Source organism: Pseudochrobactrum sp. sp1633, assembly GCF_030376605.1.
In the GTDB taxonomy this organism is placed as follows: Bacteria; Pseudomonadota; Alphaproteobacteria; order Rhizobiales; family Rhizobiaceae; genus Pseudochrobactrum.
Window position 1 is genome coordinate 1 of record NZ_JARRAE010000011.1, and the last position, 57,671, is coordinate 57,671.

50 protein-coding genes (1 of these 50 running past the window's edge) are annotated in these 57,671 nt (G+C 50.8%); 16 read left to right on the forward strand and 34 right to left on the reverse strand.

The genetic code is table 11. The annotated features are described in order from the left end of the window. Nucleotides 1-70 precede the first annotated feature (70 nt). The 14 genes from pyk to ahpC all read right to left on the reverse strand — a co-directional run bounded on the left by pyk (nt 71) and on the right by ahpC (nt 18,095). The gene (pyk, locus tag P8H26_RS12850) at nt 71-1,492 is read right to left on the reverse strand and encodes a pyruvate kinase (protein WP_289633449.1); all 1,422 of its coding nucleotides are present in this window, start codon (nt 1,490-1,492) and stop codon (nt 71-73) included. 51 nt (nt 1,493-1,543) lie between these two features. Then, nucleotides 1,544-2,200, reverse strand: coding sequence for a histidine phosphatase family protein (locus P8H26_RS12855; RefSeq protein WP_289633451.1), 657 nt, complete (start codon nt 2,198-2,200; stop codon nt 1,544-1,546). Between the two features lie 88 nt (nt 2,201-2,288). Continuing rightward, nucleotides 2,289-3,389 carry an ABC transporter ATP-binding protein gene (locus P8H26_RS12860; RefSeq protein ID WP_289633452.1) on the reverse strand — a complete coding sequence of 367 codons (1,101 nt, stop codon included), beginning with the start codon at nt 3,387-3,389 and terminating at the stop codon, nt 2,289-2,291. A gap of 17 nt (nt 3,390-3,406) precedes the next feature. Beyond that, complete coding sequence (locus tag P8H26_RS12865) at nt 3,407-5,116, reverse strand: iron ABC transporter permease (RefSeq protein ID WP_289633453.1); 1,710 nt, start codon at nt 5,114-5,116, stop codon at nt 3,407-3,409. A 165-nt stretch (nt 5,117-5,281) separates the two neighbouring features. Next, nucleotides 5,282-6,601 (reverse strand): ABC transporter substrate-binding protein, encoded by a 1,320-nt coding sequence (locus P8H26_RS12870; RefSeq protein ID WP_289633454.1) that lies wholly within the window; start codon nt 6,599-6,601, stop codon nt 5,282-5,284. A 156-nt stretch (nt 6,602-6,757) separates the two neighbouring features. Continuing rightward, on the reverse strand, nt 6,758-8,095 hold the full coding sequence (locus tag P8H26_RS12875; RefSeq protein ID WP_289633455.1) for a sigma-54 dependent transcriptional regulator: 1,338 nt from the start codon (nt 8,093-8,095) through the stop codon (nt 6,758-6,760). After that, the gene (locus P8H26_RS12880) at nt 8,092-9,987 is read right to left on the reverse strand and encodes an ATP-binding protein (RefSeq protein ID WP_289633456.1); all 1,896 of its coding nucleotides are present in this window, start codon (nt 9,985-9,987) and stop codon (nt 8,092-8,094) included. Before P8H26_RS12880 ends, P8H26_RS12875 begins: the two co-directional genes overlap by 4 nt. 16 nt (nt 9,988-10,003) lie before the next feature. After that, nucleotides 10,004-11,350, reverse strand: coding sequence for an ABC transporter substrate-binding protein (locus tag P8H26_RS12885; RefSeq protein ID WP_289633457.1), 1,347 nt, complete (start codon nt 11,348-11,350; stop codon nt 10,004-10,006). A 152-nt stretch (nt 11,351-11,502) separates the two neighbouring features. Continuing rightward, a complete protein-coding gene (locus tag P8H26_RS12890; protein WP_289633458.1) occupies nt 11,503-12,492 on the reverse strand; it encodes an ArsA family ATPase in 990 nt (329 codons plus the stop codon). Further along, a complete protein-coding gene (locus P8H26_RS12895) occupies nt 12,483-12,767 on the reverse strand; it encodes a cory-CC-star protein (protein WP_289633459.1) in 285 nt (94 codons plus the stop codon). The genes P8H26_RS12890 and P8H26_RS12895 overlap by 10 nt, the downstream gene beginning before the upstream one ends. Nucleotides 12,768-12,780: 13 nt before the next feature. Further along, complete coding sequence (locus tag P8H26_RS12900) at nt 12,781-14,442, reverse strand: carbon starvation protein A (RefSeq protein WP_289633568.1); 1,662 nt, start codon at nt 14,440-14,442, stop codon at nt 12,781-12,783. Between the two features lie 530 nt (nt 14,443-14,972). Then, on the reverse strand, nt 14,973-15,869 hold the full coding sequence (locus P8H26_RS12905) for a LysR substrate-binding domain-containing protein (RefSeq protein ID WP_289633461.1): 897 nt from the start codon (nt 15,867-15,869) through the stop codon (nt 14,973-14,975). A gap of 13 nt (nt 15,870-15,882) precedes the next feature. Continuing rightward, entirely contained in the window at nt 15,883-17,451 is a 1,569-nt protein-coding gene (gene ahpF / locus P8H26_RS12910; RefSeq protein WP_289633462.1) for an alkyl hydroperoxide reductase subunit F, read from the reverse strand. Nucleotides 17,452-17,531: 80 nt separating this feature from the next. Further along, nucleotides 17,532-18,095: an alkyl hydroperoxide reductase subunit C gene (gene ahpC, locus P8H26_RS12915; RefSeq protein WP_289633463.1), complete on the reverse strand. Its 564-nt coding sequence runs from the start codon at nt 18,093-18,095 to the stop codon at nt 17,532-17,534. 378 nt (nt 18,096-18,473) lie between these two features. On the opposite strand from ahpC, the gene P8H26_RS12920 reads away from it, so the two are divergent. The 12 genes from P8H26_RS12920 (at nt 18,474) to P8H26_RS12975 (ending at nt 31,714) form a co-directional block, all read left to right on the forward strand. Beyond that, nucleotides 18,474-19,451, forward strand: a complete 978-nt coding sequence (locus tag P8H26_RS12920; RefSeq protein WP_289633464.1) for a 3'-5' exonuclease — start codon at nt 18,474-18,476, stop codon at nt 19,449-19,451. A 209-nt stretch (nt 19,452-19,660) separates the two neighbouring features. After that, on the forward strand, nt 19,661-21,331 hold the full coding sequence (locus P8H26_RS12925) for a formate--tetrahydrofolate ligase (protein WP_289633466.1): 1,671 nt from the start codon (nt 19,661-19,663) through the stop codon (nt 21,329-21,331). A 457-nt stretch (nt 21,332-21,788) separates the two neighbouring features. Further along, on the forward strand, nt 21,789-23,336 hold the full coding sequence (locus tag P8H26_RS12930) for an AMP-binding protein (RefSeq protein WP_289633467.1): 1,548 nt from the start codon (nt 21,789-21,791) through the stop codon (nt 23,334-23,336). 29 nt (nt 23,337-23,365) lie between these two features. After that, a complete protein-coding gene (locus P8H26_RS12935) occupies nt 23,366-23,629 on the forward strand; it encodes an acyl carrier protein (protein ID WP_289633468.1) in 264 nt (87 codons plus the stop codon). A 43-nt stretch (nt 23,630-23,672) separates the two neighbouring features. Continuing rightward, entirely contained in the window at nt 23,673-24,521 is an 849-nt protein-coding gene (locus P8H26_RS12940; protein ID WP_289633469.1) for a hypothetical protein, read from the forward strand. 151 nt (nt 24,522-24,672) lie between these two features. Further along, nucleotides 24,673-25,131: a MarR family winged helix-turn-helix transcriptional regulator gene (locus P8H26_RS12945; protein WP_289633470.1), complete on the forward strand. Its 459-nt coding sequence runs from the start codon at nt 24,673-24,675 to the stop codon at nt 25,129-25,131. Between the two features lie 66 nt (nt 25,132-25,197). Further along, nucleotides 25,198-26,406, forward strand: a complete 1,209-nt coding sequence (locus tag P8H26_RS12950; RefSeq protein WP_289633471.1) for an amidohydrolase — start codon at nt 25,198-25,200, stop codon at nt 26,404-26,406. Nucleotides 26,407-26,460: 54 nt separating this feature from the next. Continuing rightward, nucleotides 26,461-27,753, forward strand: coding sequence for an MFS transporter (locus P8H26_RS12955; protein ID WP_289633472.1), 1,293 nt, complete (start codon nt 26,461-26,463; stop codon nt 27,751-27,753). A gap of 18 nt (nt 27,754-27,771) precedes the next feature. Beyond that, nucleotides 27,772-29,019: a kynureninase gene (gene kynU, locus P8H26_RS12960; RefSeq protein WP_289633473.1), complete on the forward strand. Its 1,248-nt coding sequence runs from the start codon at nt 27,772-27,774 to the stop codon at nt 29,017-29,019. 93 nt (nt 29,020-29,112) lie between these two features. Beyond that, nucleotides 29,113-29,943 carry a tryptophan 2,3-dioxygenase gene (kynA, locus tag P8H26_RS12965; RefSeq protein ID WP_289633474.1) on the forward strand — a complete coding sequence of 277 codons (831 nt, stop codon included), beginning with the start codon at nt 29,113-29,115 and terminating at the stop codon, nt 29,941-29,943. 42 nt (nt 29,944-29,985) lie between these two features. After that, a complete protein-coding gene (locus tag P8H26_RS12970; protein WP_289633476.1) occupies nt 29,986-30,813 on the forward strand; it encodes an alpha/beta hydrolase in 828 nt (275 codons plus the stop codon). Between the two features lie 211 nt (nt 30,814-31,024). Beyond that, nucleotides 31,025-31,714, forward strand: a complete 690-nt coding sequence (locus P8H26_RS12975; RefSeq protein ID WP_289633477.1) for a DUF899 domain-containing protein — start codon at nt 31,025-31,027, stop codon at nt 31,712-31,714. A 144-nt stretch (nt 31,715-31,858) separates the two neighbouring features. Here the strand turns inward: P8H26_RS12975 and P8H26_RS12980 are convergent, their stop codons facing one another. From P8H26_RS12980 to P8H26_RS13075, 20 genes are all read right to left on the reverse strand, one after another. Then, on the reverse strand, nt 31,859-32,257 hold the full coding sequence (locus P8H26_RS12980; protein WP_289633478.1) for a hypothetical protein: 399 nt from the start codon (nt 32,255-32,257) through the stop codon (nt 31,859-31,861). A 283-nt stretch (nt 32,258-32,540) separates the two neighbouring features. After that, complete coding sequence (locus P8H26_RS12985; RefSeq protein ID WP_289633479.1) at nt 32,541-32,741, reverse strand: hypothetical protein; 201 nt, start codon at nt 32,739-32,741, stop codon at nt 32,541-32,543. An 800-nt stretch (nt 32,742-33,541) separates the two neighbouring features. Further along, complete coding sequence (locus P8H26_RS12990) at nt 33,542-34,018, reverse strand: hypothetical protein (RefSeq protein WP_289633480.1); 477 nt, start codon at nt 34,016-34,018, stop codon at nt 33,542-33,544. Between the two features lie 48 nt (nt 34,019-34,066). Then, nucleotides 34,067-34,306: a hypothetical protein gene (locus tag P8H26_RS12995; protein ID WP_289633481.1), complete on the reverse strand. Its 240-nt coding sequence runs from the start codon at nt 34,304-34,306 to the stop codon at nt 34,067-34,069. Between the two features lie 581 nt (nt 34,307-34,887). After that, complete coding sequence (locus tag P8H26_RS13000) at nt 34,888-35,292, reverse strand: hypothetical protein (RefSeq protein WP_289633483.1); 405 nt, start codon at nt 35,290-35,292, stop codon at nt 34,888-34,890. A gap of 183 nt (nt 35,293-35,475) precedes the next feature. Next, nucleotides 35,476-37,569, reverse strand: coding sequence for a peptidase domain-containing ABC transporter (locus P8H26_RS13005; protein ID WP_289633485.1), 2,094 nt, complete (start codon nt 37,567-37,569; stop codon nt 35,476-35,478). Then, complete coding sequence (locus P8H26_RS13010) at nt 37,566-38,879, reverse strand: HlyD family secretion protein (protein WP_289633486.1); 1,314 nt, start codon at nt 38,877-38,879, stop codon at nt 37,566-37,568. The genes P8H26_RS13005 and P8H26_RS13010 overlap by 4 nt, the downstream gene beginning before the upstream one ends. Nucleotides 38,880-39,095: 216 nt before the next feature. Continuing rightward, nucleotides 39,096-40,130, reverse strand: a complete 1,035-nt coding sequence (gene tdh / locus P8H26_RS13015) for an L-threonine 3-dehydrogenase (RefSeq protein ID WP_289633487.1) — start codon at nt 40,128-40,130, stop codon at nt 39,096-39,098. 10 nt (nt 40,131-40,140) lie between these two features. Continuing rightward, nucleotides 40,141-41,328 carry a glycine C-acetyltransferase gene (locus tag P8H26_RS13020; RefSeq protein WP_289633488.1) on the reverse strand — a complete coding sequence of 396 codons (1,188 nt, stop codon included), beginning with the start codon at nt 41,326-41,328 and terminating at the stop codon, nt 40,141-40,143. Nucleotides 41,329-41,414: 86 nt separating this feature from the next. Next, nucleotides 41,415-42,497, reverse strand: coding sequence for an NAD/NADP octopine/nopaline dehydrogenase family protein (locus P8H26_RS13025; protein ID WP_289633570.1), 1,083 nt, complete (start codon nt 42,495-42,497; stop codon nt 41,415-41,417). Nucleotides 42,498-42,555: 58 nt separating this feature from the next. Continuing rightward, nucleotides 42,556-43,164, reverse strand: a complete 609-nt coding sequence (locus tag P8H26_RS13030) for a helix-turn-helix domain-containing protein (RefSeq protein WP_289633489.1) — start codon at nt 43,162-43,164, stop codon at nt 42,556-42,558. A 29-nt stretch (nt 43,165-43,193) separates the two neighbouring features. Continuing rightward, a complete protein-coding gene (locus tag P8H26_RS13035; protein WP_289633490.1) occupies nt 43,194-43,769 on the reverse strand; it encodes a peroxidase-related enzyme in 576 nt (191 codons plus the stop codon). Next, nucleotides 43,762-44,265, reverse strand: coding sequence for a CMD domain-containing protein (locus P8H26_RS13040; RefSeq protein WP_289633491.1), 504 nt, complete (start codon nt 44,263-44,265; stop codon nt 43,762-43,764). Before P8H26_RS13040 ends, P8H26_RS13035 begins: the two co-directional genes overlap by 8 nt. After that, nucleotides 44,265-45,764 carry an NAD(P)-binding domain-containing protein gene (locus tag P8H26_RS13045; RefSeq protein WP_289633493.1) on the reverse strand — a complete coding sequence of 500 codons (1,500 nt, stop codon included), beginning with the start codon at nt 45,762-45,764 and terminating at the stop codon, nt 44,265-44,267. Before P8H26_RS13045 ends, P8H26_RS13040 begins: the two co-directional genes overlap by 1 nt. Nucleotides 45,765-45,808: 44 nt before the next feature. Then, nucleotides 45,809-46,885: an ABC transporter ATP-binding protein gene (locus P8H26_RS13050; RefSeq protein WP_289633494.1), complete on the reverse strand. Its 1,077-nt coding sequence runs from the start codon at nt 46,883-46,885 to the stop codon at nt 45,809-45,811. After that, nucleotides 46,885-47,679 carry an ABC transporter permease gene (locus P8H26_RS13055; RefSeq protein WP_289633495.1) on the reverse strand — a complete coding sequence of 265 codons (795 nt, stop codon included), beginning with the start codon at nt 47,677-47,679 and terminating at the stop codon, nt 46,885-46,887. Before P8H26_RS13055 ends, P8H26_RS13050 begins: the two co-directional genes overlap by 1 nt. Then, nucleotides 47,679-48,665: an ABC transporter permease gene (locus tag P8H26_RS13060; RefSeq protein ID WP_289633497.1), complete on the reverse strand. Its 987-nt coding sequence runs from the start codon at nt 48,663-48,665 to the stop codon at nt 47,679-47,681. The genes P8H26_RS13055 and P8H26_RS13060 overlap by 1 nt, the downstream gene beginning before the upstream one ends. A gap of 116 nt (nt 48,666-48,781) precedes the next feature. Further along, entirely contained in the window at nt 48,782-49,891 is a 1,110-nt protein-coding gene (locus P8H26_RS13065) for an extracellular solute-binding protein (protein WP_289633498.1), read from the reverse strand. A 258-nt stretch (nt 49,892-50,149) separates the two neighbouring features. Then, nucleotides 50,150-50,890, reverse strand: coding sequence for a histidine utilization repressor (gene hutC / locus P8H26_RS13070; protein WP_289633499.1), 741 nt, complete (start codon nt 50,888-50,890; stop codon nt 50,150-50,152). A gap of 37 nt (nt 50,891-50,927) precedes the next feature. Further along, on the reverse strand, nt 50,928-52,289 hold the full coding sequence (locus P8H26_RS13075) for a formimidoylglutamate deiminase (protein ID WP_289633501.1): 1,362 nt from the start codon (nt 52,287-52,289) through the stop codon (nt 50,928-50,930). A 97-nt stretch (nt 52,290-52,386) separates the two neighbouring features. On the opposite strand from P8H26_RS13075, the gene hutI reads away from it, so the two are divergent. The 4 genes in view from hutI to hutU are tightly spaced (at most 53 nt apart) and all read left to right on the forward strand, a layout consistent with a single transcriptional unit that may run on beyond the window. After that, on the forward strand, nt 52,387-53,613 hold the full coding sequence (hutI, locus tag P8H26_RS13080; protein WP_289633502.1) for an imidazolonepropionase: 1,227 nt from the start codon (nt 52,387-52,389) through the stop codon (nt 53,611-53,613). Nucleotides 53,614-53,666: 53 nt separating this feature from the next. Further along, the gene (gene hutH / locus P8H26_RS13085) at nt 53,667-55,202 is read left to right on the forward strand and encodes a histidine ammonia-lyase (protein ID WP_289633571.1); all 1,536 of its coding nucleotides are present in this window, start codon (nt 53,667-53,669) and stop codon (nt 55,200-55,202) included. Further along, the gene (hutG, locus tag P8H26_RS13090; RefSeq protein WP_289633503.1) at nt 55,203-56,006 is read left to right on the forward strand and encodes an N-formylglutamate deformylase; all 804 of its coding nucleotides are present in this window, start codon (nt 55,203-55,205) and stop codon (nt 56,004-56,006) included. An 11-nt stretch (nt 56,007-56,017) separates the two neighbouring features. Beyond that, nucleotides 56,018-57,671 carry the 5' portion of a urocanate hydratase gene (hutU, locus tag P8H26_RS13095; protein WP_289633504.1) on the forward strand. 20 nt of this gene lie beyond the right edge of the window, so 1,654 of the gene's 1,674 nt are visible here — the first part of the coding sequence; it begins with the start codon at nt 56,018-56,020; its stop codon lies beyond the right edge, outside the window.

The window sequence follows — 57,671 nt, forward strand, 5'->3', positions numbered from 1 at the left end:
AAATCGAGCTCCCGATCACTTGGATCGGGCTACTTCTTTCGTTCTTAGAACCCTGCACGAATGCTCATATTTATAAACCCATATCGACTATGCGGAGCATATTCGTGCTGCCCGGTATGCCAAAAGGCACGCCCGCAGAAATGATTATACTATCACCTTGCTTGCCGAAACCTTCAGCCTCCACAATGGCACAGGCACGTTTCACAGTTTCGTCCATATCGGCCGTATCATCCGTGGTGACACAATAGAGCCCCCAGACCAGAGAAAGCCGTCGCGCAGTTTGCACAACCGGCGAAAGCGCAATAATTGGCACCGGAGGGCGCTCGCGCGCGGCACGCAACCCTGTTGTTCCCGACGAGGTGTAACAAACAATTGCAGCAAGCTGTAAAGTAACTGCGATCTGGTGTGCCGCCAGAGAAATTGCATCCGCTCCGGTCGCTTCAGGAGCAGCACCCTGCTTGTTGATAATACCCGCATAAAGCGGATCAAGCTCCACATTGCGGGCGATTGACGCCATTGTTGCGACAGCCTCAACCGGATAATCACCTGAAGCGGATTCTGCCGAAAGCATAATGGCATCTGCACCTTCGAAAACCGCAGTCGCGACATCCGAAACTTCTGCACGCGTAGGCACCGGAGCGCTAATCATAGATTCCAGCATCTGCGTGGCAATCACCACTGGTTTGCCTGCACGTCTGCATGCCCGCGTCAGTTGCTTTTGCAATCCGGGAACAGATTCAAGCGGCATTTCCACGCCCAAGTCGCCACGGGCAACCATCAGCGCATCTGAAAGTTTGATAATCTCGTCAATATGATCCAGAGCCTGCGGTTTTTCGATCTTGGACATCAGCCCAACACGGTTACCGGCAATCTTGCGCACTTCAAGCAGGTCTTCAGGCCTCTGCACGAAAGACAAGGCAACCCAGTCAATTTCGCCGGTTGCCAGCACCGCATCAAGATCTGCCCGATCCTTGTCGGTCAAAACGCCCACGGTCAATAGTGTATCCGGTAGACTGACACCCTTGCGGTCAGAGATTTTTGTACCGGCCACAACAGTGGTGGTCATGCTCTCATTGTCTGCTTTTTCAACGCGCAGGTGCAGTTTTCCATCATCTATCAGTAGACGGTGCCCCGCCCTCACCGCGGCAAATATCTCCGGATGCGGCAGGTAAACACGGCTGTTGTCACCCGGTTCATCCCTGTTATCCAGCGTAAAACTCTGCCCGACTCTCAGTTCCACGGTGCCCTGTGCAAATCTGCCAATACGCAATTTTGGCCCCTGCAAATCGGCGAGAATGCCGATCGGTCGGCCACATTGCAGCTCAACAGCGCGGATACGCTGGATTAATTGACGCATCGTGTCATGGCTGGCATGGCTCATATTGATCCGGAACAGATCAGCTCCTGCCTCATGCAACTGCCGGATAATATGCTCTTCGGAGGAAGCCGGTCCAAGCGTGGCCAGGATTTTAACTTTTTTATATGGTTTCATTTGTCGGAATAATCCTGCACTGCAATGTCATCAGAACATGATGGTAATGGATCAAAGACGCACTGTGGTTCCGGCACCCTCGCAGCCAAATGCCCGTAAAATGCCTGCCGGAATTTCAAGCATAATCTCAGAGCCGGAAGAAAGCAAAAACGAGGCTGTCTGCGGCTCGCTATAGGCAAGCATCACTTCAGCCGATGCTTTTGTATAAATACCACGTAGTGCCCGCAGGCATCCGCTATGTGTCACCACAACATGCGTTGTCTCTCGTTCAAGACCGCTCAGCCATGTTTGCATCCGTGTTGTCAGTTCATTGCGGCTTTCCCCATGCGGCATCGCATAGCCCCACGGATCGGCTTCTTGCTCCTGGTACTGATCAGGTAAATTGCTTCTGATTTCATCCGATGTATACCCCTCCCACACTCCGAAACAACGCTCCATCAGGATCGGAGCTTGTGTAAATTTTTCAAAAGGCACAGCCCATATGTCTGCAAGAATGGATGTGGTTTGCAAAGCACGGGGCAGCGGGCTGCTCCAGAATTTCAACCTTTTATGAGAAGTAATTGTATCAGCAAGCCGCACCCCGACAGCGCGCGCCTGCCGCACACCATTATTCGTTAAAGGCGTGTCTTTTCGTCCTTGCAATCTTCCGGCAACATTCCATTGGGTTTCACCGTGACGGATGACTATGAGATCAGGCAACTCATTCATGACATGCTCAATTAATATCTGGGATAATCGGATATAGTTGTGTTCAGGCAGCATCCGCCGGTAATTTCACCGGCGGATGCTGCATTTCTTACTCTGACAGCCAGAGCGCTGCGGAAGGCTGTAAGCCAAGCACAGTCGCAGTTCCCGGTTCCAGCAATGTGTCACCGGTATAGAAAGGTACATCAATCAATACCGTCGCAGTGCCGACCTGAACACCATAGCGGATGATTGCGCCGAGAAACTCGCGATGTGCAATAGTGCCTTCAAGCGCAACCGCACCTTCTTCTGTATGACCGATTATTGCATATTGCGGACGGAATACCAGTTTAGCCCCTTGCGCAACTTCTGTGCCGTCAGGGACAGGGATGGAGCCTGCCCCTTCCACCACAAAAACACGACCGTTCGGTGTATCCTCAACATGACCGTCGAGAATATTGGCAGTTCCCAGAAAGCTGGCGACAAACAAATTAGCTGGCTTTTCATACAGGCTCATCGGTGTTCCGACCTGCTGAATACGCCCCTCATTGAAGACTGCGATACGGTCACAAACCGTATTGGCTTCTTCCTGATCGTGAGTCACAAAAATGGTCGTCAGCTTCAGGCGTTGCTGCAAATCGCGCAATTCACGGCGAACCTCGACACGCATTTTCGCATCCAGATTTGACAGCGGCTCATCGAGAAGCAGAACTTTGGGTTCGATGGCAATTGTGCGGGCGAGCGCCACGCGTTGCTGCTGCCCGCCTGAGAGCTGGGCAGGACGACGATCTGCAAGATGGGTCAGCCCCACCAGTTCCAGAGCCGCTTTAACACGCTTATCAACTTCTTTACGCGGTAGTTTGCGTTCTTCCAAACCAAAGGCAACATTGCGTGCAACGGTCATATGCGGCCATAGCGCATATGACTGGAACACCATGCCGACATCACGTTTCCACGGCGGCATATCAAGCACGTCCGCACCGCCAATTTCCACCTTGCCCTGTTGCGCAACGTTAAATCCGGCAATCAGGCGCAATAATGTTGTCTTGCCGCAACCGGACGGCCCCAGAAAGGCGAAGAATTCGCCGGGCTTAATATCCAGACTGATATCCTTCAGCACATGAACCGCACCATAAGACAGGTTCACATCGCGGATACTGATTGCTTTTGCCGGTGTTGTCGGCAAGGCGGCGCTGTTTGTGTCTAATGTCATATTTTTTCTCCCCAATTTTACTTGGCCGCCCCAAGCGTCTTTTGCCGGCGTTCAATAACGTAGTGTGATAAAAACGTGCAAAGCCCGACCAGTATCACTGCGATAACCCCGAGTGCGGCACCCGGGCCGCGTCCGGCAGGTGATTGCATGAAGACATAAAGCCCATAGGCAATCGGCGCGTCAGAATTGCTTTGGATAAGCATCAACGTTGCGGAAAGCTCGACCGCAGCCGTTGCAAAACTGGTAACAAATCCGGCAAGCAAACCGCCTGTCATCAATGGCAAGACTATACGGCGGATTGTTCTCTGCTTTGTTGCACCAAGATTTTCAGCGGCTTCTTCAAGCGAGATAGACACCTGTTGAAGTGCGGCATAGCAAGCCCGCAGCGCATAAGGCAGGCGGCGGATGGCAAGTGCCAGTACCAGCATTACCCAAAGCGTTGCCAACGGTGTGCCGTCCGGCAGCGGGATATTGTAGAAAGTACGCAGATAACCAATACCGAGCACAACGCCGGGAATGGCCAGTGCAGAAGTTGCAGCCCAATCCAGCCAGCGACGCCCGATCAGCTTTGTACGCAATACGAGATAGGCAATGGCACTGCCCACGATGACATCAATCAGACCGGCAAGGCTGACATAAATCAGCGTGTTTTTAATATAGAGCGAGCTTTCGCCAAACACGCGGGTGTAATGCGCCACTGTATAACCGTCCGGCAGCGGGCTGTATGACCAGACCGTAGCAAAAGACAGCAGCAGCAATCCGATATGCGGTGAGAGAACCAGCAGCAGAATAAAGCTGACCGTGGCATAGGCCACAAGGCTTTCGCGTCTGGTGAGTTTGCGCTTTGTCAGCCCGCCGCCGCCGCGTTGTACCGTGGAATAATCTTTGCCGCGCATGGCGACTGCGGACAGCCACATGGCAAAAATAGAAACAACAATCAGAATAACCGCGATCACATAACCCATCGGATCGGTCAACCCGACCGAGGTCACGCGCAGATAGGCCTGCGGTGCCAGCATATCCTTCACATTAAGGAGCAGCGGCGTCGCCAGATCATCAAAAACTTTGACGAAAACAAGCGAGGCACCGGCGAGATAACCCGGCATTGCCAACGGGAAAACAATACGCCGGAACAGACGGAAACCTGAAGAGCCAAGATTTTGCGCGGCTTCTTCCATCGAGCGGTCGATATTACGCAGGCTCGCAGAAAGATTGATGAGAATGAATGGGAAATAATGCAGCGACTGTACAAAAATAACGCCGTTCAGCCCCTCCATGAAGGGAATACGGAAGCCAAACCAGTCATTCAGCAGGAGATTGACCGTACCATTGCGGCCAAACAGCAGCTGCATCGCCACCGCGCCAACAAAGGGTGGCATGATGAGCGGGATGAAGCCAAGTGTCTGGATAATCATTGACCCGCGAAAATCAAAACGGGTGGTCAGGACGGCCAGCGGCAATGCAATGACCGTCGCCCAGACAACCGACATGCCTGCAACATAGACCGAGTTGAAGAACGAACGACGGAATAGCTCGGTATTAAAAAAATCAATAAAATTGATGGCTGTAAGTGCGCCGGTGCCCTTTTCCGTAAACGCCGTATAGATCACCGTTCCGGTGGGAATGAGCAGGAAAACAGCCAGAAACAGGGCAATAATCAGCGCTGTTACGATCTGGCCGGGGCTGGCCGAGGTGCGTTTTCTTGGAAAGGATAATGTGAAAGCCATTGCGGCAGTCTCCGGTATGAAGTCGGCTGTTCCGGCAAGCCACAGGGCGCCAGAGCAAACGAAAGCGGATAATCGGATGGAGCCGCCTGCTTTCGCAGGCGGTCTGTCATGCGCCGGAACATCGCACGGTCAAACCGGACAGCCTGACCGTGAGAGACTCAGACTTTAATTGACGAGCGCAAGTGCCTCTTCAGCCTTTGCTTTTGCGGCTGAATATTTTTCCTTGGCAAAAGCAGCCCATTGCTGTTCAAGCTCGGCCTGACGGGCTGTCTTTTCCTTGCCGCCGGAAAACGCATCGCGAAGCTGCTGGCTCACGGCTTCATCAGCACTGACCGGCATAGCGGCAACCAGTGCACGGGCTTCATTGACGAGTGCGCGTGCCGGTGCCTGTTCATTGGCGGCAAGCGCTTTTTCTGCTGCATGAATGGCGCGTGTTGCGGCTTTCAGATTATCCAGCTGAAACGAAATCAGCTGGTCATATAATGCATCCACAGCATCGGTGCGTTTTTTGGATGTGTCAGAGTCAAAGACAAGCATGGTCTGAAAACGCGCATCCTTGAACGGGTTAGGGAAACCTTCCGGTGCATTTGCATAACTGGCCGGATTAATCGGAAGACGGCGGATTGCCGGTTCAAGCAAGACGGCCTGCCCTTTTTCTGAGAGCAAGTAATTGACAAAAGCTTCTGCGCCCGCCTGATTAGGTGCATTGGCTACAACACCAATATTGGCCGGTACAACAGTGGTGACTGACGGATAAGAGAAGCTGACCGGAAAACCACTTGCCTGTGCAGAGAATGCAAAGAAGTCGATGACAATACCGATTCCTGTCTGGCCGGAATTCACCGCATCAGGCACACCGAAAGAGCGCTCTGTCACCTGCTGGAGATTACCACCAATATTCTTGAGCGTTGCCCAGCCCTGATCCCAGCCTTCACCCTGCAAAATGGTTTCAATAGTCAGATGGGTGGTACCGGAACGCGAAGGGGCTGCAATCGCGATGTGATCATAATATTCCGGCCGCGTCAGATCAGACCACTCAACAGGTTTTGTCAGATTGTTTGCTTCCAGATAACGGTCGTTGGACATAATGCCATAGCCCGACGCTGCAAAGCCGAAATAATAGGAATCCGGATCATTAACCGGATAGGAGCCGACCTTATCCGGCAGGCCTGTAACCGACGGGGTAAATTTGTTCAGCAGACTACGGCCTTTGAGCACTTCAAAAGCATCCGGTGCGGAAGCCCAGAATAGATCAACCTGATTGTTGGATTTTGTTTCATCAACATATTTTACGCCGGAACTGGTGCTCTTGTTTTGAACATCAAGCGTGAAGCCCGGATTACTGGCTTCAAAACCAGCTTTAAACGGGTCTGTCACATCTTTCGAGAAAGACGTGACAACAGTTACTTTTCCGCCATTTTGCGCAGAAGCAGTGATAATCATAGCCGCTGACATCAGCATGGTTGCTGCAATCGATTTCAACATAGAACTCTCCTCCCTAGAGTATCGCCTGAGATCAGACGACACCTTTAAAGAAGCAAGTATCATGCCAAATTCAAAAGCGCCGGAAATGCGGGCTTTGGCAAACAGAAATGGGTCATAAAGGTAACATGACCGGCCTGCGCGCGGGTCATAAGGGTATCATTCCTCATCTTCATTCTGTGCGGCGATGTCAAATTTGCGCATTTTCAGATAAAGCGTTTTGCGGGAAATTCCCAAGGCGGTCGCCGAAGCGCCAATGCGCCCGTCGTGATTGGACAAGGTATCAAGCAGGATAGCGCGCTCCAGCTTGTCCATTTGTGCTTCCAGCGTTTGTGTTTTGTCTAAAGACAGGTCGGCCAGCGCATTATTCTCCAGTCCCAGCACATATCGTTCCGCCACATTGCGCAATTCGCGGACATTGCCAGGCCAGCTTCGGCCATCAAGATCGGCGATAAATGTTGCATCCACACGCGGAGCGGCACGCCCCTGCCTTTTGGCGGCAAGATCAAGAAACAGCTTGAACAGCAATCCGACATCGCCTTTGCGGGCTGATAAAGGCGGAATTTCAACGCGAGCTATATCAAGCCGGTAAGCAAGATCTTCACGAAAACTGCCCTGCACGACCAGCTTATGTAAATCTGTTTTACTGGCCGCAATCACCTGAATATCCACTTTAAGCTCGGTATTTGAGCCAAGGCGCTCTATTTTGCGCTCCTGTAAAACACGCAAAAGCCGCACCTGCGCACTCAGCGGCATGGATTCTATTTCATCAAGAAAAAGCGTGCCGTTATTGGCATATTCTATCTTGCCGATGCGTTTTTCCCGCGCACCGGTGAAGGCACCAGCCTCGTGGCCGAAAAGTTCAGATTCCAGCATTGTTTCAGGAATTGCTCCGCAATTCACGGCCACAAAATGCCCTTTTCTGTTACTGAAATCATGCAATGCGCGGGCAGTGACTTCCTTACCGGTGCCGGTTTTGCCGATAAGCAAAATATCCGTGGCGACACCGCAAATACGTTTTAACCGCTCCCGCAATTGTACAATCGGCGCTGAATGGCCGATCAGGCGAGCCTCCCAGCCGTCAACCGCTACAGCCTGCCGTAACCGGCGATTTTCAAGCAGGAGTTGACGATGATTGCGTGCACGCCGGATCGTTTCAATCAGGATCAGCGGATCGGCCGGTTTTTCCAGAAAGTCCCATGCGCCATCACGCATAGCGCGCAGAGCCATAGGGATATCGCCATGACCGGACATCAGCACGATCGGTATTTCCGCATCAATGGACTGCACAGCTTTAAGGAGATCGAACCCGTCATGCTCCGGCATGCGCACATCGGAAACCACAATCGCACCGCTATCAACACGCATATCACGCAGCGCAGATGCAACCGAGCTATGCGCCGCAACCTTATAATCTTCAAGCTCCAGCACTTCACGACATGCCTCAAGCACGCTGGCATCATCGTCGATAAGAATAACATCCGGTTGCAAGGTCATTCCGGCCCTTTCAGCAAAACTATAAACCGCGTTCCGTTCGGACCTGTATCCAGCACAGCAATGCTGGCACCGAAGTCTTTGACAATATTATAAGAAATTGAAAGGCCAAGCCCTAATCCCGATCCGACCGGCTTGGTCGTAAAAAACGGATCAAAAACTGCATTCAAATAATCGCTCTCAATACCGGTGCCCGTATCTTCAATAATTAGACTTGCACCATGTGCAGTTGCCTCAACATTGATGGAGACCTCACGAACAGGCTGATCTTTTACCGCGTCCAGAGCATTGGCAAGGAGATTGACAATCACCTGCTCCAGACGCACCGGTTCAGCCATGACAAGCGGACAGTCCGATACCGGCAAATCGAGTTTCAGGCGCACATCATCATCTTCAAAACGATGCTCCAGAAGACTGAGCGCTTCACGTACACTCTTGCACAGATCGACGGCTTGCTGTTTTGCGTCCGGACGTCGAGCAAAGCGCCTGATATGGCTGATCTGGTCAGCCATACGGGTAGTTAGTTGCCGGATCTTGTCAAAATTGACCAGAGCCTGCTCGCCTTTACCACGCGTAATCAAAGTTGAACCGCTGTGTATATGCGCACGAATTGCTGCGAGCGGCTGATTGAGCTCATGCCCGATACCCGCCGCCATTTGCCCGAGCGCCGCAAGTTTTGCCGACTGAATAAGCTCGTCGCGCGTTTGGCGAAAGAGCAATAATGCCCCGGCCAGATCAGCTAGTTCGTCTGTTCCCTTTGCCGGAATTTCTATCTCCGGTCGCCCCGCACTGATTGCACTGGCTGCTGTTGCCAGTTGCCGGATGCGGAAAAGCAGGTTCTTGTGAACATAAAGCACACCGATGGCGACGGCTAAAACAACCGAGAGCAGAGCAATTGCCGCCAGTAATTTTCTACCGGTACTAATCGCTGATGCCGCACGTTCCGCTGCCGCCGCCGCACTTGCTTCGATTGCCACAACCTCCGTCTCAATATTGCGGCCAAGATCGCTGACGAGTTGGCCATTCATAACGGCCAGTTCCCCGAGCCGCATGGTTTCGAGCATTTGTGAGCGTTTGCGGTTTGGTGTGCCGGTTGCCGGATCGGACTTTTGCAAAATACGTTTGGCCAGCTGACGCACAGTTATACTGTCCGGCCAGCTGTTGAGCGTACCAAGATGGTTTGCCAGTTCATCTGCACTATCACCGAGAAAGGCATTGGCTTCCTGAATTTCTTCAGCTGTTGAGGCATTGGCAAGGCGGGCAATCAGACCTGTCGACAAACTTGCCTGCGCGACAAGCGTCAGTAATGCCTCGCTCTTGCGCTGCTCACTAAGCGCTGCCGCATCACGGCCGTTGCGCATTTCGGTTTCAATATTAAATCGGGTATCGTCAACCAATGGCGCGGCTTCATCGATCAGATCAGCCTGCACCCAGCGCAGTTCATCAATATCTGCGTGTATCGCTTCGGTGAGAGTGAAGCGCTTACCCGATGTAAGATCAATCTGCTGCAAATTGCGTTCAATAGCGCGAGCCAGCGGCAAGATCGTATTCACTGTTGCGCTGAGATCGCTTGTCTCCAGCAAGGTTTCCAAGGCAGAGAGCCGTGCGGCATAAATATGCCGCATCGCAGTATATTCGCTTCTGCTCTCAGCCCCTGCCAATGCCGACGTCAGCGAGCCTATGTCTGCTCCGGCTTTTGACAGACGTGACGCAAATGCCAGTCGCGGCATTTGCTGTTCAGCAATATGTGACAATTCACCGGACAGCCGGTAATAGGACAGCCAGCCGACAATACAGGCGCCGACGGCCAAACCGACAATGACGACAAATGCAGCGCCAAGCCGCGCACCAATACCAAAGCGCCAGCGGGTTATCGCCGGAGCGATTTTTTTCATAAATCCTGCCATCAAATTACCGGTACCACCGTGCATCATTTGCGACAGGAGATACTGATGAAAGCAGTGTCTCAACCTTTGCAAAATTATGTTCAACAATGCTGCGGATTTTACTGGCGAATTGCTCCTGCTCCGCTGTGCGTGCCACACTGCGAGGCCATTCTGTTTTCAGTTCCTCACTCAAAGCATTGGTTTCATGCGCCGACAAAGGCGGCGTGCTGAGCAGCTGGTGCGCCCGCGCCAAAGTGCTCAGAGTTTCTGTATTTTCAAATTTTGCCTCTTCCAGCTCATTCGCTTTCCGCCAAAGTCTGGCAAGTGTTGCTCTGCGGCGGATAATGAAATTATCAAAAATGAGATTGACCAAACCATATCTCTGCGCAGACAAATGCGGATCAAATTTTGCCGTATTCATCAGGCCGCGCCTGTCCGGTGCGGGAAGTAAATCCTTATTCAGTTTACTCAGCACAGGAATGCGGTTGATGCCGGGATAGCGCAATATTTTCTGCCCTTTTTCAGAAAGCAGAAAGTCCACAAAACGCTCAGCATTGGTGACGTTTTTTGCGCCCCGCAAAATAGCAACATTGGCTGGCGTATAGATCGCATCGGGCGGCATAATGAAAACATTATCTGTATGCGTGTCGTCGAGAGGCTGCGCCAGAAAATCAATGGTAATACCGATGCCGAAACGCTTCTGCGCCACACCGGAGGCAACGCCAAAACTGCGTGCTGTTACCGTTGACAAGTTGCCGCCGAGTTTAGAGAGCATCGCCCAACCTTTGTCCCAGCCATAGGTTTGCAGAAAGACTTCCACAATCAGATGCGTTGTGCCGGAGCGCGAGGGTGAAGTAATGCCAATATGTCCCGAATAAACCGGCTTTAACAGATCATCCCAATTGCGAGGCACCGGCAGATTGTGCTGCAGCAGATAGGACGGGCTATACACAATGCCGTAACCGGACAGAGCAAACCCTAAATAATATCCTTCAGGATCATTGACCGGATAGCCAAGAACATATTGCGGCGCTCCGGTGGGCCTGCTGCGGATCGGGCGTAACGCATTTTTGCGCTTTAATAATTCAAAAGCATCTGCTGCGGACGCCCAGAAAATATCCGGCGTGATATCCGGCTTCTCCATGATGAAGCGGTTCGCACTTGCCGTGTTTCTTTGGGCGATAGACACACGGATATCAGGATATTGCTTTTCGAATGCGAGACGAAACGGCTCAAAAAACGATGGTGGATATGACGTGATGATCGAGAGTTCACCCTGCTCTGAAGACCGCACGGGAACAACAGACAAAGCCATCGAGATGGCAAAAAACACCAACATATTGAGAATGTTAACAGTGTTTACTTTGACCATGCCCTGCCATTCATACGAAATGCCCCTCCCCAGACGCAGTCGAGAAAAATTACTAACACGGCATCAAGGATAAGTCACGCATAGGGGCTGGAGTACCATCTGCTTCAAAACCGGACATGTGAGTTTGATGCATATCTTGGCAGTTTTAAAAATCAGCCCAAATAGGCGGAGGCAAAACGCACAAGCTCCTGCCCGCCGATAATCTCACTAGCAGACAGAGGTATCTCCTTAATCTCCGGCACTTTAGGCTGCAACGCACTGATTAATTTCGCCAGATGCTCATCTTCATTCTTTGCACGCTGATCAAGCAATGCACTTTCGCCCCGCGGCGAGCGCCGGTTCACAATAAGACCGCCAACAGATACCTGCAAATTACGCAAACGATCACAAAGCTCTATTGTTTCGAGAACCGGTAACCGCTCAGCAGTCAGCACAATCATAAAGGCCGTTGTTTCACTATCTGTCAGGATCTCACGCAACTTACGAAAACGATCCTGACGCCGCATCAAAACCGCCCGCATTTCATGATCGCGGGCTGGTTCATCCTGAAAGAGATGACTGGCAACATCATTATCGGCATCAACGGCTTTAAACTGGCCAAGCGCACGTGTGAAGTTGCCCGAGCGTTCGCGGTTTTTGAGCAGCCCGTCTGTCCATGCCGCCATCAGCTCCGGCAGTTCGAGAAGTCTGGTCGTATGTCCGGTTGGAGCAGTGTCAAAAATAACAGTGTCATAGTGCGCAAGCCCCGTTTCTAAGGTCACGGCAATCCGCTCCAGCAATGCCGCCTCAACCATGCCCGGTGCTTCACGCGCCTGCTCCAGATGCCGTTTGACTTCCTTATGCAGCCTTTCCGGCATCAGTTTTCGCAGTGAATTTTCAACGGCTTTAAGATGCTCATCAACCGTACTGTTTGGATCAAGTTCAATACCATCCAGACCGGCCATAAGCGAAACCGGTTTGGGGCCGATCTCACGCTCCCATAAATGGCCGAGATTATGCGCGGGATCGGTTGAAACCACCAATATGCGGCGACCCTCCTGAGCGAGTCCTGCGGCTGTCGCGCTGGCAAGTGTCGTCTTGCCGACCCCACCTTTGCCCCCAAAAAACAGAACTCTGCGATCTTTCAAAACATTCAGCAGCATCGGAAACCATCAAGCGGTGAGTGTTCCATACCCATTCGGATGTGCCAGTCGTGAAATCGCTCATAGAGCTCGGGCATAAGTTCCAACGTGTAATAGGTCGCGGGATTAGGGATTCCCAGACTTTCCGAGAAAACGAGCATCATGAAAAGATCGTCCTCCTCACGTCTGGCTTTTGCAAAAGTGCGTCTGTAAGGCGCGGCATAAAACTCGCCCAGACCTTGAGAGACGGCGCTGAACAGCGCCGCCAGTTTTTCTTTATTCAGCCGTCTGGACATCAGATTAACCTGCTCATCCGGCAGCCGTTTGCGCGCTGTATTCTCTGCGCATTGTCCGGATCGCCTCCAGTGCAACAAAAAGCGCTGCACCAAGCACAACCAGTCCCAGTCCGAACAGCAGCCATTGTTTATTCGCAAAGAATGTTCCGAGCTGTATGAAAAGCGCAAGGATCGCCATCACCAGTACAAAGGCCAGCGGGATCAGAACCGGCAGAACCGGACGCTTCATACGCATCAACATCACCGCAACAATCGCAAGTGTCAGTCCGGCGAGCAACTGGTTTGTTGTCCCGAAGAGCGGCCAGATCAGCATGCCGCCGCTGCCGCCTGTACCGGCACCGAAAGCAAGAGCAAGGCAGCTTGCAAGCGCGACCAAAGTCGCGACTGTGCCGCCCTGCAATGGCTTGATATTGGTGATCTCGCCCACTTCCTGAATAACATAGCGCTGCAGACGCAGTCCCGTGTCCATCGTTGTTCCTGCAAACAAGGCGGCCATAACGGTCAGAATGGTTGCGGCAAGGCCGACGCCCAGCCCCGTCCCGGCTGAAAGGATATTCGCGCCACCTTCAACAAAGGCTTTAACGCCACCGGCAGAGAACTGCGTATAAACGCCCTGCCAGGCTTCATAAGATGCAAAACCTGCCGTACAGGCAATAATCGCTGCGAGCGCAAGCATACCCTCACCGACAGCGCCGAAATAACCGACGAAACGGGCATCGGTTTCTTTATCAAGCTGTTTGGACGATGTGCCCGACGAGACAAGCCCGTGGAAGCCGGAAATGGCACCGCAAGCGATAGTCACGAACAGCAATGGAACAATGCTTGGCGTGCCTGCCGGAACATCCGAATTGAATGCCGGTACTACGATCTGCGGCTGCGCAATCAAGGTTGCACCATAGAGCAGCAGCAAACCGACAAAGAGCTGAAGCCCGTTAATATAATCGCGTGGCTGGAGAAGAACCCAGACAGGTAATTGCGAGGCAATACCCGCATAGATGAAGAGATACAGAATCCACTGTACCATTGGGCTCATACCGAGAAAGGAATCCGGTAAGGTAATCGGATAAGCCTGCCCGACAAAGATCATGGCGTAAAGCACGATCACGCCAATCACAGACGGCCACAGCAGCCCGACGCCATGACGATAAATCAGCTGCCCGATCACGATTGCCACGGCAATTGCACCCCAGATCGGGATTACAGATGTCGGGAAATTAATCAGCAATCCTGCAATGACCACTGCAAAAACGGCGTTGACCATCAGCAGTAACAGGAAAATAACAGTCATGAAAATGGAGCGCGCACGGGTGCCGAGAACATTCTCCGTCAGTGCACCGATTGAGCGTCCGCGATTGCGGACACTTGCCCATAGTGCACCAAAATCATGAACACCTGCAAAGAAAACAGTACCGAGCACAACCCAGATAAAGGCCGGTGCCCAGCCCCAGATCACCGCGATTGCAGGACCGACGATAGGTGCCGCACCAGCAACAGACGTAAAATGGTGCCCCCATAGCACGAATTTGTTGGTTGGCACATAATCTACACCATCTTTCATGGTATGAGCGGGCGTTTTATATTCCGGATCAAGTGCATAGATGCGTTCAGCAATGTATTTCGAATAAACGAAATAGCCCCCTGCAAATGCGGCAAGGCCGACAAGTATAAGTATCATCGCGCTCAAACCATTTCCTCCCATAGTAAGCCGATTTATATTTTATTATAATACTATTTTTCTGTTTCACTCCGCGTTGAAATCAAACTAAAGTTTAATAAAGTATATTGATATTTATTGTAAAAATTATAAGCAATTTGCATGTACTATCTACAAGAGATAAATTGCATATTGCGATATGTAAACACGATATACAGGTTGTGATTGTCAAATTATTAATGAAATATTTTACATGTGCAAGCTCCATTCTCTGCTTCTCAATCCAGTGAAGGCCAGAGCTTTGCCAAGTCTGCATAAGTGTCAACGAAAAATCGAGAACTAATGAGACGTAACTTTGTATAACGCGCTGTTATTATTGTTAATGTTCTGTGAGAGGTGCCACTGTGCCGGACTTCATCAAAATCCGCATATAAACGCGCATAAAACGTCATCACATGCGCTGCGTGCTTACCTTTTCACGCAATCGCATATTCAATAGGGCTAAAATGATTCTGCTGAATCGCAAATATGTTCAGCGCATCTCAGGCTCATTACGGCATAAGTTCTGCAACAACACCGGCAATGACTGATGAGAGTTTTTCCATAAAATCACCGGAATTACTTGATTTGCGCCAGTAAAGGCCAATATTCCTCTGAAAGCCGTCGGCCTCGAGAGGTAAAAATGCGATGTGATTTTGCGCATTTGCGCCGATGCAAGCCAGTTGCGGCAATAAAGTAAGCCCCATGCCCGCAACAACCATCTGACGCAAAGTTTCGAGACTGGTGCCGCGAAACCCATCATATTCATGCGCACCATAGCGCCGGCACAATGTAAGCGCCTGATCGCGCAGACAATGCCCCTCTTCGAGCAGCATCAGACGCTGTCCGGAAAGCGCATCCGCTGCCAAACGGTCTTGTCCCGCCAGAATATGACCGGAAGGTACGGCCAGATGAAAAGGCTCACTGAATAATTTTCGTCCGGTCACATGCGGATCTTCGACCGGCAATGCCAGTAATGCGGCATCAATCTGCCCGTCGATCAGCCTCTGTAATAGAACGGTGCTTTTTTCTTCTGTCAGCAAAATGTCCATAGACGGAAAATGGCGCATAAATTGCGGCACAATATGCGGCAGAAGATAGGGGCCGAGTGTCGGAAACACGCCAAGATGCAAGCGTCGCGTGCCGTCGGCACAATGTGCGGCAGCTTCATCGCGCAATTGTGTCACTTCATGAAGAATGATACGTGCGCGTCTGACTGCTGCTTCACCGGCTTGCGTCAGAATAAGACCGCGTGATGAGCGTTCAAACAATGTGACGCCCAGCTCTTCTTCCAGCTTACGGATCTGGGCGGAGAGGGTCGGTTGACTGGCATTGCAGACTTCAGCCGCACGGTGAAAGTTGCGCTGTTCAGCCAGCGCAACCAGATATTCAAGCTCGCGGAGATTCATGCGAGACCGCGCATTAAGCCGCCTGCTCCTCAGCAGGCAGACGGATCAGATAGTCAAAGGCTGCAAGTGAGGCTCGTGCTCCTTCACCCATTGCGATCACAATCTGTTTGTAAGGCGCAGTTGTGCAATCGCCTGCCGCAAATACACCCGGAACCGAGGTTGCACCGTAAAGATCCGTGATGATTTCACCGCGGGCATTCAATGATACTGTATCTTTCAGCCACTCAGTATTCGGCACAAGACCGATCTGCACAAAAATGCCTTCCAGTGTCAGCGAGCGGGTTTCACCGCTGATCCGGTCTTCATAGGTCAGGCCGGTGACGCGCTTGCCGTCGCCGGTCACTTCTGTGGTTTTGGCCGATGTAAGAACAGTCACATTCGGCAGGCTTTTCAGCTTACGTTGCAGCACATCGTCAGCGCGAAGCACCTTATCAAATTCGATAAGCGTCACATGGCTGACCAGACCGGCCAGATCAATCGCAGCTTCCACGCCCGAATTACCGCCACCAATCACGGCAATACGCTTGCCTTTAAACAGCGGGCCATCGCAATGCGGGCAGAAAGCAACGCCTTTATTGATATATTGCTGCTCACCCGGCACGCCCATTTTGCGCCAGCGTGCGCCGGTCGACAACACAACAGAAGTGCTGGTGAGGGATGCGCCCGAAGCCAGTGTCACCTTGAAGCCCTCAGAAATTCGCTCCAGTTTAACAGCCTGCTGACCATTAATGATTTCGGCATCATAATCACGTACATGCGCTTCCAGAGCGCGGGCAAGTTTTGGCCCTTCTGTATGGGTAACCGAAATAAAATTCTCAATCGACATTGTATCCAGCACCTGACCGCCAAAACGGTCAGCAACAACACCGGTACGGATGCCTTTACGCGCCGCATAAACCGCTGCTGCTGCACCGGCTGGGCCACCGCCCACGACCAGAACATCAAAAGGCGCCTGTGCATCAATCGCCTCGGCAGCACGTTCACCTGCGCCGGTGTCGATCTTTGCCAGAATTTCCTCAGCGCCCATACGGCCGGAACCAAAAGCTTCACCATTCAGGAAAATGGACGGCACGGACATGACCTGACGCTCGGCAACTTCATCCTGAAACAGCGCGCCGTCGATGGCGACATGCTCAATACCAGGATTTAGAACAGCCATCAGATTCAGCGCTTGCACAACATCTGGGCAGTTCTGGCAGGAAAGTGAGTAATAAGTTTCGAAACGGAAATTACCCTTGATGCCACGAATTTGGTCGATCAGCGCCTGCTCGACCTTTGGCGGATAGCCACCGGCCTGCAAAAGAGCCAGCACCAGAGAGGTAAATTCATGACCGAGCGGAAGGCCGGCAAAAACCAGATGAATATCTTCACCCGGCGAAGTCAGCGCAAATGAAGGCACACGCGCACCGGCCACATCACCGCGCTTAATCGTAATCTTGTCCGACTGTTCACGGATTTGCTCAAGAAGTTGCAGCAGTTCGCGCGATTTAGCATCATCTCCGGCATAGGCGATGATTTCAACCGGCCGCACCAGACGTTCCAGATAGCCCTTCAGCTGGGTTTTCAAGTTCGTATCGAGCATACTGTGTTCCTCTTGCTAAACTGTCATAGATAATCGGGCAGCTGCGGGAAACAGCCGCCCGTTTTATTATTTACGGCGCGTCAGATTTTGCCGACGAGGTCGAGCGAAGGAGCAAGGGTCGCTTCGCCTTCCTGCCATTTTGCAGGGCAAACTTCACCCGGATGCGAACGTACATACTGAGCAGCTTTGATCTTGCGCACGAGGTCCGAAGCGTCACGGCCAATGCCTTCAGCAGTGATTTCCATTGCCTGAATGATACCATCCGGATCAACGATGAAAGTCGCGCGGTCTGCAAGACCCTGACCTTCGCGCATAACGCCGAAATTGTTGGTTACAACACCGCTCGGATCGCCGAGCATGGTGTAGTTGATCTTGCCGATTGTGTCGGATGAATCATGCCAGGCTTTGTGTGTGAAATGCGTATCGGTGGAAACGGAATAAACCTCAACACCCATTTTCTGCAGTTCTTCGTAATGATCTGCAACGTCACCCAGTTCGGTAGGGCATACGAATGTAAAGTCAGCCGGATAGAAGAAAAAGACGGCCCATTTGCCCAATACGTCTTCTTCAGTCACGGAGAGGAATTTACCTTGACGGTAAGCCTGCGCGATAAAAGGTTTGATCTGTGTGTTTACGGTTGCCATTGAGCACTCCTGTCAGAATGTTGTCTGGGCTCCGTATAGAGGCGAAAGCGCAATTGATAAAGTCAATTAATCATATAAAATTGATAGGTTTTAACTATCGCTCTGATAAAATAATATAAACCTAATTAAAACAATGGGTTATTATGAAATTTTGCCGGCTTTGCAGTGCCGCTCATTTTTGCATAGCAGCTATGCAATATTGCCAATGCGCTGCATTCTGTGGAAATCACCCTCAAATCTGCGCACAGAAACGCTGGCATCAGAGATACGGCAAATGGACTTTGACATTATTTGCCAAGATTAATTAGAATATGCGCATTCTGTAGGCTCACTCCTGCCCCATCCCTCTCCTGAAGCCTCAGTGACAAGATTTGCGGTATGAATTCAAAACCAGTCCAATTTGATATGTTTGATGCAAAAACCAGTCATCCGGTTGATGCGCCACCTGTTGCTGCCGCCCGCAAAGCTATGCCAGACAATGAAGAAGCCTTAGCAAGACAGCTGGAGGAAACAGGACGATTTCGCATTCTGCGCAAGCTGACACCGCGTCCCGTTATCAGGCGGGAGGACAGCCCGTTTGAGCGGCTTGCTGTTCTCGTTGACACGGAAACAACCGGACTGCACCATGCAACTGACCAGATTATCGAGGTCGGCGCTGTCGCCTTTACCTATAATGATGACGGTACCTTTGGTGATATGGTTGGCGTATTCAGCGGAATGCAGCAGCCAACTATCCCTATTCCGGCGGAAATCACCCGCCTGACAGGCATTACCGATGCAATGGTGCAGGGTCAGACACTCGATCTCCGGTCGCTGGAAGCGCTGATTGAACCAGCCGATCTCATCATTGCCCATAATGCCGGATTTGACAGACCATTCTGCGAAAAACTTTCACCCTTATTCGTATTAAAAGCATGGGCATGTTCCGTTGCGGAAGTGCAGTGGGCAGGCTTTGGTTTCGAAGGCAGTAAACTGGGCTATCTGGTCGGCCAGAGCGGGCTCTTCCATAACGGACATCGTGCGACAGATGATTGTCACGCATTGCTGGAAGTACTGATCCGGCCTGCGGGGAACGAAGCAACCATTCCTTTCACAGAACTGCTCAAGTCCAGCCGTAAAGCCCGCGTCAGAATTTATGCGGAAAACAGCCCTTTCGACATGAAAGACCATCTGAAAAAACGGGGATACCGGTGGTCCGACGGCAATGACGGCCGCCCCAAAGCATGGTGGGTTGAGGTTGATGAAGACAATTATGCCGACGAGCTGCACTATCTCCAAACGGAAATCTATCGCTGGAAAGATGCTGAACCCCTGTCAATAAGACTGACAGCACAGGATCGTTTTAAGAGCCGATAGGTCAATCTGGTTATTGGAGGCAGGTAAATAGTTTCCTGCCGTCCCATGACCTGTCTACCGTATTTATGCGCTCTTTAATGCTCACTGGCTGGCAAGCCAGGACTATCCATAAAATGTGTGATGCGATAAGAACGCGGAAGAGCGCGGTTATCAAAATTGACGGGGATTAGTCATGAACAATGAAAACTATTCTTGCAGCGGAGTGTTCAATGTATTCTGATATTGAGATTGCCCGCGCAGCCCGAAAGCGCCCGATTATTGAGATTGCCGCGAAACTCAACCTCGGTTTCGATGATCTGCTGCCTTATGGCCATGATAAAGCAAAACTGACCCATAATGTGGTGGACAGGCTTAAATCTGCTCGCAAGGGCAAGCTTATTCTGGTTACCTCGATCAATCCCACCCCTGCCGGAGAAGGTAAAACCACAACCTCTGTGGGACTGGGTGATGCACTGAACAAAATCGGCAAAAAAGCGATTATCTGTCTGCGTGAACCAAGCCTTGGGCCAAATTTTGGCATGAAAGGCGGCGCGGCTGGCGGCGGAAAATCACAAGTTATTCCGATGGAAGATATTAATCTTCATTTCACCGGCGACTTTCACGCAATCAGCAGTGCCAATAATCTGCTTGCCGCAATGATCGACAACCATATCCATTGGGGAAACAAGCTAAGGTTTGATACACGCCGCATCAGCTGGCGGCGCGTTCTCGACATGAATGATCGCGCATTACGGGATGTAACGGTTGCACTTGGCGGGCCTTCCAACGGTTACCCGCGCGAAGCCGGATTTGATATTTCCGTTGCTTCCGAGGTTATGGCAATCCTGTGCCTTGCGGAAGACCTGACGGATCTGAAAGCACGTCTGGCGCGTATCATTGTCGGTTATAATCTTGATAAACAACCAATTACAGCTGCAGATCTGAAGGCCGACGGTGCAATGACGGCACTGCTGAAAGATGCGTTGCAGCCGAATTTGGTTCAGACGATTGAAAACAATCCCGTGCTTATTCACGGGGGGCCATTTGCCAATATTGCGCATGGCTGCAACAGTGTGATCGCTACCAAGACAGCGCTGGCACTTGGTGATTATGTTGTGACCGAGGCCGGATTTGGTGCCGATCTGGGTGCAGAAAAGTTTTTCAACATCAAATGCCGCAAAGCCGGACTTAGTCCTGATGCAGTTGTTGTTGTCGCAACAATCCGTGCATTGAAAATGAATGGCGGCATACCGAAAAGTGAGCTTGGCACCGGCAATGCAGAGGCTCTAAAAAAAGGTTCGAGCAACCTCATCCGGCATATCCGCAATGTCCAGAAGTTTGGTCTGCCGGTTGTGGTCGCAATCAACCATTTTGCCACGGATACGGATGAAGAAATTGCTGTGCTTCATGATGTGTGCAGCGAGGCCGGTGTTAAAGCCATTCTCTGCCGGCATTGGTCAGAAGGCGGTGCAGGTGCAGAAGACCTCGCCCTTGAGGTTGCAAAACTTGCCGATAATAATGATGCCGAACTGCAGCTGCTTTATGAGGACAGCCTTCCTTTGTGGGAGAAAATTCAGAAAGTAGCGCGCGAAATCTATGGCGCAGAGCAGGCCAGAGCAGAACCGGCCGTTCTGAAACAGCTGGAGCAATGGGAGCGCGATGGGTTCGGGCATTTGCCTGTGTGTATGGCAAAAACGCAGTATAGTTTTTCCGTTGATCCGACCGCTTTAGGCGCGCCTTCAGGCCATGTTGTGCCTGTTCGTGAAGTAAAACTGTCTGCCGGAGCGGGTTTCATCGTCGCTATTTGCGGGAACATTATGACTATGCCCGGATTGCCGAGAACACCGGCGGCAGAACATATCGGGCTTAATCACAATAACGAAATTCAGGGATTGTTTTAAATTCCTGCCCGCATGAAATTCAACGCCTGCCTGTGTGTTTACACAGGCAGGCGTTGCTATTTGTAGTCTTCTCTACGTCATTACAATGAACTGGCTGACCAGTTCTTTGTGAAAGCCGATAACCCAACACACATATTGCGCAGTTATTTCGCTATTCATTTTGGCTCGATAAAACCAATCGTTTTAAATACCAGAGAATGAACTTTGTGCGCCCGTCCTGTCTGCACCTGTCCTAAGGCGCTCAGGACGTAATTGCATGTAATGCCCGCACTTATCCGGCGGGAAATTTAAAGAACATTTACTTCGTTAAAAACAGAAATATTGCAAACAAAAAACACACAAATAAATTATAATACATTATTGCTACGACATATATTTATATAATCAAGAAAATATTTGTCGTAATATTGAATATTAATTCATCACAATATCTAATTAAATTAAAAGAGATGTGATAGTGCCTGAAAATTATAATATATCTCTCAACTTTATTGAGACTTGCGATAAAAGTAGTAAAAATTTATTTTATTCAAACAGGTCGGCAGACATAACTTATGGTGAAATGCGCGCCATGATCACCAATCTGGCCAGCTTCATATCCCAAGGTAACAAGCTCAAAAAAGTAGGCATTCTTGGCACCAAAAGTCCGGAAGCTTATGCAGGCATTCTGGCCGCCGGTTATGCAGGCGCCACCTATGTTCCGCTCAATCTGAAGTGGACAGAACAGAGAATAGTGCAATTACTCGAAGCGCTGCATCTGGACGCTCTTATCGTTGACAAGCAAGGGCTTACTCTGCTCACGCCAGCGGTTTTAAATGTCGCTCCGGATATTGTCATTGTGCCAGCCAATAAAAATATTACCCCTGCCCGCCATGCACAAAAGATCTCCGAATTTTCCGGTATTACAGCAGATACTCTTAGGGCACCGGCATTCGTTACAGCGAAAGATCTGGCCTATATTATCTTTACCTCGGGCACGACGGGCATGCCAAAAGGCGTGATGATTTCGGCTGGTGCTCTTAAAAGTTATATTGAGCAAGCTAAACCGTGGACGCAGCTGACCACTCAGGACAGGCTTGCAGAAACATGCGATGTGACGTTCGATTTAAGCGTCCATAATCTCTTTTTATGCGCTGATGCGGGTGCGTCACTGCATATTCTTTCATCACTGGAAATGCTGGCGCCAAGCCGTTTTATCCGTGAGCGTTCCATTACCGTATGGATGTCTGTGCCCACGCTGGCAGCGATGATGCGCAAGAGCGGCTCTCTCAAGCCAGACAGCTTGCCGACACTTCGATCTTCTATTTTCTGTGGTGAACCACTGCCGGTTGCAACTGTTGAAGCATGGTCAAAAGCTGCCCCTAACGGCACTATTGATAATATTTACGGGCCGACTGAGGGGACTGTTATTTGCCTGCGCCATAGGGTGGGCGCTACTCCGGTGACAACGCCTGGCCGTGATATTATCGCCATCGGCACCCCTTATACGTCAATGCAAGTTGCTGTCTTTGACGCTCAGCAACGCCCGCTGCCAAACGGGCAGGTTGGCGAAATTGCCCTTTGTGGCCCGCAACTTGCGGACTGTTATTTCAATTATGCCAATACCAATCAAACAGACCGCTTTCGCGAGATTGAGGGTCAGCGTTGGTATCTGACCGGTGATTTAGGAATGCGTGATGAAAACGGAATTTATCACCATCTTGGTCGCACAGATAACCAGATCAAACTCAAAGGTAACCGCATTGAGCTTGAAGAAGTTGAAGCGCATCTCAGACACGCGGCACAGAGCGAAATGGTCGCGGTTATTGCCTGGCCTATTATCGAGGGTTCTGCGCAAGCACTGGTTGCTTTCTGCACAAGTCCGCTGAAGGAAACCGTGATTAAAACGGCTCTGCTGGAAAATTTACCGCGCTATATGGTTCCGGAAAATATTCACATCCGGGATGAGCTGCCAGTAAACATCAATGGGAAAATTGATCGAAAACAACTCATTGAACAAATGTAATTCGCATTTAGCAAAATATGGAAATTGAAATGCTGTCTTCAGAAGTGAAAAACATTAAAGAGTACATTGCAGGCGTGCTTGCGAGTTATAACATTCATCATGTTGAAGAAGACCAGAAATTATTCTCTTCGGGGATGCTGGATTCTCTTGCTGCGGTTCAGATTTTGACGCAATTAGAAGCAGATTTTAATATCGACTTGGCTGATGAAGACTTTGATATCAATCATATAGACAGCCTTCAATCGCTTGAGAATTACCTCAATACGCGTAAAAGCTCAGCGCTCATTGTTTGATTTGATATCACCATTTCACCCTGTTTTTTTCGAAGATTGAACCATGAAGCTGCGCCCTTTAACCATTGATCAGCTGGATTGCGCCGCCAGATTGCTGAATGAAGGTTTTCACAAGCTATCAGAGGCAACATGGAGAGCAAATCTTCTTGATATATTCAGTCATGCAGAAACACTGGGCCGCTCTACAATTGGCTATATCGCCTTCAATAAAGAGGGTGACATCGGCATTTGCCTCGCAATCCCATTGGTTCGCTCGATCTATGAACAAGAGCCTGTGGAAGCGATCAATCTGGCAGCGTTTTATATCAAGCGGGACTATCAATGGATGGCTGCCGTATTTTTAAGGCGTATAATATCCACGTCTCATGTTGATTATGTCGATGTGACAGCCTCATTCTCAATGAGAAAAATCAATACGCATTTGGGATTTTCAACATCTGCAATTGCTACACTCGTTGTGCCTCTGCCAACCGCAGTTTGGCGCCCCTCAAAAGGGGCGGTGATACGGGCATATGACCCTCAGTTGTCAGAAGGTCTTTCTGAAGATACGACCCAGATACTCAGCGACCATATTGATCTTGGCTGTTTGGTTCTCATGATCGAAATGAACGGCGAGCGGCATCCCGTTATTTTACAGCCCAAGAAAAGAGGCGGCCTTCGTAGTACCAGAGTCATTCTGGTGAAAGACCGGACCTTGATTTATGATGCCCTTGGTCCGCTTGCACGTTATCTTATGCTGCGCGGTTTCTTCTTTCTTGAGCTGGATGTTCTGAATAAGCCTGATCTGTGGGGCTGTTCACTGCGTAAAAGATCTGCACCCGTTCAGTCAACGCTGCCAAGATTAAATGATGCAATCGATCATACTTATACTGAACTTGTCTTTATTTTATGAGCAGGCAATCGAGGTAGATGACCTTTATCGCACTTTTGCACGAGATAGCTTAATCAGCTACCGTCATCTTGCCCGTTGCAGGTGGTGTCGATTCTCCATGCTCAACATGCGCATCGCATAATGCCGTCACTGATTTTAAAAGAAAATGTCTATGACACGACAAGAGAAAACAACCACTGACATGGATTTAGGCGAGCTGCCTGAAATTCTTGGATATTTACTGCGCATTGCCGCGCGTGCTTCAGATCGTCAGGTACTGCCGGTTTTGGCAGCCAATGATTTCACCCGTGCCGAACTCACCACGCTCATGATTATCGCTTATAATCCAAACCACTCATTGCAAGAGATCACGGCCGCTGTCGGTGTTGAGCTGCCAGCCACCCAACGGCATGTGAATTCACTGCGCAAAAAAGGCTACATCATTCAAAGCCGTCCGGCGCATGACAAGCGTATTACCCATTATCAGATTACGCCGAGCGGTTTGGAAAAAGCCGAGCAGCTGAAAGCTCTTGCCAATGAAAAAGACCGCAAGCTGATGACAGGCTTAAGTGAAGCCGAAAAACAAGAACTCTTTCGCCTTCTCCGCCATGTCGGAACATACACTGCGTGACAAGCAAAACCACCCTCTTGCCAAAATTACTTAACAAAGGTAAGTAATTTGACGGGAGACTTTTCAATGCAGAATTCAGGCCAGTTTGCGCCGTTTGAGCGCCTCACCATCAGCAACCAATCGCTTGAGGCGATCCGGCATCATTTGCATCAATATCCTGAACTACGTTACGAAGAAAAGCAAACAGCTGCCTTCATCGCAGATGCATTAAACACGCTCAATATTCCTTTTGAAGCGGGCATTGGCGGCACAGGAATTGTTGCCACTTTACGCGGTACAGCCACAGCACAAAATGAGACCGGCACCATTATTGGTTTCCGCACCGAGCTTGATGCACTGCCTATTACTGAGCCGAACGATTTTCCTCATCGCTCCAGACACCAAGGTGTAAAGCATGCCTGCGGCCATGATGGTCACATGACAATCCTGCTCGGGCTTGCCGCTTATTTAAGCGAAAACCGCGACTTTGACGGCACTGTGCGCTTTATCTTCCAGCCCGCAGAAGAAGGCGGTGCAGGCGCAAAACGCATGATGGAAGACGGCTTGTTCCAGCGCTTTCCGATGCAGCACGTTTTCTCGCTTCATAACTGGCCGGAGCTTGCGCCAAATACTGTCGGTGTAATGACAGGGCCTATCATGGCGGGCGGCTATACGATTGAAGTTTCCGTTCGCGGCACCGGCGGGCATGGTGCAACGCCTTATGCCTGCACCGATCAGCTGAATATTGCTGTGCAAATTCTCAATCAGATGCAGTCATTTATGGCGCGTCGTTTGCCGCCTTTTAATCCTGCGGTGCTCTCCATTACCCGTTTTGCGGGTGGCGAGGCCAATAATGTTATTCCCGATGAAGTCAGATTTGACGGCACAATCCGCCTCTTTGATGCCATTGCTGCAAAAATCATTCAAGACGAAATGCCAGACCTTATCAAAGGCATAGCCAAAAGCTGGGGAGCTGAAGCTGATGTCCGGATTGAAGAATATTACCCACCGACAATCAGCGAGAAAAACGCGACGGACTTAGTCGCGCAGGCTGCTCATAATCTGGGTTTAGCGGTAGCGACGCCGGAAACAGGCCTTCGCCCTGCCATGACGAGTGAAGATTTTTCTTTCATGCTGCAGGAAGTACCGGGCTGTTATTTCTGGCTTGGTCAGGGGGGCGAGCACGGACTGCATCACCCTTATTACGATTTCAATGATCAGATTTTACCGGCCGGTGTCGCTCTCTATGCAGAGATTGCACGGCTTGCATTGCAGATAGTGAAACACCAAAGCTGAAACCGCAAAGAACGGATAAGGCTTGTTCCTGTTTAAGAGGGAGGGAAATTAAACATGGCGGTTATACAACAAAGCGACACAATTGCCGGACATTCGGTACCGCGTAAGAAAAACGCGAAAATGATTGTCGCTATTTCCATCGGCAATGCGCTCGAATGGTTCGATCTCGCCGTTTACGGCTTTCTGGCTGCGACAATTGCCAAGCTGTTTTTTCCGGCGGTCAATGACTTCTATTCGCTGATGCTGACTTTCGCCACGTTCGGTGTGGCCTTTGTCATGCGCCCGCTCGGTGCTGTCGTTATCGGCGCTTATGCTGATCGTGTGGGGCGCAAAAAAGCGCTGTCACTTTCCATCTGGATGATGATGCTCGGCACATTCGCCATTGCAATTGCGCCAACCTATGCACAGGCCGGTGTTTTCGGCTCGATCATGGTGGTGCTGGCGCGTCTTGCCCAGGGCTTTTCTGCCGGTGGTGAGTTTGGCTCGGCCACAGCATTTCTGGCAGAACTGAACCCTAAAAAGCGCGGCTTCTATGCCAGCTGGCAATTTGCATCGCAGGGTCTGGTCACACTGCTCGCATCGGGCTTCGGCGTTTATCTGAATAGCGGCTTAACACCTGAACAGCTGGAAAGTTGGGGCTGGAGACTACCGTTTATCTTCGGGCTGCTGATCGGGCCGGTTGCCATTTATATCCGCCGCCAGATGCATGAATCGGAAGAATTTGCAGCAGTGGCTGAACAGGGTGATACAAGCAGCCTTGGCCAGACGGTTGTTGCGGAACGTCAGAAACTGTTCCTGTCTTTTGGTCTCGTTATTCTGCTGACAGTAACATCCTATACATTGCTGTTTCTGCCGTCTTATGCCGTGCGTCAATTGCACCTCGAACCGGTCTATGGCTTTACCGGCACGTTGCTGATGGGCTGCATCCAATTGCTGATGACCCCGATTTTCGGCGCTCTTTCCGACCGGATCGGACGCACGCCTTCCATGCTTGCATCCTCACTCATCATCGCCGTTGGCATTATTCCGGCCTTTGCTTATCTTGATAGCAATGTGTCTGTATTTGGCTTTCATCTGCTGCTTGGTGCGCTTGCATTTGCACTTACAGGCTATTCCGGCCCACTCGCAGCTTTGATGTCCGAGCTCTTTCCTACCCGTTCACGCGGTGCGGGCTTGTCGATGAGCTACAGTTTTGCGGTCACGATTTTTGGCGGTTTCGCACCCTTCATCATTGCATGGATGATCAATGCCACCGGCTCCAATCTTGCGCCTGCAATCTATCTGGCTTTCGGCAGTGTGCTCAGTCTTATCACAGTCATCTATATCCGGCGCATTGGGTTGCGCTGATCTTAAACGGAGGCAGTTATGTCGCAAGATATGACACTGGAAACAGTACGGGCACTGGACGCAAAAGACAGTCTGCGTGCTTTTCGGGAGCGTTTTGTTATTCCGGATAATATGATTTATCTGGACGGCAACTCATTAGGCCCTGCCCCAAAATCCGCATTCGCTGCGCTTGACCGCGCTGCCAATGTTGAATGGGGACAAGACCTGATCCGCAGCTGGAACAGTGCGGGCTGGTTTGAGCTTCCACTGCGTTTGGGTGATAAAGTTGGCGAGCTTACCGGTGCTTCTGCCGGACAGATTGCGGTTTGTGACAGTACATCCATCAATATTTTCAAAGCATTGAGTGCTGCTGCAAGCCTGCGCCCTGATCGTAAAGTGATTGTTGCTGAAGGCACAAGCTTCCCGACTGACTTGTACATAGCAGAAGGCTTTGTCGCCAGTCAGCCGGATTTGACGCTCAAGCTGGAAGGCGTTGACGGTGACACGATCGAAGAACTGCTCGGGCCTGATGTTGGCGTGGTTTTGCTCAACCACGTCAATTATCGCAGCGGCCGCCTGCATGATATGAAGGCCTTAACCCGCCGGATTCATGAAGCCGGTGCTTTGGTTGTCTGGGATCTGTGCCACAGCGCCGGTGCACTCGATGTTCAGCTCGATGATTGCGATGTCGATTTCGCGGTTGGTTGCACCTATAAATACATCAATGGCGGGCCCGGCGCGCCTGCCTTTATTTATGTTGCAAAACGCCATCAGGCAGAAGCACGTCAGCCACTTTCCGGCTGGTGGGGGCATGTCCGTCCTTTTGCTTTTGAACAGCAATATGAAGCGGCACCGGCCATTGCCCGCTTTCTTTGCGGAACACAGCCGATCCTCTCCATGCAAACACTCAGCGGCGCACTGGAGGCTTGGCAGGGCGTCAATATGGCTAATCTGCGGGTGAAAAGTCTGGCACTGACCGATCTCTTCATCAAGCTGGTTGAAGAGCGTTGTGCAGGCTTTGACTTGCAGCTCATCACGCCGCGCAATCACAATGAACGCGGTTCACAAGTCGGCTTCACCCATCCGCATGCCTATGAGGTGATGCAAGCCTTGATCGCGGATCAGGTTGTTGGCGATTTTCGTGCGCCGGATGTGCTGCGTTTTGGCTTCACACCGCTTTATGTCAGTTATGAAGATGTGTGGAATGCGATTGAAATTCTGCGCGATGTGCTTGTAACTGAGCGCTGGAAAGAACCGCGTTTTGCAACGCAGAACGCAGTCACCTGAGGAATGATTTTACCGCGATTTTGCACATGCCAAAATCGCGGTAAACCTATAAGATCGTTGATAATTTGTCATAGCAGAAGCGAAAAACAGAACATGACGTATGATCCTTCAAAAGATGGCGCGCAGATGGATTTTCGCCAGCGCATGTCCTATGGCGATTATCTTCAGATTGATAAAATTCTCTCTGCGCAACATCCGCTTTCTTCGGCGCATGATGAGATGCTGTTCATTATTCAGCATCAAACATCAGAATTATGGATGAAACTGGCGCTGTATGAGCTCAATGCCGCACGGCAGATGATCGCCGCTGACCGCACAGCCGAAGCTTTGAAAATGCTGGCACGCGTGTCGCGTATTTTTGAACAGCTCAATTCTGCGTGGGATGTGCTGCGCACCATGACACCATCAGAATATACGCAGTTCCGCGATGCACTGGGGCAAAGCTCGGGTTTTCAATCCTGGCAATACAGATTGATTGAATATGCAGTTGGCAATCGTAATCTGGCAATGTTGAAGCCCCATGCACATTGCCCTGACATTATGGAAATGCTGGAAGCCGAACTGGCGCGCCCTTCCCTTTATGATGAAGTGCTGCGCCGCCTTGCCCGAACCGGTTTGGCTGTGCCTGAGGCAGTGTTAAACCGTGATCTGCGACAGGCATGGCAGTTGGATCAGGATGTGCTCGCAGTGTGGACAAAGGTCTATCAGGACCCGTCGCGCTACTGGGAAGCTTATGAAGTCGCTGAGAAACTGGTCGATTTTGAAGACTATTTCCGGCGCTGGCGTTTCAACCATGTCACAACGGTTGAGCGGGTGATTGGGTTTAAACGTGGTACCGGCGGCACCGGAGGAATTAGTTATCTCAAGCGTATGCTGGAGGTTGAGTTGTTCCCTGAGCTTTGGCGTGTCCGCACAGAACTTTGATCCGTAATTTTCCTATTCAGGTTGTTTAAGAACAGGTGAAATATGAAGCGTAACTGGGACGATGAATTTGCAAATTCAGCTTATATTCCCGGCTCAGAAAAGCTTCCTGCCCTGTGGGCTGCCAATGCCGCAGCCTACCGGCAGGCAACACCGATGCAGGAAGATATCGCCTACGGCACAGCTTCGCGCAACCGGCTGGATCTCGTCTTTCCGGATGGTAAAAGCAAAGGGCTGGTTGTCTTCGTACATGGCGGCTTTTGGATGGAGTGTAACAAATCCGACTGGACAGATCTGGCTGAAGGCGCGCGTCTCAATGGCTGGACTGTTGCCCTGCCCGGTTACACGCTTGCACCAAATGCCCGAATTTCGGAAATAACCCACGAGATTTCTCAAGCCATCACCAAGGCTGCGCATTTGGTCGAAGGGCCGATCAGGCTGGTTGGCCATTCCGCCGGTGGCCATCTGGTTACGCGCATGATCTGTCAGGACAGCCCCATTGCGCCGGAAATTCTGGCACGTATAACCAATGTCATGTCGATCAGTGGTTTGCATGATCTTCGCCTGCTTCAGCAAACCAAAATGAATACTGCACTGCAACTGGACGATATGGAAGCTGAGCGTGAGAGCCCTGCGCTGTTGCGGCCACTGGCATCAGCGCATGTAACTTGCTGGGTCGGAGCAGATGAGCGCCCTGAATTCATTCGCCAATCCCGCCTTCTGGCAATGATGTGGGATGGCTTGGCACAGGTAAGGCTCTTTGAAGAAAAAGAGCAAAATCACTTTTCAATTCTGAGTGGTTTAAAGTACCCGAATTCACCTTTAATGGATGAACTGCTGGCCTCCAATGAAGCCCGCTCAACGGTCGTTTGAGTGTATCGGAAAACTATGTAGTACTGGTAAGTCTGCGCAGCGCCACGTCTTTTTCACTGCTATTTGACGTATGATGTTTTTGTTCCATACTGCAGGCAGAACTCAGGCTTTGCCAAGGCCTGCTACACGACCAGACAACAGAAGGCTCAGTCCTGCGCCAGCACCGGCGAATATTTTAAAACGGTGCTCACAATAATAGGAGCGATTGATCATGCTGCCTGAAATTGTTTCAATGAATGCGTGGCAATCCGCGCTTGAAGAACAGATCAACAGAGAAAAAGCTTTTACCCGTGCGCGCGATCAGCTGAATGCACAGCGGCGACGCCTGCCGATGGTCAAGATTGACAAGGCATACAAGTTTGCCGGACCGGCAGGCGAAGTCAGCCTGTCAGATCTTTTCGCGGGGCGGCGGCAGCTGATCGTTTATCACTTTATGTTCGCACCTGAATGGAAGGCGGGCTGCGACGGGTGCTCATGGGTTGTGGATGCGATGACCCATCCCGCGCATCTCAATGCACGGGATACCTCGCTTGTTTTGATATCGCGTGCACCGTTGGAAAAACTGCAAAACTATCAAAAGCGCATGGGTTGGCAGTATCCGAACTGGTATTCCTCACAATATAGCGATTTCAATCAGGATATGGGAGCTACGCGGAGCGATCCGGACACACCGGACAAAATGCAGGAGGTGCATGGTATCAGCGTTTTCCTGCGTGATGGTGAGAATATCTATCGCACCTATTTTAACGGCGGACGCGGTATTGAATATCTCGGCAGTTTTTGGACCTATCTGGATCTGACACCTTATGGCCGTCAGGAGTTGTGGGAGGATTCACCGGAGGGCTGGCCACAGAGCGAAGCATATATCTGGAACAGGCGGCACGATGAATATGAAAGCTAAGGGTTACGCTGATTTCCTACTGTGACGACTGCCTCTGTGATATCTCGAAGAAATTTTCTACGAACCTTCGCTAATCAATAAAAATCGCTGCATAAATTTTTAAATTAACCTACTCCGAAAGCATGTTCATGCTGTGTTATTGCGTCAAAATTGACTATTCCCATTATTTACAATTTTATTTTTATGTAAAAATTTAAATATAAAAAATACTATAGTGCTAAATATAAAATATATAACAATAATTACTGATGTCATCATTATCATTGATTTAGCGCCAATTGAATAATTAAACATAAAAATCATCATCCAACTAGATAGCAATATACTTTCAAAAAATGAATTTAAAATACAATAATAATATTTTGAGTTGCTTTTTAATAATGCGAGCGATGGCTGATTGCGGAATGTTGTCGCCGAGAGAAAAAGAATTGATGCAGATGCTTTTACCAAGGCGATGACTGGTCCATCTTGCCAAGTCAGAAGCATGACGACGGCAATAAAGACCACAAAAAAAGCTGCATTTTTATATGTGAATTCCCTCATGTACACCCCTTAGAACATTGCTTTCAGTTGAAGCATGCCGAGAAAAGAACTCCCTCATCGACAATTTCATTTCTAAATACAACAATTCAATCGCTTCCACCGATTGGCACGATGTCTTCAGCTCCCAAAAGAGAGTTGGAAATAGCAGAGTGCTTAGTCAACCATCCTACCGCCTGCTGTAGCAGTTAGAGGGTGTGTGAGTTTTAGCTGCTGGAGACTTGGCATGTTACGGCTGATCACAGCCCGTGCGAGTACGGTTGGATTTGTAATTTATTAATTCTTATTAATTCTTATTTTTTCTATTCTTATAAATCGCTATTAATGAAAGTGGTAGTGATATTGGAATAACTGCCCAAATTGCTGACTTTAAATAAAGATATAGATCAATATTCATGCCGAAACGATCATTCCCAATTAAGTATACTAAACCAATAAATCCAGCAGGAGATAACCAAAACCCAGCTATAATCTGCGTATAACTCATCAGTTATCTCCTTGTTATGAATATCAATTTCGCTCAATTTTCACTTAAAAACATTAAGAGGCGGACTGATTTTTAATTATCGTGAACCCCGTCCATCACTATCCCCACCTCCCTGCTCTCGGCCACTATTATTACTGGGCGACGGGGAAGAAAAACCACCTCTGGCACCTCCTAACGCGCCAACCAGTCCACCCCACGTTACCCCTGCCACCCCTCCGAGGGCTCCTCCTAACGCGCCTATAGCTGCCCCCCATCCAACGTCAGGATTTAGACCAACTGCATTCGCCCCGTACACATCAGTTCCCAAATAGGATTCTTGTGCTCGATGTCTATCATGCTCTGCTGTCCCTCTTCCCCTAGAGGACGGGCCATGTGTGCTACTATTATCATCTTTGCCCCATCCGCCTCTTAATCCGTCATAATCAGCTGAATCAAGTCGACCACCGCCAACAACAAGGCTCATTTCTTCCATTGATAAAATGCGCATAAATTTTCCCTCCCGTTAATTCGTGAAGGATAACACCTATATAAATAGTTTCTTATTCCAATAAATTGGATCTAATTTGTATTGAGTTTATAGATTTGAATGTGGTGAAAAGTTCAGTTTCCGCGCGAAATTCTCTCTAATACGACCAGCACAATTCCCCATTGCGTTATCTTTTGCGTAATCAGGAGAAGCACCGTAACAGCAGACACATTTATAGTTCAGCATGGGTGGAGCTTGTGAATGTCGCACCTTCTACGGCGCGCTTGCTGGAGCTTGGGGGCTCGACAGTGTTTATAAACTTAGTGCAAGTGCCTTAGTCGGCAGTTGTTTTGTAATTTTTTGACATCTGTCTATCGACCAGAAAATACAAATAAATAAAAATTCCAGAAATCGCTGAAATAAACCAAGCTCCAATATTGTATAGAATAACATTTAGCGCTGGCAGATTATCTACATAAAAATTAATTGTTGAGTGAATTAACGTCATAAAAAATATTGACCACCACTTAAATTTTACTTTTAAATAAATTATTGAAGTCATAATATGAAACGATTTAGAACCAGTCAATAAAAATATAGTCGCTAAAATTGCCATTTCAGAATTAAGACCTAATTCAATATTATGCTCATAAACGGCATTAAAAAAGTACATCGACTCTGCAATAGCAAACAGGAAAAGTGACGGTATTTTAAATATCGTTTCGAAAAACAACAAAACTATAAAAGCTTTCATGAGCTCTTCTGCACCGGCAGTTAGTATTATTCCAAAAACATACCAGAACATTTCCAAGCGTAACCTCTCACGTCGTAATTGCTCAAAGGTTCGTTTGCAGAGCTATCATTTACTGTTAGCGAGAACCACGCCCGCCACTATCGCCATCCCCCTGCTACTGCTGTCCCCTGTATAATCGCCCATTGCATTATATGACCCATAATCTGGACTGCCACCACAAGCGAAGGCATTGGCAAGAGCTTGACCTACTTTTCCAATAAGTGAATCTTTAAAACCAGGATTGTTTCCCGGCGACTTCGAGGCCTCAACCTGTTTATCAAAACTATATCCGTCATTTGCCCCCATTCCTGCACCCTTTCCACGATCACGGCCCCTTTTGATGAACCTGTTCCACCCCTTGTGCCACCTGCTCCATCATCCCGGGCATCAAGTGCGCCACCACCTACAATGAGGCTCATTTCTTCCATTGATAAAATACGCATAGGTTTTTCCTCTCGTTAAATTGAGAAGGATAACACCAATGTAAATCGCTTCTTATTCCTATTAATGGGGTGAACGGAATAAGTGCTGCGCAGAGCAGGAACGGCAGGCGAGTTGGTGTTTGGGTGAAGATCACGGATGAAGCTTCTAATTTGTAACGGCTCCTACAGCGCGATTAAATGCGCAGAGCCACGACAAGTCAGTCAATAACAAGGTGATATTGGTTGGTATTTTTTAAATTTTATATGTAAACACATAACGTCTAAATAAAAACCATAGAAATCCAACTATTATTGGGGAGAAAATAATCACAATAAATGAATACTCCCTATCAATGTTCATTAATTTGTACGGAAATAATAAAATAATTAATGGATTTATAATTACCCATGGAATGAAATCTATGTATTTACTCATTGATTTACACCATAAAATTAATATTTTATTTACTTTGGGCCACGACCACCACTATCACCATCCCCTTGGTTACTATTTCCATTTGTGTAATCCCCCATAGCATTGTAGGAGCCGTAATCTGGCGAGACACCGGAGTTGATGTTGTTATCAATACTATTCCCTAAAGCACGTCCAGCTAGCCCTCCCATTATTGAGCCAACTCCTGCACCTCCAGCCACTGGAGAAAGGCCACCCAAAACACCACCGGCCAATGATCCTAAAGTTGCCCCAATATCTTTACCCCACCCGCTATTTCCACTGCCTCTGTTCCCGCTAGGGGAGTTAGAACTACCGCTTGATGAGTTGGAATTACTGTTTGTTCCGTCATGATCGGCTGAATCTAATCGACCACTACCGACGACAAGGCTCATTTCTTCCATTGATAAAATACGCATAGGTTTTCTCCCGTTAAGACGAGCAGAATAACACTCATATAAGCTGTTTTTTATTCCTATAAATTGGGGGATAATATTAGCTTATGTTGTTGCCCTGAAATATATCTGCCTATGCCCTGATAAATAATGATAGTATTACTGGATGAATGCTATCAGATCTGTTTCACACTGCCTTTTTTCATTTTAACCGAGCTTAATGATGCGAGAAGCCTGAGCAATGGTTGATGGTCTGTGGGCAACAATAATGCGGCTGATCTTTAACTTTGCAACAGCTTGGTTGATGTGTTGTTCATTGGTTTCATCCAGTGCGCTTGTTGCTTCATCTAAAAACAGTATAGACGGTCGCCTGTAGAGGGCGCGGGCTAAAAAGAGACGCTGTTTTTGTCCGCCTGACAGAGTGCTGCCCATGTCTCCAACAAGTGAGTCAAAGCGCATAGGCATCCCCATGATTTCATCATGCATGGCAACCAGCTCGGCACATCGCTCTATCCATGCCTGATCCGCATTTGAATCAAAACAGGCGATGTTTTCGCTGATCGTTCCTGCAAAGAGTTGATCGTCCTGCAAAACTGTCGCAATGCTCCGGCGATAATTCACGGTTCCGAGCTGATTGATATCAACATCACCGACGAGAATTTTACCTTCGCTCGGCGTTATCAATCCGGCCATGATTTTCAGCAATGTAGTTTTTCCGCATCCTGAAGCGCCGGTAATAGCAAGGCATTCTCCGGCTGCAACATCAAAGCTGACGGCCTCAAGCACTTTGGGCAAACCTTCTCCGTAGCTGAAATGAACATTTTGAACGCTCAACAACGCTGATTGTTCCGGTTGAGATTGAACTGTTGGATATAGTCCGTTTGCTGGCGTGTCTTCCGGTGTTGCCAAAGCAATATCTGCAATACGCTCGGTATGTAGGCTCAGCATTTTCAGGTTGATAGCCAGACCGATCAAAGCTCCGACACGACCAACAAACTGATCTTTATAGGCTATAAATGCGATCAGCATACCAATGGTCATTGAGCCATTCATGACAAAGCGGGTTCCTATGACAAGCATAATAATACCATCAGCGGCTGCGAGAAATGTCCCGACCGTACCAAAAACAAAATCCAGCTTTTGTATCTGCAAATTGGCATTGATGGCATTCACGAGCAGATTGAGCCATGTGCCTCTGCGCCGCTCATGCAGATCAAGGGTCTTGATGCTGGCAACCCCACGGATTGTTTCTATGAAGTGGGAACTTTCCTTGGCACGTTGAATAATGGCTGCTTCATTGGCTGCACGGTATGGCCGGTATGCAGCAACACGAATGAGCAAGTGAATTGTAAGTGTTCCAAAGGCTACGAGTGCCAGCCAACCACCATAGAAAATCATCATAATCAGTGCGCCGATGGTCATAATACCATCCAGAACGGCACCAATAATATCTGTTGTGAGTGCGGATTGAATATGTCCCAATGACCCGAACCGCGACACCACATCGCCAACATGGCGTTTTTCAAAATAGGAAAGCGGCAGGCGTAACATGTGGTCAAACAAAGCCGTCGTCCATTGCAGGCTGAGATTTGTTCCCATAATCAGGGTTGCCCAAGCGCGGGACAAACCAAAAATTACCTGTAAGATAACAAGGATACCCATACCGATTGCCACCAGTGTGAGAAGATCATGATCCGCTGCAACAATCACTTCATCAAAAATGATCTGAGAACCAATCGGAGAAAGCAGCGCAATGACCTCAAGGCACAGAGACAGAAGAAAAATCTGCACTAAAGCCCGCTTCAAACCATCGATACGTCGAAACAGATCGCTGAGACGAATACGTTCTTTTTCGGTTTTTCGTTCAAATCCTTCGGCTGGCCAAAGCTCCAGCGCGATACCGGAAAAGCTTTCAGACAGCTCTTTAAGCGGAACCCAACGCCGGCCATGTGCCGGATCATGAATATAGGCCCCTTTTGATGTGATCCGCTCCAAGACAACATAATGGATAAATTTCCAGTGCAGGATACAGGGCATGTGAAGTTTGGACAGTTCTTCGATCTCAACACGAGCTGGTCTTGTTGCCAAGAAAAGACCCGTAGCAAAACGTGACAGATCAAGAAGTGACAGGCCTTTCATCGAGGCTGAGAACCGTCGCCGTAAGGCTCCAAGATCAATATTGTGACCATAATAACCGGCCACCATTGCCAGACATGCCAGCCCGCATTCGGCCACTTCTGTCTGTAATATAACCGGCATACGCTTGCGCAAAGAAAGGGAGAGATTTAGTTCCGTACTCATGACGGTGTGTCCGGTGATTGTCCGGTCGTGCGGCCACGCAAGCTATAGAGCGGCTCCAGTATCCATTGATAAACCGGCCTTGTTTCCAGCAAAAGATCAGCCTCAACACTCATACCGGCACGCAAGGCTTCAGCTTTTCCATAAGCTAATACATTAGGCTGATCCGGTATAACCGTAATGCGGTACAGAGCTACTGCCTGTTTTGGCTGCGCAGCGAGCGCGTCAATATCAGTTTCATTTTGGCGTAAGGTCACGCGGGATACTTTGGTGACTGTCCCGCCATATTGCCCGAATTTTTGATAAGGAAATGCGGTATAGCGCAACAGAACGGAGATGCCTTCGCGGATAAATCCAATAGCGCTACTCTGTGCTAAGAGGTGGATTTCCATTTTTTCGCCTTCAGGCAGAACAGAGACAAGCGGGGTGCCTGCTGCAACGACCTGCCCTTGATGGGTCAGAAGTGCGGCTATTGTTCCGTTCACTGGTGCCGTGATGACAATAGACCGTCTGGCCTCCCCCTGAGCCAGCTGTTCTTTCAGCGTTGCAATGCGCTGCCGCAATTCGCCCAATGTGATTGCGGCAGACGCGTCAAAACCTGCCAGTTTTGTCCGAATTTCAGATAATCGGCCACTGAGCTGAACATGCTGCCGGCGCTGGCTTTCAAGTTCCTGACGGATCTGCATATAGCTTTGTTGCGTGGTCTCGAACGTGCGTTCGACTGCAATGCCCTGTGTGATCAGCTTGCGGTATTTATCAGCACGCGGTTGCAGGATGGAAATATATTCCTGTGTCTGTGCAATCTGGGCTTTAACCCGCTCGATCTCATTTTGGATAGCGCTATCCTGATTGTGCAGTCCTTGTTTGTCGACACGATCCAGTTGAGCACGTTGTGTAATTGCATTCTCAAGCTCGGCAATACGGCTCAATAGCTGATCTTTGATAACAAGCTCTGTCTCGCCTAATCCCGTTGTCGTATCTGTGCTGATTGTAAATAGCGGGTCACCAAGCTGAACACGGTCATGCGCGGATGTTATACCGCTTATAATGCGACCGGTTTGCGGTGTGAAAACATGCATTACGCCTGCGCTTGGCACAACTGTCCCATGAACGCGCACGCGTCTTGTGTAGTGACCAAAGGTTAGAAAGCTGACTATCAAAGCAATGACAAGCACGCCCATGATTGTTGCTACAACGATAGAAATCGGTTGCAATAATTTTGGCTGGCCTAACCATGCATCACGTTGTGCAGCAATAGCTTCCGGCCGGTACAGGGAAGAGCAAGTGTCATCCTTTCTGGATGCGCTGTGCATAAAAATACTTTAAATTATCAGTGCTCATAGCTGTATGAGAGCAATATAAACATTACAAGTCAAATACTTGAATGTTGCGAGTATTTTATAATCAATAATTTATTTGGAGAGTTACGGTTTGTTTCCAGATGATAAATGCTCCGGATTTATGTCCGCACCGAGTATTGTCGAGCCTTGCAAAACCCACAGTCCCGGCGCGGTCATAAATAACTGAACTTACCAGTCCATGACGACTTTGCCGGAATTGCCGGAGCGCATGGCCTCGAAACCGTCGCGGAATTCATCAATCTTGATGCGGTGCGTAATAACCGGAGACAGATCAAGCCCGCCCTGCACAAAGGCGATCATCTTGTACCAGGTCTCAAACATCTCACGCCCGTAAATGCCTTTCAGATTGAGCATTTTGAAAATGACCTTATTCCAGTCGATTTCAAAACCGGCAGGAGCAATACCGAGAATAGCAATCTTGCCGCCATTATTCATCTTGTCGATCATATCGCGGAACGCAGGTGCAGCACCGGACATTTCCAGCCCGACATCAAAGCCTTCCGTCATGCCGATGGATTTCATCACATCATCAAGATTTTCTCTTGAGGCATCCACCACATAGTCAATGCCGACTTTTTTGGCGAGATCCAGGCGCACCGGATTAATATCAGTGATGACAACCTTGCGCGCACCCGCACGTTTGGCAACCATTGCCCCCATGATGCCGATCGGTCCTGCACCGGTAACCAGCACATCCTCACCAATCAGATCGAAGGACAAAGCCGTGTGCACAGCATTGCCGAAAGGATCGAAAATAGCGGCGATCTCGTCCGGCACTTCCTCGGGAATCGCCACCACATTATATTCCGGCAAGCAGATGAACTCTCCGAAAGAACCGGATCGATGCACGCCAACACCCAGCGTATTGCGGCACAGATGACCACGCCCCGCGCGACAGTTACGGCACTTGCCGCATACAATATGCCCTTCGCCCGAGACGCGCTCACCGACTTTATACTTGGTCACTGCGGAGCCGATCTCTGCGATCTCGCCCATAAATTCATGGCCGACAACCATCGGCACCGGAACTGTGTTTTGCGCCCACTGATCCCAGTTCCAGATATGCACATCCGTGCCGCAGATTGCGGATTTTTTGACCTTGATCAGCACGTCATTCGGGCCGATCTCAGGAACAGGGACGCGCTCCATCCACAGACCCGGTTCTGCCTTTGCTTTAACCAGGGCTTTCATCATATTCGTCATTGGAGTTCCCTCAGATAATGCCTAATTCACGGCCGGTTTGTTCAAAGACCGCAATGGCTTTGCGAACATCCTGCTCCGAATGGGCTGCCGACATTTGTGTACGGATACGCGCCTGACCTTTCGGCACCACAGGGAACGAAAAGCCGGTTACATAGACGCCTTTTTCAAGCATTCGGGCGGCCATTTCCTGTGCCAGTGCCGCATCGCCCAGCATCACCGGAATGATCGGATGGCCATCTCCGGCAAGTGTAAAACCGAGCTTTGTCATTTCGCGGCGGAAGAGCTCTGCATTCGCAGCGAGGCGGGCGCGCAGTTCCGCACCGTTTTCGATCAGGTCAAAAACTTTCAGTGATGCCGCAGCAATAACCGGCGCAAGCGTGTTGGAAAACAGATAAGGCCGTGAGCGCTGACGCAGCCATTCCACAGTTTCAGCCTTGGCAGATGTATAGCCGCCGGATGCACCGCCAAGAGCCTTGCCGAGTGTGCCGGTGATAATATCAACCCGCCCTTCAACGCCGCAATATTCAGCGGAACCGCGGCCGTTTTTACCGACAAAGCCGACTGCATGGCTGTCATCAACCATGACCATCGCATTATATTTGTCCGCGAGATCACAAACGCCCTGCAGATTGGCAATAATCCCGTCCATCGAGAACACGCCGTCTGTGGCGATCAGCTTAAAGCGGGAGCCCTCCGCCTTCTTCAGCTCTTCTTCAAGCGCAACCATATCATTATTGGCATAACGGAACCGTTTTGCCTTCGACAGGCGAATGCCGTCAATAATCGAGGCATGGTTCAGTGCATCTGAAATAATTGCGTCTTCTTCACCGAACAGCGTTTCAAAAAGCCCGCCATTCGCATCAAAACAGGAAGAGTAAAGGATGGTATCTTCCATGCCAAGGAATGAGGAAATCCGGTCTTCCAGCTGTTTGTGCTCTTCCTGCGTCCCGCAGATAAAACGCACCGAAGCCATGCCATAGCCATAGCGGTCGAGTGCCTGCTTGGCAGATTCTGTCAGTTCTTCATTATCCGCCAGTCCGAGATAATTATTGGCACAAAAATTAAGAACGCGATCTCCCGAGGCCACTTCGATTTCACCGGCCTGTTTGGAGGTAATAATACGCTCGGTCTTATACAGGCCGGATGTTTTCAGGCCATCCAGCTCGGAACGGAGATGTCGAAGAAAATTATGTGTCATGCTTGAAGCTCTCTCACAATTATACCGGCATCTGCCCTGCATTTTATCAGTATTTTCCGATGCAGGGCAGATGTATAGCAGATCAATTATTGACCGGTTGCATAGCCATGTTTGCAAAGTCCGGTCAGATCAGACAAGGAAAGTGCATCCATATCCAATGCGTTTAAAAGGTCGTTTTCAGCGGTAAAATCCCGTCCGTACATTGCCGAGAAAATTTTAACGCCTGCTTCATGCAGCTCAGCAGGTTTACCTGCAAGACGTGCCAGTCTGGCAGTCATCACCAGACCGAACGGCACATCCTCCGTAACGTAGCGGCTGTCCGCTGTGGTCGGGCCAGAGCCGCCATTGCCTGCGGCATGCATTTCCTGATTCATCTGCGAAATCGAGCTGACAGGAATGTGGAATGAAAGGTGGAAATGCTCGAAAATCGTTCGGACGTTTAGTCCCAGAGCTGTAGCAACATTGATGCGCTCCTGATCCAGATCTTCCAGAAGACGTCCGACATTCGGCGTTACATTCTGCCCCTGGCTCCAGCTTTCACCACGTTCCATACGGGTCATATTGCCCAGTGCAATGCCCATGTGGTTTTGCGGATTGAGATTGGACAAAGCAATGGCCAGCAAGCTGCCGCGATCGACAAAACGATCTCCGAACAATGTCTGGCAGAGGGCAAGCCCTTCTGCGCTACGAGATTCCGGCACTGTCGCAAGATCAATACGCTTGCGTACAGTATTCACATTCACTTCCGTCTGGCTCAGCTGACGGCCTGAAACAACCGTTGTGCCCCAGGCAATAACCGGCACGCTGATATCACGCGTAGCCAAAAGGCGGGACAGATAAAGCGCACCAAAGGAGGCATGGGAGCTGATGATAACGCTCTGATCCGCACGGATATGTGGTGCCACAGCATCCAGCACCGCCTTGTGTCCATAAGCAGGCAAAGCTACCACAAGCACATCAGAACCTTCTGCCAGTGCGCGCGCATCCGCTGCCACCTGCGGCCGGAATGTGCCGGTCACAGCACCGGAGGCAGTCAATGCCTCGCCTGCGGCCAGCGCCTTCGTGCGCTCACCCGATGGTGACCAGAGAATAGCTGTGTGGCCAGCCTGTTCCAGAAATGCTGCCATACCAAACGCGATTGATCCGGCGCCAATAATCCCTACCCGCATAATCTTTTGTTCCTCACTCATATTCATTCAAATTATTCTGCGGTTGTTCCGCATTTTGTTATTTGGGTCGTAAGGTGCTGCCAAAGCCGCCATTCACACCGGCAAAAGCAACGACCAGAAAGGCCTTGGCAGGCTGGCTGCCGATACTGGTCAGACAATGCGGCACCTCTGCCGAATAGCGGGCTGTTTCACCCGCTCTGACCACAGTTTGTGAAGCGGTGTTGGAAACGTGGATTTCACCCTCAAGACAATGCAGATGCTCCATCGTTCCCGGACTATGCGCCTCACTCTCCAGCTTGCCATTGAGATCAAAGTTCAGGAGATACCATTCGATCAGTGCAATCATGCTGGCCGGCGCCAGAATCTGCAAAGTACAGGTACCGTCCGGACTGCGGATCGTCGGCGTCAGGTTGCCGGGCAAAAGATGAATCTGATCTGTCCGCTCATTGGTCACGCCGCCCATCAGACAATCCAGATTAACGCCAAGCGCCTGCGTCAGATGCCATAATGTGCCATAGGTCGGATTGGCATTGCCGCGCTCAATCTCGGAAAGAATGGAACGTGACACGCCTGCCATAACGGAAAGGTCTGCCAGTGTTAGCTTGCGCTCTTTACGTAAGGCCTGCAAACGTGGCCCGATTTCCGGTGGTGTCAGCTGCTGCTTCATCTGCTCACTCCTCAAACTATGCCGCAGACCTATTCTTCTACCGGCTCTCCCAATGTATGCATCAGCCTGTTTGCCCAGCCGAAAAGCGATGCAGACAGAATAAGATCGAGGATTTCATTCTGATCCAGCCCCGCATCGGTCAAAGCCTGCATATCACTTGCATCAGCCTGCGGCGGGCAGGCAGACAAGCGGACAGCAAAATTGAAAATAGCTTTCAGCCGCGGTTCAATCTCCGCATTCACACCATCCTTAAAAATGGCGGCAATGGTATCCTCTTCCTTAGCCAGCTGATTATAGCGGCTTGCATGCACCGCTGCGCAATAGATACATTGGTTTACAACCGAAGCTCCCACCGCGCCGATTTCCCGCTCCGCACGGGACATGCCACCGCGATTATACATCACGCCGTTAAACAGCGGTGACCGGTGCTTCAACGTTTCAGCATCATGCGCCAGCACCAGAAGATAGTCAGAAACCTTGGTATTGGACGGCGTAACCTTCAGCGCATCCAGCTGCTCCGGTGTTGCGTCAGCCAGCACAACCGGCGTCACATAAGGCTTCCAGACCGGCACTGTTGTCGTGAATTCATGAATGGTCTTACCCATGTAAACCTCGCATCAAACGCAAACCGGCAGCCACACGGATCTGATAGCTGACAAAAGCCAGAAGCTCCGAAAGCCTTACAATATCAGCGTCGTTCACACCGGCCTGACGCAACTTCTCAATATCCGCACCCGTGGCATCTTTGGGGGAACGCGTCACAATATCCGTGTGCCGGATCAGAGCCTGCAAACGCGCATCCTCGCCGCCGCTGAAACTCAGATCAGCGATCAGAGCCGCGTCTGCAGCATTGTCCGCCTGTTCCAGCAAAGTCGTGAAATGCTGTGTCAGTGCTTCGTCCTGATTATGTTTGGCAACACGCACTGCAATGGCAGCACGCTCCGCACGGGACAGCCCACCCGCATCAGCAGGCATTAAAGCGCTGTCATGGGTTTGCTGTGTCAGCGCCATAATATCTGCACGGCCTGCCAGCACATCACGCAAAGGATCGGATGCCCCTATACCGGCGGCACTGATAAGAATATCCGCAGTTTCAGTCATTATACCTCCTCGGCCTGTTGAGACCATGCCTGCTCTGCATCCGGCAAAGGCGAAGCTGTCCACTCATCGCCCTGCAATTCCGGCGTGCTGTAATCCTGCAAGGCCTGCCAGTGCTGTGCAAAATTTTCCTGATAAAGTCTGGCTGCAATCTCACGGGCGAGAATAGCTGCGCCCTCGCTGATGCCCGGAATATCGCCGCTCAGCTTGCCCAGACTGGCCGCCGCACCGGCATTGAAACTGTAGATATTCGCCAGCCAGGGCGCTGTGCCCACCTCTTTCTCGCGGAAAGAGAAGTCAGCGGAAAGATAAGGATGATTGCCAAGCTCTGTATTGTCTTCACCGGCCGGAGGCGTGTAGCAATCACGCCAGAGCAGAATTTTATCCGCATAGGCTTCAAGCTCTTTGCGCGCCAGCGGATCGACAGTAAAACCGGTGCCGAGGATCATAAAATCCGTAATCAGCCTGCTGCCGTCCTGCGTTGTGATGACGAGTTCATCACCGCTCTGCTGCACCGTTTTAATACCGGCATTAAAATGAAAATACGCATTGTCATGACGGCTGACACGCAGGGTTGAACCACGCGGCGCGGGGGTCTGTGTGCGTAGTGAATAATTCATGATCTGCCAGCGGCGGGCATCATCCAGCTTGGAAAAAGCTGCCGTAAAGCCAAAAGAACCAATGCCCATCAGCTTATTGATCTGCGGCATTTCCTTGCGGCGGATGAGATGACGTACCTCTTTGGCGCCAACCTCCAGCGCTTCCGCGGCATTGTCCACCGCAGAGGCACCAACGCCGATCACAACCACACGTTTGGAACGCAGCGCCTGAAAATCAATCGCATCAGAAGAATGCGCCCAGAATTTCCGGTTCAGCCCCGCAGCAAAATCCGGAATATTCGGATGTCCCATACCGTCACGGCCGGTTGCCATAACAATCTTGCGGGTCAGGATTGTCTCTTCTTTGGCACTGCTGCCTGCCAGTGTCAGGCGCATCAGCGCCCCTTCCGGCAAGATGGACTTCACCTCAACATTATTCTCAACCGGCAGCGACAGAACTTTCCGATACCAACGCAGATAATCCATCCACATCGGCCGCGGAATTTTATCCATTTCAGCCCATGCGTCATTGCCGAACTGCGCTACATACCACGAGCGAAACGTCAGCGAGGCGATACCATAGGCAGGCCCTGTCAGCTGTTTTGGCGAGCGCAGTGTTTCCATTCGCGCATAGGTCAGCCACGGCCCTTCAAAACCTTCAGGACTGCGATCAAGAATGCGAATATTGCGGATACCGCCCGCCTGTAGCGAAAATCCCGCGACAAGCCCGCACATGCCGCCGCCGATAATCACGACATCATGCACTTTTTCTGCACCATCAGTTGTTTCCACCCAGTTTGCAGGAGGATAGCAAAGACAGGCCAGATCATCGCGGACACGATGTTCCAGTTCTTCAAGAGTGGAAGCGGCAACGTTAAGCGGTGCCTGCACGTTATATTGCATAACTCATTTCCATCCGGTTTTTTCAGATAACGGAGTGCGTGACATCAGTTTGATACGGGTAATACCGTTGCGCTTTCCGGCTTCCAGCTGACCCAGATATCATCCCCCACGGAAGAGTTGATGTCTGCCGGATGGCTGAGCGCATTGATGACTGTGCCGCCGTCGACCTCAACAAAGACAGACGTATGATTGCCTTTAAACACCAGCTGGCGAATGCGCCCTTTCAAACGGTTCTGGCTTTCCGGTGCGGTTTCAGTGCAGCGGATCGCTTCAGGACGCAAAGCAATGAAATAGCCGTCTTTGGTTGAAGCGCTGACAGTACCGCGCGGAGCCGTCAGAATATTGTCATTCCAATTCAGCTTCAGCATATCGTTTTCAACGCCGGAAACCTGACTGCGCAGCAGATTGGTTTCACCAATGAAGTTGGCAACAAAAACGCTTTTCGGCGCGCGATACAGCGTATGCGGATCGCCCATCTGTTCAATCCGGCCTTTATTCATCACAATGATCTGGTCAGACATTGTGAGTGCCTCTTCCTGATCATGCGTAACAAAAACAAAAGTCTTACCGGTCTTTTCCTGAATGGATTTCAGCTCAATCTGCATTTGCTGACGCAGTTTTGCATCCAGTGCCGAGAGCGGCTCATCCAGCAACAGCACCTGCGGATCCGGTGCCAAAGCACGCATCAGAGCAACACGCTGACGCTGACCGCCGGAAAGTTCTGACGGCAGGCGATGCGCATAATCCTGCAGCTGAACCAGCTCCAGCAATTCAGTGACACGCTTGTGAATAAAGTGCTTGTCGTGGCCTTTGAGCTCCAGACCGAAAGCAATATTTTTGGCAACAGACATATGCGGAAACAAAGCATAATCCTGAAACACAATATTCACATCGCGCTTATTGGGCGGCAGCTTTGTCACATCCTTGCCCGCGATGATGATGCGGCCGGAACTCGGTGTTTCAAATCCGCCGAGCATGCGCAAAGTGGTGGACTTACCGCAACCGGAAGGCCCGAGCAATGTGATGAACTTGCCTGCTTCAATGGTCAGGTTGAGCTCTTCCACCGCAACAAAAGAACCATAGTTTTTTGTAACATTTTCAAATTTAACGATCGGTTCCATTAGCGTGTCCTCGAACGGCGGGTTTTATATTCGGCATAGAGTCCGATTGCTGCGGTCGCCAGCAGGACAAGTGTTGCCATTGCGTTGATTTCAGGAGACATGCCGCCCTGCACTTTGGCAAAAATCAGCATCGGGAGCGTCGGTTGATAGCCGCCCAGAAAGAAGGTGCGCACAAAGTCATCAATCGACAGCAGGGTGCAGAAGATCATCCCGCCCATGATCGCAGGCCAGAGATAAGGCAGTGTCACCCGGAAAAAGGCCACGACACTATCAGCACCGAGATCACGCGCCGCATCCACCAGATTGCTCGGCATTGTGCGCAGTCTTGTCAGCACCATCACCACCACAAAAGGCACGGCGTGAACGGTGTGTCCCAGAATAATGGCGGCAGTGCCGGTCGGCATATCAATGGCCGAGATGAAAATGCGCATTGAAATCGCAGAGATCATCCCCGGCACCACGGCGGGCAAACAGGCAAGCGCGAAAATAATCGCCTGACCTTTGATGCCTTCCGCCACGATCAGCATGGCAACCCATGTGCCGATCGTGGTGGCCGCCAGCGTGGTCGCCGCAGCAATCAGAATGGAATAGATAATCGCTTCCAGAAACTGCTTGTCCTGCATCACCTTGGCATACCAGTCGAACGTCCATTCGCTGATCGGAAAGGCAATGAAATTGGCGTCTTTAAAGCTCATAGCCATCATCAGCATCAGCGGCAGCAGAAGATAGATGACAAATGCCCAGTAAGCGGCAGTCAAAGCGGTGCGCGGTGCATCATGAAACAGATTTCGCATCAGATTGCCCTCCGTTTGCGTCCGCCGACAAGGCGCATGAAAATTCCGGCGGCAGTTAAAGCGCTTACAAGCATGATGATGGCAAAAGCTGCGCCCACCGGCCATTTATTGCTGGCACCGTGGAAGAAGCCGCTGATGGTTTCAGGGAACATAACTGTGCCGGGACCGCCAAGCAGCATTGGTGTGGCGAAAACGCCGACTGTCGTGAGAAAGACCAGAGAGCATCCCGAAATAATGCCTTCCTTAGACAAAGGCAGAATAATTCTGCGGAAACGTGTCCACGGGCCTGCACCAAGATCGGCAGCGGCATCGAGGTATGACGACGGGATTTTCTCAATCGCGGAATAAAGCGGCAGTAGCATATAAAGACAAACGAGATAGATGAGGCCGAATGTCAGGGAAAACGGGCCGTACAGCATTTGAATAGGCCGGTCGATCAATCCGATTTCCCGCAGAAAAACATTGAGCGCACCGCGATTTGCCAGCAGCATAATCACCGAGAATGTGCGGATCAGCTCGCCTGCCCAGAACGGTACGAGCAGCAAAAGCAAAGCTTTGGAGCGGCCTTCCGGACGCACGATTTTAGCTACATAATAGGCAACCGGATAAACCACAATCAGCGTGGCCACAGTTGCAAACAGCGAGAAGAAGAAGCTGCGGATCAGGGGTGTGAAGTAAATCGACTCCTGAAAGAAGATCGCATAATTATCCAGTGTAAATTGCGGCTCACTGCCGGCAGGTACCGGATATTGCGACATCAGGCTGATTTTCAGCATCTGATAAATCGGCCCGACATGCAGAAACACGAGCCAGAGCAGAGGAAAACCTGCCAGCAGGATCACACGGCCATAGCGTGTGCTGACTGCGGCTCCCAATGTTTTCTGATATAAGCCGGAATTCATGATTTTTGCTATCCGTGTTGAATAGCGCGGAATCTCCGCTTTTTGGCTTATACCAACATCATCCCTGATAGAGGTGTCAGACATATAGCTTTCCTGTTCAGCCCTGCGACGCATGTCGTGCTGTTTCATCAGACAGTCATTTTGTGGGGGAAATGTTTGCGCCGGATCAGGCGCAAACATTCATTCAGAACGAAGAACCGTCAGGCGGCCTTGACCTCTGCAGTCGCACGGTCAACCAGTTCGTTTTTCATATCGCGGTTGACGGAGCTAAAGAAAATTACCCGCTCAAGCTGGTTCTGCGGCAAGGTTGCTGCCATTTTTTCACGGTCGTTCAGCAGATCAGCAACACCATTGATTGTGGAGCTGTAGCCGGACTGACGTGTCATCGAAGCACCGACTTCCGGATCTGCCAGAACTGCACTGAGCAGCTTATAGGCATTTTCCTGATTAGGGGCATTATTGACGATATTCAGCGTGTAAACGAAGCCGAATGTGCCTTCTTTCGGCGCAGAAAGCTGAATTGGATGACCTTCCATAATCAGCTTGGCAACCGGACCTGACCAGGAATGCGCCAGATAAATATCTTCATTGATAAACATCTGCTGCACTTCGGAACCGGCGTCGTAATATTTACGCACCATATCCTTGTTCTTAATCAGGAGATCGCGGGCTTCATTGGTGGCTTTTTGTGCAAGCTCACGATTATCCGTATAGCTGACAAAGTCACCGTCATAGCCAAGATACTGCATGGCCAGTGTCAGGAAGTCGCTGACGATATAAGAGGTCTGCCCCTTATATTCCGGATCAAACATGATCTCCAGACTGTCGGCTTCCTTGACGTAATCTGTATTGCGCGCGAGCCCCTCATAGCCGGCCAAAATTGGCAGACCCCAGAGCTTGCCATCAACGCGCGCCCATTTGGCATCCTGATAAACCGAATTGAGATTTTTCCAGTTGCCGATTTTATCTGTATCAATTGCAGAAATCAGCTTGGACTGGATGAACTGACTGTAGCGATGACCCGCAACCGTTACGATATCGGTTGAAGGATTAGCGCCCTCGGCAGTCAGCAGGTTATATTGCTTGCCCTGATCGTCTGTCAGACGAACGCGTACTTCAATGCCGGTCTCCTTCTGGAACTTGTCCAGAAAGTCCTGCGGCAGAAACTTGTCATAAGTTGTAACATTCAGAACGCCGTTTTCAGCCCAAGCCGGACGCGGTCTGATGATATATGGTGACGACAATGCAGCCGCACCTGCCGCAACCAGCTTCAATGCTGACCGGCGGTTAACCAGAAGAGTCTTCCTCATTATGTTCCCCTGAAGATATTTGTTTTTTATATCAGGCGCAGAGTTTTCGCTTCCACCAATCAAGGTAATATTTACGCCCGCTTCCCTTCAGGTGTAAATTTGATTTAGTGGAAAATTATCCGCTAAAGTGGATAATTCTGGTAAAATGAAAATATGTCAAGATATCTTGATGCAATATTCATATTTTATTTTTTGATAATTTATAACTCTAAATAATAATGGCTGAGGCAGCCGAAAGTCACGTTTAAACCTCAGTATCTACCCTTGTGATGGTGCAAAACGGGCAATAAGCGCGTGGCTGTCACCGCTATAAGTGAGCCGCACATGGGTCACCGCCTGTCCGGCATTCCATGTCTGACGCTCAATAACCAGACAAGCCGCGCCTGCCGGAATACCAAGAATCGCCGCCACATTTTCATCCGCTGCAACGGCGCGGATCGCATGCTGCGCATTGCTCCACGGCACATAAGCCACCAGCCACGGGCTGGGCGATTGCTTGGAAAAATCTGTTTGTGCAGCATCCGGCACCGCCAGCAGATTAATGATACGCTCTTCCAGTGCAAAAACCCGTTTGCCGGCATAATGGCGGCAGGTTAGCTCTATCAGCGGCGTATTACGCTCGATATCAAGCTTTTTGCCGTCAGTTGCTGTGCTTTTACGATTAACGGATTTTTGCAGCTCATAGCGATAAGGCAGGCCTAATTGCTCCACCTCATCGCGGATATCGTGAATTTCCAAGATTGCCGCCTGCGATTGCGGCTTGGATACAAAACTGCCGGAACGGCGCTTCCGCTCAATCATTCCGGCCTTGGCCAGTTGCGTCAGCGCTTTATTCACCGTCATACGCGAACAGGAATATTGCTCGGTCAGTTCGTGTTCAAAAGGAATACGATAACCGGGCTGCCACTCGCCGGAGAGAATGCGGCTCTCAATATCATCCAGAATCCGCTGATGCAGGGATGAAGCCTGTTCACTGTCTCCGGATGAAATATCCTGCATACTCAGTTTTGCCCGCTTTTCTTCAATGTGTGCCAGCTTAGCTATCGAGAAGTTCGTTTAAAACTTTGCGGAAACCGGCCTCTGCCTGTTCATGCAGGTGATGACGGCCGTTTTCAACCTGTTTTACACCGCGCACCCAAACATGCGCCGGTTTGGCGCGGTTGGCAAAGATCATACCATCCAGCACCATATCGCCTTTTGCATGGGGAATTCGGCTGACATCCAGTGCTACAAAATCTGCTGATGAACCGGTTTTAAGCCCCTGCCCGCGCACGCCCATAGCGATATTGCCGCCTTCGAGCGCGCCGTCAAACAGAGCACGACCGGTTGAGCCTTCTGCCACTGCCATCACATTGCGGGCGCGGTGTTGCAGGCGCTGCGAATATTCAAGCTGACGCAACTCATCCCCCAAACCAATCAGCACATTGGAGTCCGAGCCCACGCCAAATTTGCCACCGGCTTGTGTGAAAATACCAGCATTGAACGTGCCGTCACCAAGATTGGCCTCTGTTACCGGACAAAGACCGGCAATCGCACCGGCCTGCGCCATACGCGTTGTCTCATCATCCGTCATATGGGTGGCGTGGATCAGGCACCAACGATCGCTCAAACCGGCATTGTCCAGCAGCCACTCAACAGGTCGTTTGCCAGACCATGCAATGCAATCTTCAACTTCTTTGATCTGCTCGGCCACATGAATATGTACCGGCGTTTCCGGCAATATCTGCGTGACGATTTTTAGCTCATCCGGCGTCACAGCGCGCAGGCTATGCGGCGCAACACCCAGCACCGCGCCGTCCATATTTTTCAGTGCAGTGCTGCAACCATCCAGCAAGAGCTGATATTGGTCTATGCTATTGATAAAGCGGCGTTGTCCTTCATTGGGAGCTGCACCGCCAAATGTGGAGTGAGCGTAGAAAACCGGCAGCAAGGTCAGCCCGATACCGCTCGTGTTAGCAGCGCTGGCAATGCGTTTGCTCATCTCCGCAATATCGGCGTAAGACGCACCGTCGCGGTCATGATGCAAATAGTGAAACTCGCCAACGCGGGTGTAGCCATTTTCCAGCATATCCACATAGAGACGTAGTGCCACAGCTTCCGCCTGCTCCGGCGACATGGTCAGGGCAAAACGATACATCACATCGCGCCAGCTCCAGAAACTATCGGCTGAAGGACCGCGCTTTTCTGCCAGTCCCGCCATGCCATATTGGAACGCATGACTGTGCAGATTTGGCATCCCCGCAATGATGACCTCATGGCGCTCATCGCCGGATTGTGCGTTTGCTCCGCTTTCAATCGCCGTGATTGTTCCGGCTTCAACCGTCAGGCGGACATTCTCAGCCCAGCCGCTTTCCAATAAAACCTGTTGCGCATGGATGACATGTTTTTGCTGAAGCACGGTTCTCTCCTCCTGAAATATCCGGCTAAAAATTTCCTTTGCCATTTTTTAATATGTATATACATTATAGTCGGAGAGGGGAAGCGGGAAAACATTCATGACAAAAGATACGCTGAACGACAAAGGCCATATTTTCACCCATGCGCGTGTTGCGACGCTGCGTGAAGACGCCGACGGTCTCGGCCTGATTGAGGATGCGGCAATCGTGGTGGAACAGGGCAGAATCGCCTATGTCGGCCCGCAATCCGAAATGCCAGCGCTCTATACGGATTATCCGGCAACCGACTGCGAAAACCGGTTGATTACCCCAGGTCTGATCGACTGCCATACGCATCTGATTCACGCGGGCAACCGCGCCCATGAATTTGAGCTGCGCCTCGAAGGCGCTTCCTATGAGGAAGTGGCTAAAGCGGGCGGCGGCATTGTGTCTTCCGTAAAGGCGCTGCGTGCAGCCAGCGAAGATGATCTGGTACGCGAGAGCCTGCCACGTCTCGATGCCCTGATTGCCGAAGGCGTAACAACCGTCGAAGTTAAATCCGGTTACGGTCTCGATACGGAAAATGAAATCAAATCGCTGAAAGCAGCCAGACGTCTGGCACAGGAGCGTGATGTTGCGATCCGCACCACTTTCCTCGGCGCCCATGCGCTGCCGCCGGAAATGAACGGCGACAAAGCAGCCTATATTGACATTGTTATCAATGAGATGCTGCCTGCCATTGCGACAGAAGGCCTTGCCGATGCGGTTGATGGTTTCTGTGAAGGGATCGCCTTTCTGCCGGATGAAATCGCCCGCGTTTTTGATGCTGCAAAGGCGCATAACCTGCCGGTCAAACTCCATGCCGATCAGCTGTCTAACCTGCATGGTGCCAAATTAGCGGCCTCCTATCATGCCCTGTCCGCCGACCATGTGGAATATACCGACGCGCAAGGTGCGCAGGCGATGGCCAAGGCCGGTACCGTCGCTGTGCTGTTGCCCGGTGCCTATTATTTCATCCGCGAAACGCAAAAACCGCCGGTTGAAGCCTTCCGTCAGGCGGGCACAAAAATGGCGCTGGCGACCGATAATAATCCGGGCACATCCCCCCTTACCTCCCTGCTTTTGACCATGAATATGGGCGCAACCCTGTTCCGCCTCACCGTCGATGAATGCATTGCCGGCGTGACCCGTGAGGCCGCCCGTGCGCTCGGCATTCTGCCTGAAACCGGCACAATCGAGACCGGTAAATATGCCGATCTGGCGATCTGGGATGTGCAGCGCCCTGCAGAGCTTGTCTATCGCATCGGCTTTAACCCGCTCTGGAAGCGGGTTTTCCGCGGCAACTAAAAGATTCGAATATCTGCGCATGTGATGAATGCGCTTTGAAGAAAGTACCCGCCATGAGCATTATTCTGAAACCAGGTTCTGTATCACTCGCCACACTTGAAGATATCTATCGCAATGGCACAGTTGCCCGTCTTGATCCGTCTTTCCATGCGGGCATTGCCAAATCCGCCGCCCGCATTGCGGAAATCGCCGCCGGTGATGCGCCGGTCTATGGCATCAATACCGGCTTCGGCAAACTGGCTTCCATTCGTATTGCACCGGAAGATGTGGCAACACTCCAGCGCAATCTGATCCTGTCGCATTGCTGCGGCGTCGGCGCACCTCTGGCTGAAAATATTGTGCGTCTCATCATGTCGCTCAAACTGATTTCACTTGGTCGCGGTGCCTCCGGTGTGCGCCCTGAAATCATTGCGCTGATTGAAGCCATGCTTGAAAAAGGCGTCATTCCGGTCATTCCGGAAAAAGGCTCGGTCGGTGCGTCCGGCGATCTGGCACCGCTGGCACATATGGCTGCGGCCATGATCGGCGAAGGTGAGGTTTTTTATCAGGGTGCACGGATTTCTGCCGCTGCCGCACTGAGTAAAGCTGGTCTGACACCAGTTGTTCTGGCCGCCAAAGAAGGTCTGGCACTGATCAACGGCACGCAGACCTCCACCGCTCTTGCACTGGCCGGATTATTCCGCGCCCATACAGCCTTGCAGGCAGCTCTGATTACCGGCGCTCTGTCGACCGATGCTGCCATGGGCTCCACCGCACCATTCCACGCAGACATACACACATTGCGCGGTCATAAAGGCCAGATTGACACCGGTGCGGCTCTGCGCAAATTGCTCGAAGGCTCGATTATCCGTGACAGCCATCTGGAAGGCGATCAGCGCGTGCAGGACCCGTATTGCATCCGCTGCCAGCCACAGGTCGATGGTGCCTGTCTTGATCTGCTGCGTCAGGTCGCGGTTACGCTTGAAATTGAAGCCAATGCGGTCACCGATAATCCACTGGTACTCTCCGATAATACAGTGGTCTCCGGTGGCAACTTCCACGCTGAACCGGTGGCTTTTGCAGCCGACCAGATTGCACTGGCAATTTGTGAAATCGGTGCCATTGCCCAGCGCCGTATTGCACTGCTGGTTGACCCTGCCCTCTCCTTCGGCCTGCCTGCGTTTCTGGCGAAAAAGCCGGGGCTCAATTCCGGCCTGATGATTGCCGAAGTCACTTCCGCCGCCCTAATGTCGGAAAACAAGCAAATGTCCCATCCGGCCTCGGTCGATTCAACCCCGACTTCTGCCAATCAGGAAGATCATGTGTCGATGGCCTGCCACGGCGCCCGCCGTCTGCTGCAAATGACCGACAATCTCAATGCCATTATCGGCATTGAAGCCCTGACCGGTGCCCTCGGTGTGGAACTGCGTGGCCCGCTGGAAACCAGCCCTGAACTGAAAGCGGCAATCGCCGTGCTGCGCACCAAAGTGCCGACGCTCGAGGTTGACCGCTATATGGCTGATGATCTGGCTGCCGCTGCGGAAATCGTGGCTGACGGCTCGCTGAATGCGGTGGTTAGCATCGGTATTTTACCAGTCTTGGAGGCCTAAATGAGCGCATTTGAAGTTCATCAGGGAACCTCGCCGGTCATCCTCGGCCTGCCCCATACCGGCACAGATGTGCCGGAAGATATCTGGACGCGCCTCAATGAGAATGGCCAGATTCTTGCTGATACGGACTGGCATATTCACAAGCTCTATGACGGGTTGCTGGATAATGTGACGACCGTACGCGCCACCTTCCACCGCTATTGCATTGATGCCAATCGTGATCCGGCGGGTGTAAGCCTCTATCCGGGGCAGAACACAACGACACTATTACCGGAAACGGATTTTGATGGTCTGGGGATCTGGAAAGACGGTGAGCAACCTATGCAAGCCGATATTGCTGATCGTATCAGCCGTTTTCACAAACCCTATCATGAAGCACTGGCGGCTGAAATCGAGCGTGTGAAGGCCATTCACGGCGTGGCCATTCTCTATGACTGCCACTCGATCCGTTCCCATATTCCGTTTTTGTTTGAAGGCACATTGCCGGATTTCAATATCGGAACGGATAATGGCAAGACCTGTGCGCCGGCCATTGAAGCAGCAGTCTTTGATGTGGCCAGCAAGGCAGAAGGTTACACGTCCATTCTCAACGGCCGTTTCAAAGGCGGCTGGACAACGCGCCATTACGGCCAGCCGGAAACCGGTGTGCACGCCATTCAGATGGAACTCGCGCAATCGACACATCTGGCAACAGAAGCCGTGCCTTTTGCCTATGACGAGGCAAAGGCCGACAAAATCCGCATCCATCTCAAAACTATTTTGCAACGGCTTGAAGCAGCCGCTGCCAGCTTAAAAATTAAATAAGGGAACATTCGATGAATAATCCGCGTCATAATGAACGTGAAATCCGCCCTGCCACCGGCACGGAAATCACCGCCAAAAGCTGGCTCACCGAAGCGCCGATGCGCATGCTGATGAACAATCTGCATCCTGATGTTGCCGAGCGTCCGCATGAGCTGGTGGTCTATGGCGGTATCGGCCGCGCCGCCCGTACATGGGCAGATTTTGACAAGATTGTTGCCAGCCTGAAAGATCTGGAAGGCGATGAAACATTGCTGGTACAGTCCGGCAAGCCGGTCGGTATTTTCCGCACCCATAAAGATGCGCCGCGCGTTCTGATCGCCAATTCCAATCTGGTACCGCATTGGGCAAACTGGGATCATTTCAACGAACTGGATAAAAAGGGACTGGCTATGTATGGCCAGATGACTGCCGGTTCGTGGATTTATATCGGTGCGCAGGGCATTGTGCAGGGCACTTATGAAACTTTTGTCGAAGCTGGTCGTCAGCATTTCGGCGGCAATCTCAAAGGCAAATGGATTCTCACCGGCGGCTTAGGCGGTATGGGCGGCGCACAGCCACTGGCGGCTGTCATGGCCGGTGCCTGCTGTCTCGCTGTTGAATGCGATGAAACCCGTGCGGATTTCCGTCTGCGTACCCGCTATGTCGATGAAAAGACCCATAGCCTTGATGAAGCGCTTGCACGTATTGATGCGTGGACAAAAGCCGGTGAAGCCAAGTCGATTGCCCTGATCGGCAATGCGGCAGAGATTTTCCCTGAACTGGTGAAGCGCGGCGTCAAGCCGGATATCGTCACCGACCAGACCTCCGCACATGATCCGGTGCACGGCTATCTGCCGATCGGCTGGAGCGTTGCCGAATGGCGTGCGAAACAGGAAAGCGACCCGAAAGCTGTTGAAAAAGCCGCCCGTGCCTCGATGAAAATTCAGGTCGCCGCAATGGTTGATTTCTGGAATATGGGCATTCCGACCCTCGATTACGGCAATAATATCCGTCAGATGGCGCTGGAAGAAGGTCTGGAAGACGCATTTGCCTTCCCGGGCTTTGTGCCTGCCTATATCCGCCCGCTATTCTGCCGCGGCATTGGTCCGTTCCGCTGGGCTGCGCTCTCCGGCGATCCGGAAGATATTTACAAGACCGATGCCAAGGTCAAAGAACTCACACCGGGCAACACCCACCTGCATAACTGGTTGGATATGGCGCGTGAGCGCATCGAGTTTCAGGGTCTGCCAGCGCGTATCTGCTGGGTGGGTCTTGGTGACCGCCACCGTCTCGGCCTTGCCTTCAACGAAATGGTCAAAAACGGCGAGCTGAAAGCACCGGTTGTGATCGGCCGCGACCATCTGGATTCCGGTTCTGTGGCTTCGCCAAACCGCGAAACAGAAGCGATGAAAGATGGCTCCGATGCTGTGTCCGACTGGCCGCTGCTCAATGCCCTGCTCAACACTGCATCCGGTGCCACATGGGTATCGCTGCATCACGGCGGCGGCGTTGGCATGGGCTTCAGCCAGCATGCAGGCATGGTGATCTGCGCGGATGGTACGGACGATGCAGCGCGTCGTCTTGAGCGCGTGCTGTGGAATGATCCTGCAACCGGTGTGATGCGTCATGCCGATGCCGGTTATGAAATTGCAGTCGACTGCGCCAAGGAACAGGGCCTGCGCCTGC

What these genes read in the sequence shown, in the direction of transcription:
- P8H26_RS13050 (WP_289633494.1), bottom strand. Translation starts at nt 46,885, where the DNA reads ATGGAACCGATCGTTAAATTTGAAAATGTTACAAAAAACTATGGTTCT.
- P8H26_RS13000 (WP_289633483.1), bottom strand. Translation starts at nt 35,292, where the DNA reads ATGCGTATTTTATCAATGGAAGAAATGAGCCTTGTCGTCGGTAGTGGT.
- P8H26_RS12945 (WP_289633470.1), top strand. Translation starts at nt 24,673, where the DNA reads ATGACACGACAAGAGAAAACAACCACTGACATGGATTTAGGCGAGCTG.
- P8H26_RS12880 (WP_289633456.1), bottom strand. Translation starts at nt 9,987, where the DNA reads ATGAAAAAAATCGCTCCGGCGATAACCCGCTGGCGCTTTGGTATTGGT.
- P8H26_RS13005 (WP_289633485.1), bottom strand. Translation starts at nt 37,569, where the DNA reads ATGAGTACGGAACTAAATCTCTCCCTTTCTTTGCGCAAGCGTATGCCG.
- P8H26_RS12855 (WP_289633451.1), bottom strand. Translation starts at nt 2,200, where the DNA reads ATGAATGAGTTGCCTGATCTCATAGTCATCCGTCACGGTGAAACCCAA.
- P8H26_RS12905 (WP_289633461.1), bottom strand. Translation starts at nt 15,869, where the DNA reads ATGAATCTCCGCGAGCTTGAATATCTGGTTGCGCTGGCTGAACAGCGC.
- P8H26_RS12970 (WP_289633476.1), top strand. Translation starts at nt 29,986, where the DNA reads ATGAAGCGTAACTGGGACGATGAATTTGCAAATTCAGCTTATATTCCC.
- P8H26_RS12995 (WP_289633481.1), bottom strand. Translation starts at nt 34,306, where the DNA reads ATGGGGGCAAATGACGGATATAGTTTTGATAAACAGGTTGAGGCCTCG.
- P8H26_RS12895 (WP_289633459.1), bottom strand. Translation starts at nt 12,767, where the DNA reads ATGTCCAGACGGCTGAATAAAGAAAAACTGGCGGCGCTGTTCAGCGCC.
- P8H26_RS13065 (WP_289633498.1), bottom strand. Translation starts at nt 49,891, where the DNA reads ATGAGGAAGACTCTTCTGGTTAACCGCCGGTCAGCATTGAAGCTGGTT.
- pyk (WP_289633449.1), bottom strand. Translation starts at nt 1,492, where the DNA reads ATGAAACCATATAAAAAAGTTAAAATCCTGGCCACGCTTGGACCGGCT.
- P8H26_RS13060 (WP_289633497.1), bottom strand. Translation starts at nt 48,665, where the DNA reads ATGTCTGACACCTCTATCAGGGATGATGTTGGTATAAGCCAAAAAGCG.
- P8H26_RS12955 (WP_289633472.1), top strand. Translation starts at nt 26,461, where the DNA reads ATGGCGGTTATACAACAAAGCGACACAATTGCCGGACATTCGGTACCG.
- P8H26_RS12890 (WP_289633458.1), bottom strand. Translation starts at nt 12,492, where the DNA reads ATGCTGCTGAATGTTTTGAAAGATCGCAGAGTTCTGTTTTTTGGGGGC.
- P8H26_RS12980 (WP_289633478.1), bottom strand. Translation starts at nt 32,257, where the DNA reads ATGAGGGAATTCACATATAAAAATGCAGCTTTTTTTGTGGTCTTTATT.
- P8H26_RS13025 (WP_289633570.1), bottom strand. Translation starts at nt 42,497, where the DNA reads ATGCGGGTAGGGATTATTGGCGCCGGATCAATCGCGTTTGGTATGGCA.
- P8H26_RS12875 (WP_289633455.1), bottom strand. Translation starts at nt 8,095, where the DNA reads ATGACCTTGCAACCGGATGTTATTCTTATCGACGATGATGCCAGCGTG.
- P8H26_RS12870 (WP_289633454.1), bottom strand. Translation starts at nt 6,601, where the DNA reads ATGTTGAAATCGATTGCAGCAACCATGCTGATGTCAGCGGCTATGATT.
- P8H26_RS12940 (WP_289633469.1), top strand. Translation starts at nt 23,673, where the DNA reads ATGAAGCTGCGCCCTTTAACCATTGATCAGCTGGATTGCGCCGCCAGA.
- ahpF (WP_289633462.1), bottom strand. Translation starts at nt 17,451, where the DNA reads ATGCTCGATACGAACTTGAAAACCCAGCTGAAGGGCTATCTGGAACGT.
- hutG (WP_289633503.1), top strand. Translation starts at nt 55,203, where the DNA reads ATGAGCGCATTTGAAGTTCATCAGGGAACCTCGCCGGTCATCCTCGGC.
- P8H26_RS13045 (WP_289633493.1), bottom strand. Translation starts at nt 45,764, where the DNA reads ATGCAATATAACGTGCAGGCACCGCTTAACGTTGCCGCTTCCACTCTT.
- P8H26_RS12885 (WP_289633457.1), bottom strand. Translation starts at nt 11,350, where the DNA reads ATGGTCAAAGTAAACACTGTTAACATTCTCAATATGTTGGTGTTTTTT.
- P8H26_RS12985 (WP_289633479.1), bottom strand. Translation starts at nt 32,741, where the DNA reads ATGAGTTATACGCAGATTATAGCTGGGTTTTGGTTATCTCCTGCTGGA.
- P8H26_RS13035 (WP_289633490.1), bottom strand. Translation starts at nt 43,769, where the DNA reads ATGGGTAAGACCATTCATGAATTCACGACAACAGTGCCGGTCTGGAAG.
- hutC (WP_289633499.1), bottom strand. Translation starts at nt 50,890, where the DNA reads ATGCAGGATATTTCATCCGGAGACAGTGAACAGGCTTCATCCCTGCAT.
- P8H26_RS13040 (WP_289633491.1), bottom strand. Translation starts at nt 44,265, where the DNA reads ATGACTGAAACTGCGGATATTCTTATCAGTGCCGCCGGTATAGGGGCA.
- P8H26_RS12860 (WP_289633452.1), bottom strand. Translation starts at nt 3,389, where the DNA reads ATGACATTAGACACAAACAGCGCCGCCTTGCCGACAACACCGGCAAAA.
- tdh (WP_289633487.1), bottom strand. Translation starts at nt 40,130, where the DNA reads ATGACGAATATGATGAAAGCCCTGGTTAAAGCAAAGGCAGAACCGGGT.
- P8H26_RS12920 (WP_289633464.1), top strand. Translation starts at nt 18,474, where the DNA reads ATGAATTCAAAACCAGTCCAATTTGATATGTTTGATGCAAAAACCAGT.
- P8H26_RS13055 (WP_289633495.1), bottom strand. Translation starts at nt 47,679, where the DNA reads ATGCGAAATCTGTTTCATGATGCACCGCGCACCGCTTTGACTGCCGCT.
- ahpC (WP_289633463.1), bottom strand. Translation starts at nt 18,095, where the DNA reads ATGGCAACCGTAAACACACAGATCAAACCTTTTATCGCGCAGGCTTAC.
- kynA (WP_289633474.1), top strand. Translation starts at nt 29,113, where the DNA reads ATGACGTATGATCCTTCAAAAGATGGCGCGCAGATGGATTTTCGCCAG.
- P8H26_RS12925 (WP_289633466.1), top strand. Translation starts at nt 19,661, where the DNA reads ATGTATTCTGATATTGAGATTGCCCGCGCAGCCCGAAAGCGCCCGATT.
- P8H26_RS13010 (WP_289633486.1), bottom strand. Translation starts at nt 38,879, where the DNA reads ATGCACAGCGCATCCAGAAAGGATGACACTTGCTCTTCCCTGTACCGG.
- kynU (WP_289633473.1), top strand. Translation starts at nt 27,772, where the DNA reads ATGTCGCAAGATATGACACTGGAAACAGTACGGGCACTGGACGCAAAA.
- hutH (WP_289633571.1), top strand. Translation starts at nt 53,667, where the DNA reads ATGAGCATTATTCTGAAACCAGGTTCTGTATCACTCGCCACACTTGAA.
- P8H26_RS12975 (WP_289633477.1), top strand. Translation starts at nt 31,025, where the DNA reads ATGCTGCCTGAAATTGTTTCAATGAATGCGTGGCAATCCGCGCTTGAA.
- P8H26_RS12935 (WP_289633468.1), top strand. Translation starts at nt 23,366, where the DNA reads ATGCTGTCTTCAGAAGTGAAAAACATTAAAGAGTACATTGCAGGCGTG.
- P8H26_RS12900 (WP_289633568.1), bottom strand. Translation starts at nt 14,442, where the DNA reads ATGATACTTATACTTGTCGGCCTTGCCGCATTTGCAGGGGGCTATTTC.
- P8H26_RS13030 (WP_289633489.1), bottom strand. Translation starts at nt 43,164, where the DNA reads ATGAAGCAGCAGCTGACACCACCGGAAATCGGGCCACGTTTGCAGGCC.
- P8H26_RS13020 (WP_289633488.1), bottom strand. Translation starts at nt 41,328, where the DNA reads ATGACACATAATTTTCTTCGACATCTCCGTTCCGAGCTGGATGGCCTG.
- P8H26_RS12950 (WP_289633471.1), top strand. Translation starts at nt 25,198, where the DNA reads ATGCAGAATTCAGGCCAGTTTGCGCCGTTTGAGCGCCTCACCATCAGC.
- hutI (WP_289633502.1), top strand. Translation starts at nt 52,387, where the DNA reads ATGACAAAAGATACGCTGAACGACAAAGGCCATATTTTCACCCATGCG.
- P8H26_RS12865 (WP_289633453.1), bottom strand. Translation starts at nt 5,116, where the DNA reads ATGGCTTTCACATTATCCTTTCCAAGAAAACGCACCTCGGCCAGCCCC.